This is a genomic window from Acidovorax sp. GW458-11-26-14-TSB4 (assembly GCF_059423865.1).
Map to the genome: position 1 here is coordinate 55711 of NZ_JBWKYR010000013.1, position 55137 is coordinate 110847.

Here is a 55137-nt window from a genome sequence, read left to right on the forward strand (position 1 = left end):
AGGGCCCGCGGCCGGACAGTTTTTTGCTGGCGGGCCGCTACACCCTGCTGGACCACAGCCGCGCGCTGCAGCGCGTGATGCCCAAGGTGGCCGAGCGCGGCCTGTCCATCGTGGTGGGTGGCCCCTACAGTTCGGGTGCGCTGGTCGGCGGGCCCAACTTTGAGTACGCCCCGGCCACGCCCGCCATCCTGGCCAAGGTGGCCGCCATCAAGGCGATTGCGGACCGGCATGGTGTAAGCATGAAGGCAGCGGGCCTGCAGTTCGCGCTGGCGCACCCGGCCGTGGCGGCGGTGATCCCCGGTGCCAGCCAGCCCGGGCGCATTGCAGAGGACCGCGCCGCGCTGCAGCTGGCGGTGCCGGCGGACTTCTGGCGCGAGCTGCGGGCTGCGGGGCTGGTGCACCCCGAGGCGCCGCTGCCGCTGATCGGCTAACGCTGACGACTCTGGACCTGGGGACTGCTCACGCCCTCAGCGTCGCCAGGGTCAGCCGCAGCACCACCGGCCGCACGAAAAGCACGCAGACAAAGGCCACCGGCATGGCCAGCGCATAGGCGCTGAGCACCCGCCCCAGGTAGCCGCTGGTCAAGCCAGTGCCCACGCCCACGATCACCGCGCACATCAGAAACGCCATGATGCCCGCCATGTAGAAGGCGAACACCACGGGCATGAAGCGCTGGGGGAGCTTCCAGAAGGGCGGGCGTACGGGGGTGGTCTGGGGGGCGGGCTGGGACATCGGTGAATAGGCGGCCGGTAACGAAGAATGGCGCTACTTTAGGAGCCGCCGCCATCGGGCGGTAGGCCAGCGCAGACACTTTCAGTGCTAATCTCAACTTATGAATCAACTAAACCATTAATAAGCAAGGCCATGTCCAACCTGCGCGGTATCGAAACCTTTGTCCGGGTCGTCGAAGGCGGCAGCATTGCGGCGGCGGCGCGCCAGTTGGGCATCACGGCGGCAGCGGCCAGCCAGAATCTGGCCCGGCTGGAGAAAGAGCTGGGCACCCGGTTGCTGACACGCACCACGCGCTCGCAGGCGCTCACGGCGGCGGGCGAGGCCTACTTTGCCCAGGTGAGCCCCTTGCTCGACGGCCTGGCCCAGGCGCGGACCGAGCTGTCGGCGCTGCAGGGTGCCGTGCAGGGCCGGCTCAAGCTTGCATGCTCGGTGGCCTTTGGCCGGCACGTGGTGGCGCCGCTGGTGCCGGCCTTCATGGCCCGCTACCCGCAGGTGCGGGTGGAGATGGTGATGGCGGACCGCAATGTGGACCACCTCAAGGAAGACGTGGACGCGAGCATCCGCTTTCGCCATGTGCTGGAGCCCGGCCTGGTGGCGCGGCGCATCGCCACCGCGCCCATGGTGTTCTGCGCGGCGCCGGCCTACCTGCGCCAGCATGGCCGCCCCAGGCGGCCGGAGGACCTGGCGCACCACCCCTGCCTGTCGTTTCGCATGCCGTTCGACGGGCGCTTGATGCAATGGCCGTTTCTGCGTGGCGGCGAGCGCTTTGCCCCTGCCATCCAGACCGCCGCCGTGTGCAATGACATCGACACCCTGGCTGCGCTGGCGGTGGCCGGGGCCGGCGTGACGCGGCTGGGCAGCTTTGTCGCCAACCCCTTGATCGCCGCCGGCCAGCTGGAGCCCTTGTTCATGGCCGCAGGCAACATCAGTCGCACGCGCACCCTGGCCGACCCGGAGCCGCTGGAGTTCTTTGCCTGCTTTCGCGACCGCCAGCACCTGCCCGCGCCGGTCCGGGTGTTTGTGGACTTCCTTGCCGAGGCCTTGCAGGACCACCCGCTGCTGCGGGTGCCGGTGTGGCCTGTGGCGGTTGCCTCCTGAGCATGCAAAGCAGGGTCTTGCTGTGCAGCCCTGCAGCCCACGCCCAAGGCTGCTACGCTGCCGCTTCCTTCCATTTCCGATAAAGCGCGCCCCATGATCGACCTGCACTACTGGCCCACGCCCAATGGCTGGAAAATCTCCATCATGCTCGAGGAATGCGGCCTGCCCTACCGCACCCTGCCGGTGAACATCGGCCAGGGCGAGCAGTTCAAGCCCGACTTCCTGGCCATCAGCCCCAACAACCGCATGCCGGCCATCGTGGACCACGCGCCGCCGGGCGGCGGGGCGCCGGTGTCGGTGTTCGAGAGCGGCGCCATCCTGATGTACCTGGCCGAGAAGACCGGACAATTCTGGTCCACCGACCTGCGCCAGCGCTATGCGCAGATGCAATGGCTGATGTGGCAGATGGGGGGCCTGGGCCCTATGTCGGGCCAGAACGGCCACTTCAAGAACTACGCGCCCGAAAAGGTGCCCTACGCCATCGACCGCTATGGCAAGGAAGTGAACCGTTTGTACGGCGTGCTTGACGGCCAGCTCGCGCGAACGGGGGCGTACGTGGCGGGCGACGACTACTCGATAGCCGACATGGCCAGCCTGCCCTGGATCCGCTCGCACGTGGCCTTCGAGATCCCGCTGGAACCGTTTCCGCACCTCAAGCGCTGGCACGACACCTTGATGGAGCGCCCCGCCGTGCAGCGCGGCCTGGACCTGCTCAAGGACCTGCGCAAGCCCATGACGGACGAGCAGAAGAAGGTGCTGTTCAACCAGACGGCGGAGAGCATTCGGGACAGCGCCAAGCAGGCGGCCGGGTGATACGGCCCGGCGATGCCGCGCCAGTCACGCATCGTAACCAGCACGGCAGCTGGGCGCTGTAGGGCAACGCTGAATAAGTCTTCGCGATGGCGCGCGCCCTGATTTGGGATGGGCTGCTAGGCGCAAAGCGCAGCCATAGCCAGTGCTATGGCGAGCATTTGCAACGACGCAGACCGCCCAAAGCGGGGCGCGCGGCGCGCGAGGGACTTGTTCAGCGTTGCCCTAGACTGCGGGGCCTGCGCATTCTTTCACCCAAGGCACCATGGCCCCATCCACCACTGCTCTTCACCGCCTGCTCGCCTTTCAACAGCGCTAGGCCGGCCTCGACGCCGAACAACGCCAGGCGGACGCAGAGGGCAGTTACGACGATGACGAAGACGGCGAGGAAGAAGTGGAGGCCGCCCCCGCCACCCTGGAAGCCAGCCACCAGCTGATGTTCGCGCCCATCGGCGATCGCTGGCATGTGCACTACCACGGCCCGGCCGCAAGCGTGTCGCTGCAGGTGGCACACAGATTTCCCGGGTGCTATGTGAGCCACTGAACCCGAAGGCGTTCGTGTGGAAGCATCTGCTGGTGAACGGCTGAGCATCACACAAGGCGCAGGCGGCACAGGACACGTTGCGGGCCAGTACCCGCAGCGACGGGACTTCAGCCGCCGCGCGAGCAGGCTGGCCGCCGTGGCGCAGGCCGGGCGGCGTGCCGCGCCTAGAGGTAGGCAATCGCAGTCACGACATTTCCGATGGTGACGGCGCTGCCGCTCATCGTGCCGACCAGCGTTACCGCGAAGCTCTGCACCCCCACCGTGCTGTCCACGTCTTGCACGTAGTAGATGGAGCCATTCGCGTTGTTGCCCGTGCTGGCGCCCGAGAACGAGAACACTACCACCTTGCCGTTGTCTGCCACGGCCACCTCGCCGGCCACGGCGTTATTGGTCGCCAGCAGGATGTCGGACGAGCCAAGGGAGGAGGTTCCGTAACGCACGCCGATGTTGTTGCCGGCCGTGAGGTCCAGGCCTGCGGAATTGACGTTCGAGTCCACCGCTGCGGTCTGCACCACACCCGCTGTGCCGAGAAACCCCGAGAAATCGAACCTGCCGCCATTGCGCACGCCGGTCAGGGTGTCCGAGCCATTGGCAGAGCCCATTGCCTCGAAGACATAGGTGGCGGTGCCGGTGATGGAGGTGGTGATGGTGTCGTTGCCGCCGCCGCCGCGGAAGGTGTCGTTGACCCGGCCGCCCGACAGCGTGTCCGCGCCCGATCCGCCCGTGATGGTGTTGTTGCCCTGGTACACACCCGTCACCACCATCGCGCGGCTGACGCCAGAGAGGTCGACGGTCGCCGTGGAGCCGCTGGCCTGGTCGTACACCAGGTCGATCTGGGTGATGGAGCCGAGGTTGGTGTCCGACTGGAAGGCCAGCGCATAGTTGTGCGCGGCGCCCCCGTTGGCTTCGCTGCGCAGCGCCTCCACATTGGTGATGCGCGCGAGCGACTGCGTGATGCCAACGCTGAACGCGCCGCGGACGGTGATGGCATCGGTGCCGCCGCCGCCATCGATGCTGTCGACTACGGCAGTGCCGGAAATGAACGAGGCCGCATCGGCATAGAAAAAGAAATCGGCGCTGCTGCCGCCGACGATGGTGTCGGCGCCCGCCCCACCGACGAAGTTGTTCACGCCCGCGCCAACGCCCTTGATGGTGAGGTCGCGGGTGATGCCGGTCATGTCGATGTTGGCCGTGGAGGTACTCTTGGTGTCGCCCGACAGGTCGATGGAGGTCAGATCGCCAAGCAAGGTCTCGGAGCTGATGGCGATGCTGTGCGTGTTCTGGGTCGCCGACTGCGCCTGGGCCTTGAGCTGTTCCACTGCGGTCATGCGGCGCAGGTCGCTGGTGGCGCCGAGGGTGATCGCGCCGCTGATGATGACGGCATCGGTGCCCGTATCGCCGTGGATGCGGTCGATCACCAAACCCGCGCTGAGAAAATCGGCCATCGCGCCGTAGAAGAAGCTGTCTTCGCCGGCTTCGCCGTTGAGGGTATCGACGCCGGCCCCGCCGGTGATGAAGTCCGCGCCGTCACCGGCGGTGACGATGTCGTTGCCGCTGCCCAGCGTGATGGTGTTGCCGCCGACCCCACCCGTCACCGTGATGCTGCCCGTCGCGCTGGACGACAGATTGCCCTTGGAAAGGGACACACTGGCCGCAAATCCGCCCGCCAGCGACAAGGTCTGGCCTGCGGCAAGGGCCTGCGCATCGATCGACTGCGCCGCCCCCAGCGTGACCGCGTTGTTGGCTGCAGCCAGGGTGAAGTTCTCCACCGCGGCGTTCAGAACCTCTCCACTGGCGAGTGCCGTGGCCAGGATGATCTTGTCGCTGCCGCCCGCGGCGGTGATGCCACCGGTATTGAAGGTGTTGTACTGGGCCGCCGTCATGGTGATGGCGCCGGCCAACGCGAGGCGTTCGACCGTGGTGGTGTTGGCGCCAACGATGTTGGCGCCGTCGGTGGCGGCCAGCACGTCGGCCGCATTGGCCAGGGTGTAGGTGCCGGTGACCGTGTTGCTCCCTGCGTTCACCGTGGTGGCATTGCCCGCCACGCCATTGACGTGCGTGCCAGCCAGTACCGTGACGCTGTTCGCACCGCCGCCGGAGACGGTGTAGGTTTCCACCCCCGCACGAGCGGTGACCGCGCCGCCATCGGTGATCGTCACGAAATCCGCGCCTCCGGCTGCCGTGATGCTGGTGATCCCCTCGTGCTGGGCCTGCGCCATGATGATGCCGCCGGTCAGCGTGAGGCTTTCTGCCGTGGTGGCCGCGCCCCCGTTGACACCGGAGATGTTCGCGCCGGTGCTGGCGACGATGGTGTCGGCGGTGTTGCCCAGCGCCCAGGTGCCGGTGACGATGTTGCTGCCCACATCAACCGTGGTGGCGTTGCCCGCTGCGCCGATGATGTTGGATGTGCCCCCAGCCACTGTCAGCGCGTTGGAGCCGCCTGCGGAAAGCTGGTAGGTTTCGATGCCGGCCTTTGCGGTGACCGCCCCGCCCGTGGTGACGGTCACCTCGTCCGATCCGCCGGTGGCACCGATGGTGGTGAACGCCGCGTGCTGCGCCCGCGACATGCTGATCGCGCCGTTGATGGTGAGAATCTCGGCCGAGGTGGCGCCCCCGCCGTTCACGCCCGAGAGGTTCACGCCGTTGCCCGCGTTGATCGCGTCGGCAGCGGTGTTCAGGCTGTAGTTGCCGGTGAGCGCCAGGCCGGGGTCGATGAGCAGTGTCACGCTACCCGAACCGCCAGTCACGTTGGTGGTGCCAAGCGCGATGTGGACGGTGTTCGGGGTGCCGGAGTTCCCCACCTGGTAGGTTTCCACGTCTGCGCGGGCGGTGACCGTGCCGCTGTTGATGATGGTCACGCTGTCCGAAGAGCCGGGCGCCGCAATGCTGGCCAGCGCCTCGTGCTGGGCCTGCGTCATGGTGATGCCGCCGGTCAGCGTGAGGCTTTCTGCCGTGGTGGCGGCGCCGCCGTTGACGCTGGAGATGTTCGCACCATTGGTCGCGACGACCACATCGGAGCCATTGGCCAGTGCCCAGGTGCCAGTGGGTGCAGCACCCGCAATGGCCAGAGTGGTCGCGGTGCCTGCCTGGGCGCTGACGTTCTGCGTTGCCGCGCCCAGGGTCACGCTGTTGGCGAAGTTGCCGAGCACGAAGTTTTCGACGCTGGCGGCCAGCACACCGCTGGCCAGCGTGGTCACGGTCAGCGTCTGGCTGCCCGTGGTGCCATCGACCAGTGCCGCCTGGGCGGCCGTGAGCGTGTAGCTGCCCGCCGCCAGCACCATGCTGTCGATGCCGGCAGCCGAGATGGCCGAAACATCGCTGGGCGCGGCGCTGGCGATCACGCTGTCCGCGCCGTGGGCCTTCAAGGTGGCGGCCACGCCGCCGCCCAGGGCGGCCAGGGTGTCGCGCACGGTGGTGGTGCCCGGGTCGGTCAGCGTGCCTGCCGCGCCGGTGGTGCCGATGCGGCCCACGGCTGCCTGCGCGGCGGTGAGGGTGTAGTTCTGCCCGCTGGTCAGCGCAAAGCCGCCGACACCGGTGCCGGTGAAGGTGGTGAGGTCTTCACCACCGGCAAGGGCCACCACCAGGGAGGTGCCCGCGCCGGAGAAGGCTTTGCCGTTTGCCAGCGCACTGCTGATGCTGAGGGTGGAACCCGTGGGCACGGCGATGCCGGCCAGCGGGCCCGCCAGCGTGGCGGTGCCCACGCTGCCGCCGCTGCTGGTGAAGGTGAAGGTGCCGCCCGCCTCGGTCACATCGATCTGCGTGCCCGCGCTGGTGAAGGATGCAATGTTGCCCGCGCTCTTGGTCACCGCGAACACCGGTGGCGGCCCGCCACCGCCTGTATCCGGCACCAGCGGTTGATCGAGCACCCGCTTGGCCGCGGCCACCGAGGCCGGGTCCTGCGTCACGTTCTCCAGCACCTTGGCCAGGGCCGTGAAATCGGTCTCCGTACGACCCAGCACCTGGGAGTGGTAGTAGGCCACCTCGGCCTTGTTCTCCAGCAGCGCGCGCGCGGCAGCGTACTGCGGCGGCAGCGTGGGAGAATCCAGGGCCTGCACGGCGGCAAAGATGATCTGCTGCGGCGACACCCCGTCGTTGAAGAGGTCTGCCGCCAGGCGGTGCAGCGGCGCATCGGCCTGCAGGCCCATGCTGGCGAGGAACCTGGTGGCGAACGCTTCGCCCGTCATGCCCGCGGGGTAGCGCGCCTGGAACTGGGGCAGCGACGCCAGCGCCGCCACCGTATCGGGCACGCTGCGGCCCAGGTCCTCAAAGCCCTTTTCCACCACCGGCAGATAGGCATGCCCGGGGGAAATACCGAACATGCTGATGACAAGCTTGATGAGGAGCTTCTGCTCCTGTGCAGTGGTCGGCATGGCATCTTTCGCGGTTATGTGTTGTTGGGCCGCGCAAGAGCGAAGCAGCGGTGGCTGACACAGGGAGTCCTGTACCCCACATCTAATCAGAACTCTCGACAAACGCCAGCTATATTTTCGAAAATCGTGTGTAGTCTCGACACCTGGGCGCAGGCCGGATGCAACGCAGAGAGCGGATTGCCCAAATGCAGGCAGGCCTTCGCCATCGGGCCAGGCCTTGCATGGACTGAGGACAAGGCCCTGGGGCCCGGCGGCAGCCCGCTAGACTGCAAAGCCTTCGCATCTTTTCACCAACGACACCATGGCAACCTCCCCCGTATTGCACCGCCTGCTCGCCCTTCAACAGCGCCTGGCCGACCTCGACGCCGAACAACGCCAGGCGGACGCAGAGGGCAGTTACGACGATGACGAAGACGGCAACGAAGAAGTAAAGGCCGCCCCCGCCACCCTGGAGGCCAGCCACCAGCTGATGTTCGCGCCCATTGGCGAGCGCTGGCATGTGCACTACCACGGCCCGGCCGCAAGCACGCGCGACACGGAGCAACCCGTCTTTGCCGAGCTGCTGGACACGCTGGCCGAGCCCGCCATTGCCAAGGCTTTGCATGCGCTGACCTTCACCGGGCCCGACGAGGGCGCCAACGGCACGCGCGAATGGGTGTTCACGCCGCTGATCGAGCGGGAGGTGCCCTTCCCGCACCTGCGCCACCTGGCCATCCCGCAGGCGGACAATACGGCGCACAACGAGGTGTGCATCGTGCGCGAGGGCGAGATCCTCGACGATGCGGGCGATGTGGGGCGGCTGGTCGCGCTGATGCCGGCGCTCGAATCGCTGGAGCTGCCCCAGGCCCCCGACCCGGCCTTCTTCAAGGTGCCACTGCCTGCGCTGCAGCGCCTGAAGATCGGCGCCGGCCACAACCCCAACGGCTTCATCGGCCACCTGGCGCGGCATGCGGCGCAGTACCCTGCCCTGCGTCAGCTCGATTTCAGCGACGTGCTGGGCCCGTTCATGCAGCCCGAGGGTGACTGGCTCGCCACGCCGTTCGAGGACTACGAAGCGCTGCTCCAGTCGGCCATGGGCGAGAAGCTTTGGTCCCTGGTGCTGCGCAACACCCAGCTCACCGAAGCCCAGTACCGGCAGCTGGACCAGATGCGGCGCAATGCCTCGCTGCAGGTGACGCACAACTTCCCGGGGTGCTATGTGAGCCACTGGAATCCGCAGGGGTTTGCGTGGAAGCATCTGCTGGTGAATGGCTGAGCCCCGCAACCTGGTGGCCAGGTGCCTGCTGCACCCTGTACACCCGTAGCTCGTCCTGCGCCTGGGTCACCAGCAGCCGGCCATCGGGGCTGAAGGCCAGGGGGTACTGCACCACGGTGCGGATGCGCTGGCGCACCCGGCCGCTGGCAGCGTCCACGGCGAGCAGTTCGCCGGCACGCGACGCCGGGTGCGCGCGGCGCTCCACCCGCAAGCCGCTGGCAATGGACTCGATGCTGTAGCCCGCATGGCCCGGGGGCAAAGGGCCATCCACCAGCGACACCATGCGGCCCGTGCGCATGTCGAAGGTTCGCAGCCGCTGGCGCTCCTCCTTCCAGGCGTTGAAGCGGGCCACGCCCTGGGCCTGGTCGAATGCGAAGCCCTGCAGTGTTCCATCCGGCGGGAGGCCCGGCCCATCGGGCGGGGGCTGCAGCACGATGGGCACATCGTCCCTGGCCAGGTCGCGAAAGCGCACATAGGGAGGCTGCTGGTCGGTGTGCCAGGACCAGACCGATCCACCCACCTGCTTCAATCCCCTCACATGCCATGGCGCCGCATCGCCATAGCGGCGCTGCGCCAGCACCTTCAGCGACGGCACCTGTAGCTCCACCGCGAGCAGGTTGGCCGCCGTGGGCCGGTACTCCGATCCACAGGCGAACCACAGGGTGGCGCCATCCTGCGTGAATTGCACGGCATCCTGGAAGGATACGGAATCGGCATGGCACTCGTCGCCCGTGTGGCGGTGCTCGCCGGCCGGCACAAAGCCCGGCACGGCGTACAACCGCAGCGCGGCCTGGTGGCGGCTGCGCGCACCAGCCGCCCGATCCCCTTGCGTGCGCAGCGCCAGCCAACGCCCATCTGGGCTCCAGGCCCAATCGAGTGATTCATGCGCACCCAGTCCGCCCTGCAGCCGGTGCGCGATGGCACCCGTGGCTGCATCGATGGCGATGACCTGGCGGTCGCGTGCCACCGCGATGATCCAGCGGCCGTCGGGCGACACCGACGCCCTGCGTGGCGTCTCGCGCACCCGCACCGGAACACTGTAGGCGTATTGCAGCAGCGGTTCGCCCTCGGATTCATCGCGGTCTGGTGGGGGTGAGAATGCCCGTTGCACGGCCAACTGCAGCCGCTCGGCCGCACGTGGCCCCAGCGCGGCCACCACCACAGGCACCAGCACCGCGCCCACCAACGCAGCCGCCGCCAGCCTGCGGTACTGCCCCGGTGACTGCAGCCACGGGGCTTGCGGTGCACCCACGCCACGCGCAAAGATCAGCAGCGCCGCAGCGGCCCAGATGGCCTGCGCGAGGGCCTGGGACAGCACCGCCGAGGCGCGCTTTTGCCAGGTCCAGCCATTCATGGCGCTGCGGGACAGCAGCTCGACGTCCACCCCGGCCTGCGCCCAGAGAACCCACAAGGGGGCGACGACCAGGCTGGCCCCGATGACTGCGCGCAATGCGACCGCCGGGCGCACATGGGCCATGCGGGCGAATACCCAGGCGGGCAGCAGCATCCCGCTCACGGCGAGTATCGGAAGCAGGCCGGCCGCCGACATCCACGGCAGGGCGGTGAGGTCGCCCCCCTGCACCCGTGCCAGCGACTGCATGCTGCGCACCAGCGCCAGTGCCATATGCAGCAGGGGCCCGACCGCAATCGCCCCGGCCATCCACGCCAGGAACATGGCGATCGCAATGCGCCACCAGGGCCGCGCAGGCAGCATCCGCCGCAGCACCAGGGTGTGCAACAGCAGCGGCGCGGCCAAAGCCAGGGCCGCCAACGGGATCAACGCGGACGCAAGCCACGAGGCGAGCGGATCGGTTGCCCGGACCTCCTTGTTCAACGCCGTCCAGCCCACGGCATGGAACAACGGGTTGGCGGCGCAGACGCAAATCCAGGCCAGCGCGATGCCGCGCGTCAGGCGCAGTGCATGGGCGGGGTTGCCGGCGGCAGCGCCGGACGCCGAGGGTGCATGTCCACGTGCATGTGCAAGGTTCACAGGGTCTCGTTCTTCCAGGTGGCGATCCAAGGCGGTTGCCACCGTACGGCGGTAGTGCCCGCGAAAAGAAAAAGTGTCCGGGCCGCCGGTGAGGCGAGGATGAAGTGTGTGAGGGCTGCGTGAAGGAGGCGCTGGCGATCGCGTGGGGACGGGGCCCTCCATCATTCCGTGTTGGGTTCGCATCCGGCATCTCCTTGGGCAAATTCAGCGGCTTTTGCAGTTGCACTCTGCGTGCGGCATACCCTCCGTCAATGCACCAAACGGGTGTGGGGTACATCCGTATGGGTTGGGCATTTTTCGCTTATCGTCGATGCAAGCAAACCACCGATGCATGGATGGGTTGCACCGCAAATTGAGCGTGGTGCGCCGCATTGCACTCGGATACACCAGCCGCGCCGGCACACCCACAACCCGCCTCCATCGCAACCCATGATTCCGCCCGAACTTGATCCCGACCAAACCCAGGTTCGGACTTTCTTCAGAGGGCTGGCGGCGCTGTTGTTGCTGGCGATGGCGGGAATGCTGGTTTACGGGTCGGTGCCGCTGATCCTGGAACCGGGTCCCGCAAAGATCCAGTGTCCAGTACAGCCTCGCAAGCTGGCTTGCGAGCTGGGCGCCAGCATGGTCAACGCACTCCCTGCAGTTGCGCAACGCACCGCTCTCGGGGTGGCGGGCCTTGCCGCAACTGCAGGCATCGGTTGGGTGATCTGGGCGTTCACCTTGCGGAAGAAGACCCAAGGCTGACCGCCTGCATGGCCAGGCTGGCGCGTGGCCTTTGAATTCTGTCGGCCACTCTTGTCCACTGGGAGCTGCTTTACCATTGACCCGGTGGGTGCCGGCCCCCAACTCAAGCGTGACCCACGAGCTCCGAAGCATTCGTCTCGGCCCCGCCCTTTTTGAATTGACACAGTGCAATGCACCCCCAGGCCCGATGCCGCAAACTGCCAGGACCGTGAAGAACCGATATTGCGTGCTGCTGGGCGGTTGCATGGGGGTTGTCTGGCTGATCGGTGTGTTCGGGATTTTTTCCGTGGTCCGGGACCCCGTTTTTGGGGACTGGAATGGCGGCGATGCGAGCACGCTCGTCGTCGTGGCGAATGTGCTCGCCTATCTTGCAACATGCCCGCTGATCGCCATGGCGATCCCCTCGATGTGCAGTGGTCGCTTCAGAAACTTCAAGGCTTTGTGCCTGCTGGCACTGGGCAGCCTCGTCCTTGTGGTGGTAGTGACAGCACTCCTGCTCGGGTTCGGCAATCTTGCGGGTCTTGCGAGGTGAGCGGCATTGCCGATCACTGCACGCGCGCTGCGCAGCTTGCGCAACCATGGCTGTGCATGGCGACCACTTCGATGGGGGGCTGTGGGGCCGCCGCACGCACGGCACTATGCCGGGCGATTGGAAGACGGCGCCCGCTCAGCCGCTCTCGTGCAGGCGCGCGGGCGTGGTCGCAGTCCCGTGCCGCGCCATGTCGTTCGCCCGCTCCAACACGTGCCGCACCATGGCCTGCGACAGCGCCTCTTCGGCCAAAAAGACGGTGCTGCCGTTTTCCTCTTCGAGCAGGCGGGCCTCCTGCTCGTTGTGGCTGCGGATCACGGTCTCGATACTGGGGTTGAGCAGCGTGGCGGTGGCGATCATCTGGCGCACCTTGATGGTGTCGGGGGTGGCGATGACCAGCATGGCGGCGCGGGCGATGTGGGCCTGGATCAGCACGGCGGGCTCTTCGGCGTCGCCAAACACGGCGGCGATGCCCTTGCCGCGCAGGTGCTCGACCAGCTCGCGGTTCTGCTCGGCCACGACAAAGGGTACGTCGTTGGCGGCCAGGGCTGCGGCGATGCGCCGGCCCACCTTGCCATATCCGACCAGCACCACCTGGTGCGCGAGGAACTTGGCGTGGGTGCTCATGGGCAGCTCGGCCAGCGGGTCGTCGCGCTCCTCCAGCCGGCGCGCAAAGGCCGAGCGCTTGCGCAGCCAGCTTTGCAACGGCGCGATGGCGTGGAACAGCATGGGGTTGAGCGCCATGGAGATCAGCGCACCGGCCAGCACCAGGCTGGTGCCCTCGGCCGGCAGCAGGCCCAGCGATGCGCCCAGGCCCACCAGGATGAAGGAGAACTCTCCTATCTGCGCCAGGCTGGCCGAGACAGTGAGCGCGGTGTTGAGCGGGTAGCGGAACGAGAGCACCAGCGCAGCGGCCGCAAGGGTCTTGCCCAGCATGATGATGGCCACCACGGCCAGCACCTGCAGGGGGCGGTCCCACAGCACGGCGGGGTTGAACAGCATGCCCACCGAGACGAAGAACAGCACGGCGAAGGCGTCGCGCAGGGGCAGCGATTCCTGCGCGGCGCGGTGGCTGAACTCGGACTCGCGCATCACCATGCCGGCGAAGAAGGCGCCCAGCGCAAACGACACGCCGAACAGCGCGGCCGAGCCGAAGGCGATGCCCACGGCCGCGGCCACCACGCACAGCGTGAACAGCTCGCGCGAGCCGGTGCGCGCCACCTGCCACAGCACCCAGGGGAACACGCGGCGCCCCACCACCAGCATCAGCACCACGAAGCCGCCCACCTGCAGCAGGGTGAGCCCCAGGGTCTTGAGCAGGTCCTGCGCATCGGCACCATGGCCGCCGGCCGCGCCGTTGCTGCCGCCCAGCACACCTGCAAGCGGCGGCAGCAGCACCAGCACCAGCACCATGACCAGGTCTTCGACCACCAGCCAGCCCACCGCGATGCGGCCGGTGTAGGTCTCCAGAATGCCCAGGGTTTCGAGCGCGCGCAGCAGCACCACCGTGCTGGCCACCGACAGCGACAGCCCGAACACCAGCGCCCCGCCCAGGCCCCAGCCCCACCAGTAGGCCAGGCCCATGCCCATGAGCGTGGCCACCATGATCTGCACGATGGCCCCGGGCACGGCGATCTTGCGCACCGCGAGCAGGTCACCCAGCGAGAAATGCAGGCCCACGCCGAACATCAGGAGCATCACCCCGATCTCGGCCAGCTGGCTGGCCATGCCCGCATCGGCCACGAAGCCGGGCGTGAAGGGCCCGATCACCACCCCGGCCAGCAGGTAGCCCACCAGCGCCGGCAGGCGCAGCCGCGTGGCGACAAAACCCAGCGCCAGCGCCAGCGCCAGGGCGGCGGCGATGGTGTTGATGAGGTTGACGCTGTGGGGCATGGGGATCGAACGCTGTTATGTAAGCAGTGGTTGCGGGAACGTGCGCACACGCATGCAGGGCACACCAGCAAGAGGCATGCCCTGGATCGCAAATTCGTGAATGGATATCTTATAACCTGAAGCTGCATGGGGTGCAAAATCAGGGTACTGGTTCTGAGATGCGCCAACCCACACACCCTCCACCCGGGCCCGACAGCCCGGACAGCCGTCCAGGCCCGGCAAGAATTGCCTGAGTGTGCGAGTCCGAGCAGGGCCATGCGGCCCCCGAACAGCCGGAGGGCGCCTGCCCGTCTGCCCCTGCACATCACTGCGGCACCAGCCCGGTACCGCAGTGCTTGCATTTGCGTGCGTCCTGGCGCACCAGTTCCCGGCAGTCCGGGCAGTGCACATGGGTGTTGGCGGTGATGGGCTCCGGCCTCGTCCTTGGGCAAGGCGGCCAGGCCGTGCTTGGGCAGCACCAGCACCAGGGTGAAACCGACCAGCGGCGAGAAGATCACCGAGATGAAGAACCAGGCCAGGCACTGCGCCCGCGCGAGCTGGCCACCAGGCTGACCAGGGCAGCAAGAATGATCCAGGCAATGATCAATCCCATGGGTCCCTCCTTCGTTCTGCAGAGAAGCGCAGGGTAGCGAGGGCCTGCGATTTTTCATCAGGATCTTTGCCAAGCGCTTTGGCTGCCGCCCACCCGGGCAGGCCGACAGGCCTGCGGGCCGAAAGGCTGCTGCGTGAGCCTGCACGGCTCAGCGTGCCATGGAATCTGCTATGGGATCGGCTGCGCCATCACACGGCAGATTCCCGATGCGCAGGCGATGTTCAACTGCTTGCCGTTGGTGCACGCGGCGGCAAAGAGCGTGTCCACACCTGCCAGGCCGGTCCTTTCGACCTGGGGATTTTCCTGGCACTGCTGTTCCTTCGCGAGCGCGTTGGCTGCGGCAATGTCAGCCTCCTGGGCGAGCGATACCGGCGGGGGCTTCGGTGTGGGATGGGGGTCCCTGATTTCCAGAAACCCCTGCTTTGCCTTGACCAGCGCAATGCCCCACAAGCTGGAACGCGCAAACTCCACCGGCACGCCCTTCTCCCATCCCAGGAAATTGGAGTTCACCAAGGGCAGCTTGTACTTGAAGGCAATTGCCTCCAACCCGGTTCTGCTCACAGGCGGTGCATTCGGGTAGATGCGGACATTGTCACTATGGGCATAGAACTCGATGGATCGGCCCCAGACGATGCCGGCGTCCTTGTAGGCTTCCAGGGCCTCTTCCAGCGCCGTGCTGGGCAGTGCGCTCCCCTGCTGCTGGTAGACCGCGAGCGCACGTGCCAAGGTGACCACTGACGACTGGTAGTCGTTGTAGGACAGCCCCACGCCCAGGCCGGCACGCATGGAGGCGAACGCCTGTTCCAGCGTATCGATCACGGCAGCCTGGGGCGCCACTGCCGTCGCCCCCATGGCGGCCTTGAGGCACTCCAGGCGCTTGTCGGCGGCCGGGACGGCATTGCAGGCCTCGATTAGTACCAGGGGTGTCTGGGCCTGCACGGCTCCGGCAAGCAGAAGGCCTGCCAAGGCGGCTGTGTAGTACTTCATTCCTCTTTCCATTTCAGTTGCTGCATGCCCCGGGGCCCCGCAAAAGCGGCACGGCGGACCCCGCGGAAGGGGGCTACGGCTTGCGCCCCCACTTGGCTTCGTAGTCTCGCTCCATCTTCTCGCAGGCACCGGCCACGAAGCGTGATGTCGCCGCGTCGAGCGACTTGCGGCCCTGTTCGCTCCAGCACAGCTTGATGGCGTCCTGGTCCCTCCAGCGCGCATCCCGCTGCGGGTTGTCGCCCATGAGGGCCCCGATGATCAGCAAGGCCCCAATGGCAATCACCGGTGCGAGCAGCACCCACCCCCACCAGGGAAGCAGCCGCTTCTTGCCCGGGGGGTTGGTGGGTGGGGGTGGCACCTCGGTAGCGACCGGCGGTGCACTGGACGCGACCTTGGCCCGTATGTAGGCCGCCTTCGCGCGCTGCTCGTCGCCGTCGTTCTCGGCAAAGCACCTGGCCCACAGGGCCGGGTCCCTATCGGCAGGAGACTCTGCCTCCTTCATCGCTGCAGCCCAATGGTCTTGCGATCCTTGCATGCACACTCCCTCAATAGTCAGTCAATCCATGTTGTTGTGGCTTGAACAGCGCGGCGCGGCCCATCGTTTGGCCGATCCTGCCTGCTCGAACGGGTATCATTCGGGCGCTGCACATCCGGACGTTTGCGGAATAATCTGCCAACGCCCACAAAATAATAGCGCCAAACGCAATGTTGGCGCTGTCTGCCTGTAGCTCAACTGGATAGAGCAATAGCCTTCTAAGCTATAGGTCGGGGGTTCGAGTCCCTCCAGGCAGGCCACTTTTCTTGTTCACCCCTCCCGGCATTCGCTTGCCTGCCAGTTTGGCAGCCCGGCCAGGTGCCACGCGTCCTCCCCTTGCCACGCAATGCCCGCATCGGTCTGGGTGGGCGAAGCGGAAGTCAGCGAGTCGTCCGCCCCCGGCAGCCTGCACACCGAAAGCAGCACGCCATGGCCATCGGCTGTGGCACCGTGCCATGACCTCGCGTGCGCCAGAACCTGCCCTTGGCCGGCCTGGGCTGCGGGCATGCACTCGATGCGCCGGATCACCGAAAAATCCACGCCCGTGCCGGTGCACTTGAAATACGCCTCCTTGAGGCTCCAGATCTGCAGGAAGTGGCGCTGGCGCTCGGCCCCCTCATCCAGGGCCTGCAGTTGCGCCGTCTCCCCCGGCGTGCAGGCCATGGCGGCCAGGGCAAGCACGTCGCGCCGTCCCCGGTGCGCCAGGTCCTTCACCTCCAGGTCGATGCCCACCGGGTAAGGGGCTGCAGCGCAGGCCAGCCAGGCGCCGCTGTGCGTGAGGGACAGGTGGGTGGCGGCCGCGGTCTGGGCGCCATGGTGCTCTGCGTTCAAATGCGGCGCCCTGCCCTCGGGCGCATCCAGGCGCCAGTCGCTGGCCGGGATGTCGCTGCCCGCGGCCAGCAGATGCCGCAAGGCCCAGCGGCAGGCGATGAACTCCTCGCGCCGCGCCGGGTTGTGCATGCCGGCCAGCCGGGCCTGTTCACTGCCGGTCAGCCACTGCACTGCCTGCTGGCAGGCAACGGCCGCCAGGGGGGCCTGCGCGGCCAGCAGCAGGCGCAGCCGGCCTGGTAGGGCGGCCGGCTGCTGCTGCGCAATCACGGTGCCGTGCGCACGTAGGTGCCCTTCAGGGACACACCGGTGAGCATGGAGCCCCGGTAGCACTCGAAGTTGACCGGGTCCTTGAAGGTCTTTTCCTTGAAGAAGCTGTGCAGGTCGACCACGGCATTGGCGCCCCGGGCCTTGGCGTTGTCCTGCAGGGTCATGAGGCCGGACAGTGCGGCCCAGTGGCAGGCGAACACGGGCTCCTTGCCGGGGTTGTTGGTGCGGCGGTTGACATGCTCCTGGCCCAGCGGGGCGCCCAGCAGCTCGGGCGTGGGTGCGCCAGACAGGTAGAACTTCACGCTGCCATCGAGCTTGCCCTCCTGCAGGCCAAGCCGCACCGCTTCCTCCAGCGGCAGCAGCGACAACTGGTCGCGCGCCTGCGCCAGCGGGGTGGCGCACAGGGCGGCCGCTGCGGCCAGTGCCAGGGTCAGCCGCCTGGCGGTCGTTGTCTGAATGGTCATGCTTTTTCCTTCCCTCTTTGGTTTCTCATGGAGTTTTTCATCATCCGTCATTCCTCACGGCGCACTTCACGCCACGCACCGGCCCACGAAACTGGCGCGGCACAGGCAAGCGCCCCCGTGCAAGGGCCGCCCCGCCGCACCGGGGGCGTCCCCCTTGGGGGGATGACGCGAAGCGGCTCAGGGTGCTCACACCCTTGCGAAAGTCCCCTTGAGCGTCACACCGATCACGACGGCGCCGGCATGGCACTCGTAGTTGGTGGCGTTCTTGTAGGTGGCGCGCCGGTAGAAGCTGTGCAGGTCGACCACGGCATTGGCGCCCTTTTGTTTGGCCGACTCCTGGAAGGCGATCAGCGCCGACAGGGCGGCCCACTTGCAGCCATAGGCGTCGTCCTTGCCCACGCCGTTGGTCTTCTTGTTGGCGATGTCCTCGCCCAGGCGGGCGCTGACCTTGGGCGTCTTGGTCCCCGAGAGATAGAACTTCACGCTGCCATCGAGCTTGCCCTGCTCCACGCCCATGCGCACCACTTCATCGAGGGGCAGCGTCAGCACCGTGTTGCGGGCGTGTACCGCGCCCACGGCCGACAGTGCGGCCAGCGCCAGAACCCATTGCTTCATGCGGACTCTCCTGTTGCGTTGCTGGCCCCTGCCACACGGCAGGGGCGGTTTCGAATGGCTTGCCTGGGCGCAGCTCCGGCTTCAGGCGCCGCCGCTGATGCGCTGGATGAGGTTGCGGATCCAGCGGTTGTAGTTGGGGTGGATGCGGCGGTTGCCATCCACTTCGGCATAGTTGAGGTTATAGCTGCTGACGTAGTCGATCTTGTAACCGGCATGGTCATAGCGTACGGCGATGTGCGCCATGTGCTTGCCCTGCTTGTCGTACTGCAGTTCCACCACGCCCGGGGCTTCGCGGGTCACGACCCAGCCCAGCGACTGGCCGGCCAGGATGATGCGGTCGCGCACCTGCGCCGCGGTGGGCACATAGGCGCCCGAGAAAATGACCTGCGGCGCGTCGGCCAGTGCTTCGGCGCGCGCATGGGCCGTGCCACTGTGCAGGGCCAGTGCCAGCACGGCCGCCGTGGCCAGGGCGGTCCCGCGGCCGATGTGCTTCTGAATACCCATGTTTGCTACTCCCTCCATCGTTTGAAAATCAAGGACGTGTTGATGCCGCCAAAGGCGAAGTTGTTGCTCATCACCACGTCGGTATCGAGCTGGCGCGCCTGGCCCATGATGTAGTCCAGCGCGCCGCAGCGCGGGTCGGGCTCGGTGAGGTTGGCGTTCTGGGCAAACCAGCCCTCGCGCATCATCTGAAGCGTCATCCAGGCCTCCAGCGCGCCGCAGGCGCCCAGGGTGTGGCCCATGTAGCCCTTGAGGGTGCTCACGGGCACTTTGCTGCCGAAGACCTCGTGCGTGGCATGGCTCTCGGCGATGTCGCCCTGGTCGGTGGCGGTGCCATGGGCGTTGATGTAGCCGATGTCGCCCGGCGCCAGGCCTGCGTCGTCGAGCGCCATGCGCATGGCCTGGGCCATGGTGGCTGCGTTGGGGTGGGTGACGTGGGTGCCGTCGGAGTTGGTGCCGAAGCCGATGATCTCGCCCAGGATCTGCGCGCCGCGCGCCTGGGCGTGGCCGAGTTCTTCGAGCACGAAGGTGCAGGCGCCCTCGCCCAGCACCAGGCCGTCGCGCGCCGCGTCGAAGGGCCGGGGCGTGAGCTCGGGCGTGTCGTTCTTCGTGCTGGTGGCGAACAGGGTGTCGAACACTGCCGCCTGGATGGCGTCGAGCTCTTCGGCCCCGCCGGCCAGCATGGCCAGCTGCTTGCCGCTCTGGATGGCCTCGTAGGCGTAGCCCAGGCCCTGGCTGCCCGAGGTGCAGGCGCTGGAGGTGGTGACGATGCGCCCCGTGGCGCCGAAGAACACGCCGATGTTCACCGCCGCCGTGTGCGACATCATCTTGATGTAGGTGTTGGCGTTGATGCCCTCGGTGCTCTTGCCGGCGATCATGCGGCCGAAGTCGCCAATGGCAGCCGGCGTGCCCGCCGATGAGCCGTACGAAATGCCCATCTGCCCGCTCTTGACGAAGGGGTCGCCCAGCAGGCCGGCGCCCTCCAGCGCGATCTCGGTGGCGCGCGTGGCCATCACGGCCACGCGGCCCATGCTGCGCATGGTCTTGCGGTTGTAGTGCGCGGGCAGCTCGAAGGGTGCGGCGGTGCAGGCCAACTGCGTGTTCAGGCCCTCGTAGACCGCCCAGTCGGGCATGCGGCGGATGACGTTGCGGCCGCTTTGCAGCTGGCTGCGCACCGTGGCCCAGTCGTTGCCCAGCGGGCTGATGGCACCGATGCCGGTGATGACCACGCGGCGTTTGCTTGGGGAACTGCTCATCCGACCATTCCCCCATTGACCGAGATCACCTGGCGCGTGATGTACGAGGCCTCAGGCCCCATGAGGAAGGCGACCGCGCCAGCCACCTCGTCCACCGTGCCCATGCGGCGCATGGGGATCATCTCCAGCGCGTGCTTGAGCACGTCTTCGCTCACCATCTCGGTGTCGATCAACCCCGGCGCCACGCAGTTGACGGTGATGTCGCGCTTGGCCAGCTCGATGGCCAGGGACTTGGTGGCGCCGATCACCCCGGCCTTGGCCGCGCTGTAGTTGGCCTGGCCACGGTTGCCCATGAGGGCCGAGACCGATGCCAGCGTGACGATGCGCCCGGGCTTGCGCCGGCGCACCATGGGCATGACCACGGGGTGCAGCACGTTGTAGAAGGCGTCGAGGTTGGTGTGCACCACGCGGTCCCACTCCTCGCCGGTCATGGCGGGGAAGGCGTTGTCCATGGCGATGCCGGCATTGCAGACCACGCCGTAGTAGGCGCCATGGGCTTGCATGTCGGCCTCCAGTGCGGCGGCGCAGGCGGCGCGGTCGGCCACGTCGAACTGCAGCACGCGAGCACCGCGGCCCAGGGCCTGGATCTCGGCCACGGCGCTGTGCGCCTGCTCGATGCCGCTGCGGCAGTGCACCACGATGTCGTGGCCGTTGCGGGCCAGGCGCAGCGCGATGGCGCGGCCGATGCCCCGGCTGGAGCCGGTCACCAGCACGGTGGTGGCTGTGGTGCTTGTCTTCGTTGTCTGCTCGGTCATTCTCGCTGTCGGTTGCCTGTTGTGTGTTGTTCTGTTTCTGCCCGCCCGGCGCGCCCGGTCACGCGCCCGTGCCGGCGGATGGGGAAATATAGGCGCTGCCGTCCTCTGGCTCAAAGACGGAAATGCGCGCACATGCCAATTCCTTCTCATCCGCGCCATGGATGCGGCAGTCGAACATGCCCAGTCCGTTGTCGCCCATCATGTCGCAGTCCACGCGGATCCGGAGCACTGCGCCCGGGGCGAAGAAGGCCTGGGTGGTCTCGTACCTGCGCGACCCCAGCAGAAAGCCGATCTTCACCGCCTGGCCCTTGCGCAGCGCGTTCCAGCCAGCCCAGGCGGCCACGGTCTGCGCCATGTACTCCATGCCCACCCAGGAGGGCATGCCGGCATCGTGCAGGAACAGGCCGCCACGCGGTACCGTGACCTCGGCCACGGCGCTGTCCGCATCGGCGGCCAGCAGCCGGTCCAGCAGCAGCATGGCGCCGCGGTGCGGCACATAGTTCTCTACGGGTAACAGTTCGGTGGTGGTGCTCATCGGTCGGTGTGTCGTCAGTCCTCAGGCGGCCTCGAACAGCAGGCTGCTGTTGCTGCCGCCAAAGGCAAAGGAATTGCTCAGCACGGCCCGGGCCGCGCGCGACAGCCGCGTGCCCGGTACCACGGCGGCCAGGGCCGGCATGGCGGGGTCGGCCCCCCCGTCCCACCAGTGCACGGGCAGCACGCCCTCGGGATTGTCGTGCAGCACATGCCAGGCCACGGCGGCCTCCAGCGCACCGGCCGCAGCCAGGGCGTGGCCGGTGAGCGGCTTGGTGGAGCTTACAGCGACCTCGCTGCCCAGCACATTCTGCACGGCGCGGCTTTCCATGGCATCGTTGTGCGGCGTGGCCGTGCCGTGCAGGTTGACGTAGTCAACGGCCGCGGGCTGCATGCCGGCGCGCGCGAGCGCCTGCTGCATGGCCGCTGCCGCGCCCTGGCCCGTGGGGTCGGGCGCGGACATGTGGTGCGCGTCCTGCGACTCGCCCCAGCCCGCCAGGCGCACCGGTCCGGCCTCGCGGCTCAGCACGAAGAAGGCCGCCGCCTCGCCCAGGTTGATGCCCCGGCGGTTCGCAGACAGCGGGTTGCAGCGCTGGTCGGACACGGCCTCCAGCGCGCTGAAGCCGCCCACGGTGAAGCGCGCCAGCGCATCCACGCCGCCGGCCAGCACCGCATCGGCCATGCCCGACTGCAGCAGCCGCGCGGCCGAGGCCAGGGCCTTGGCGCCCGAGGAGCAGGCGGTGGAGATGGTGTGGGCAGGCCCGCGGATACCGAGCTGCTGCGCCAGGAACTGGGCCACGTTGCCCATCTCCTGCACGGCATAGGCAAAGCCGGGCGGAAAGTCGCCCTCAAGCAGCAGGTGGCGCGCGGCCATCTCGCCTTCTTCGATGCCGCCCGTGCTGGTGCCCACCACCAGCGCCACACGCGTGGGGCCGTGTCGCGCAATGGCATGCGCCACATCGCCCTGCAGCGCCTGCACGGCACCCCAGGCCAGCGCGTTGTTGCGCGATCGCTGGTGCACGGGCGCAAAGTCCAGCGCGGGCAGCACGGCATGCGCCGGCAGGCAGCCCAGGGGCAGCACACGGCCGGGGGAATAGCGCTCGGTCCACTGCAGGGTGGCGGGGTCGGTGGCGGCAAACAGCTGCGCGCGCATGGAGGGCGCATCCAGCCCCAGCGCGCTGTGGGCCGAGGCGGCGTTCAGGTAGACATGCGGGCGTGCCATCACGAAGGCTCCTGCGCCGGGGCGCACAGTCGGGAGCCCCCGGGCGATTCGACGCGCAAGGTGAAGGGCCCCTCTGGGTAGACGATCTCGACGGCCGAGCTGCCGACGAACTGCACGCGCACCTGCTCCTGGCCGTTGCGCAGCAGGCGCCGCCCGGTGGAGGATGCCTCCACACTCCAGGGCGGCTGCACGGCGCGCTGCACGGCGCGCGCGGGCCAGAAGGCCAGCTGCAGATCGCTGAGCACCTGCTCGGGCGTGAGCTGCGCGGGCCACTGGCGCGAGAGGTCTTTGTCCCACTGCCAGCCGTCCCACACCATGCGGCCCACGCCCTGCCCCACCACGAAGAAGGCCAGGCGCACGGCGTCGGCATCCACCTCGAGCAGGGCATCGAGCTGCTGCGCCGGCCGGCCGGGCAGCTGTACCGTGATGCGCTGCTGCACCGCCACCTCGCAGCGCAGGGCGGCGGGCGCCAGGGCCAGCGGCGGCGTGCGCGCGGCCTGTGGCGCGCTCAGGGAGGCACAGCCTGCCAGCAGCGCCAGCGCCGACACGGTGGCGGCCCGGTGGCCTGCCTTGGCGAACCTCATGCGGGCGTGCCCCCCGGTTGCGGCGGCTGCTGCCTGCGGCACAGCTCGGCCAGCACCTGCAGGCGGCGCTGCGGCTCGGCCACATAGGGGTTCTTCGCGTCCCAGGCATAGCCGGCCAGGATGGAGGCAATCATGCGGCGGATCTCGGGGTTGCTGTGCCGGTCGTGGAAAACCACGTCTTGGAAGCTGCCGTCGTACCAGCCCTGCACGAAGGCGCGGAAGGTGTTGACCCCGGCCTGCAGCGGCACGGCGTAGTCCTGCTGCCAGTCCACCGCCTCGCCGCGCCAGGCACGATCAATGCAGCGCGCGGCCAGACTGGCCGACATGACGGCAATGGTCACGCCGCTGGAGAACACCGGGTCCAGGAACTCGCCCGCATTGCCCAGCAGCGCATAGCCCGGGCCCCACAGCGAGGTGACGTTGGCCGCATAGCCGGTGATGGAGCGGCCCGACGTGTCCCACACGGCGTTGCGCAGCACGTGGGCCAGGCTGGGCGTCTCGGCGATGATGGCGCGCAGGCGCTCGACCTCGCTGCCCTCATACAGCGCCAGGAACTCGGGCGTGGCCACCACGCCCTGCGAGCAACGGCCGTTGGAGAATGGGATGGTCCAGAACCAGACCTCGTGGTGCGCCGGGTGCACCGAGATCAGGATCTTGCTGCGGTCCATGTCGCCATGGGCGATGCCGTCCTCTATGTGCGTGAACAGCGCACCCCGCACAGGGAAGTCCGACGGGCGCTCCAGTTGCAGCAGGCGCGGCAGGATGCGCGCGAAGCCGCTGGCGTCAAGCAGAAAGCGTGCGCGCACGGTGTACTCCTCGCCTTCGGGCGAGGTGACCGACACCTCGGGCTGCTCGCCCGACACATCCACTGCCGTCACGGTGTGGCGGTAGCGCACCTCGGCACCGGCCTTGGCGGCGGCGTCGGCCAGCACCTTGTCGAAATCGCCGCGCTGCACCTGGTAGGTGGTGCCCCAGCCGGGCGAGAACTTGTCGCGGAAGTCGAATTCCGTGCGCAAATCGCCCTTGGCAAAGGCAGCGCCGTTCTTGTACTGGAAGCCCGCCTCCACCACGTCCTGCAGCATGCCGGCCTCCTCGATGCAGGCCATGCTCTGGGGCAGCAGGCTTTCGCCGATGGAAAAGCGCGGAAACGTCTCCTTCTCCAGCACCAGCACCTGGCGGCCCTGCTTGCGCAGCAGGCCGGCGGCCACGGCGCCCGAGGGGCCTGCGCCCACGATCAATACCTCGGTCTGTTCGATGCGGCGTTGTGCCATCAATGTTCCTTGTTCCCGGTGGTGCTGCGAAACAGCGGCGCCAGCACCAGCACCAGCGGCAGGCCCAGCATGAGTGTGAGGCCAAAGGCCTTGAGCGCGGGCGTGGCCGACAGGCCCAGCAGCCCGAAGGACAGCCAGGTGCTGCCAGCACCGATGACCACGGCCAGCCAGGCATGGGGGTCGTCCTCGTGCTCCTGCAGGAAGATGCCGTAGTCGATGCCCACGCCCAGCAGCAGCATGAGCGCCAGCACGTTGAACAGCTGCCAGGGCGCGCCGGTGGCCGTGAGCACGGCCACCACCACCAGGCTGGCCAGCACGGTGGGCATCCAGGCGCGCCAGGCCTTGCGGCCAAAGCGCAGCCACAGGGCGGCCAGCACCAGCGCATGGCCCAGCAGCAGCAGCTCGGTCATGGAGATGCGGTAGCGCTGCAGCAGGGCCGAGATCTCGGCCGGCTTGTCCACCCAGGCCACGCCCTCCAGGCCCTGGGCCGCGCCGGCCAGTGCGGGCAGCGATTGCAGGTCGGCCACGCCGCGCAGCATGACCAGGCTGCGGTAGCGGCCCTCGCGCTCGCCCAGCCACAAAGGGCGCGCGGCGGTTGCAATCGGCTGCGCCAGCCAGGCCTGCACGGTGAGCGGTTCGGGTGCCGGCGTGGCGGCCCGGGCAAAGCTTTCGCCCAGCGCGGCGTTCACGCCCTGGTAGACGGCATCCTGCGCGCGCGCCACCAGCTCGCCATCGCTGTCCTGGCGCCGGGCCGAGGGCACCCAGTCGGATACCGCGCTGTAGCCCGCCAGCAGCTGGCGCGCGACCAGGGCATCGAGCTTGTCCTTGAGCTCTTCCTCGCGCTGCAGCACCTGCTCGGGCGTGTCGCCCTGCACCAGGTAGAACTGGGCGGGGCTGGGCAGGCCCAGCATCTCGCCCACCAGGCGCTGCTGGGCCACCAGGGCAGGCGAGCCGTTCTGCAGCTGGCGCACATCGTCCTGTGCGCGCAGGCCACCCAGCAGCCACAGCGCCAGCGCCATGGCCGCACACACGGCCAGCGAGCCGGGCAACGCCTGGCGCCAGCGCGGCCAGGCCATCAGGGTCCGGCCGATGCGCCGGGCCACGCGGCTTTCGGGCATGCGGCCCCGATCCAGCCAGGGGAACCAGCAGACCACGGTGAGCATGGCCGCCGTGAGCCCCACCACCGAGAACACCGCCATCTGCCGCAGGCCCGGAAAGGCCGCAGCCCCGAGCGCCAGGTAGGCGATGGCGCTGGTGCCCAGGGCAAGCCACAGCGCCGGCATCAGAGCGCGCATCAACCCGTGCGGGCTGCGCTGCGGCGCGCCCTGGCGGCTGGCGAAGTAGTGGATGCCATAGTCTTCGGCCACGCCCACCAAGCTGGCGCCGAACACCAGGGTCAAGAGGTGCACCTGCCCGAAGAGCATCGCCGTGACCGACAACGCCACCGCGCAGCCCACCAGCAGCGACACGCCCACCAACGCCACAGGCCGCAGCGAGCGAAACGCCAGCCAGGCCAGCAGCAGCACACCGGCGAGCGAGCCCCAGCCGATGGTGTTGATCTCCCAGTTGGCCTGCACGGCAGCGGCCTCGGCATGCAGAGGTACGCCGGCCGTGACCATGCGGGCGCCGGGCCATTGGGCGCGCACCTGGGCCAGCGCGGCCTGCAAGGCGCCATCAAGCACCGGCTCGCCCGACAGGCGGAAGGCCGAGCCCTCCAGCGTGTACTGCAGCACGGCCCACTGCAGGCCGTCGGCCGCCACCCACAGCTCGCCGTCGCGCGGGCGGGCCTGGCTTTGCGCGCCGCGCGCGGCCCACCACTGGGTCCACAGGCCAAGCGGGTCGCTCACCCAGTCGGACAGGCGGGCCTGCACGGCGGGCTGGTACAGGTCCTGCAGGGCCTTTTGCACCAGGGCGGCGTCGGGCGTGCCCGCCAGCATGGCGCGCTGTTGCGGGGTGAGCAGGCGCTCGCGCCAGGGCTGGTAGAAGCCCAGCGCGGCGTCCATGGAGGTCTTTTGCGCCACCGCAGCATCCTCGCGCAGGCGCGCGCCGGCGCCGCTGGCCAGCGACTGGCGCAGCACCTGCGCGGCAGCGCGCGCGTCGGCCCACTCGGCCGCGCCGAGCAGCACCACCACCTGGCGCGACATCTGGCCCACCAGTTGCTCGGTGGCCAGGGCCACGTCGGGAGCCTGCTCGTTCACGGGCAGCAGGGCCATCACGTCGGTGTCGATGCCGTCGTGCTTCCAGAACTGCCACTGGTGCACACCCACGGCCAGCACCGCCAGCAGCCAGGCCAGCGCGGCTGCACGCCACAACCAGCCGGGAGCGGCGTCCTGCGCGGGGGAGTGCACGCTCATTCGAACTGCGCCGCGTCCTGCGGGCGCAGGGCGTTCTCGGCCACGGGCGCGAGGATGCGGATCACGCTGGCGTCGCCGCGCGCCTCCTGCAGCTTCACCTCCTGCACGAACTGGTTGCCCTGCAGGTCCACGGCGGCCAGCCACTGGGCCAGCGTGGGGTCGCGCGGCACCAGATGCAGCGACCAGCCCTTGGCCGCCACCTGCCCCGTCACCTCGAAGTGCTGGGCGAGATCGGCCAGGTTGGCCGACATCACGGCGAACAGCATGGCGTTGACGGTGCGCAGCACGGGCTCGTCCTGCGCGCGCATCTGGGTGGTGAGCTTGCCGTCGCTGCCGCGCGACTGAAGGCTGTCGGGCCGCACCACCAGCGTGGACTCGAAGGGTTTGAGCACATGCCAGACAATGCCCTTGCCGCGCGCCACGATGAAATCGCCGCTGGAGCGCAGCGGCTGCTTGAAGCCCTTGACGGTTTTCAGCTGCTCGAACCCGCCGCGCACTACGGGGGCATCCTTCACTTGCTGGCGCACCTGGGCCAGCAGCTCCTGCGCCGTGTGCTCCGCCGCATGGGCCGGCAATTGCAACGCCAGCGCGCCCAGGGCCAGCACAGCAGCCCGCAGCCACAGAGTGATTCTCATGGTGCCACCCCCAGCCGCTCCCACAGCACGGGCGGGCAGACAAAGCACATGGCACGCGTCTGCATGTCCACCGCCACCTGGATGGTGTGGGCGCTGTTGACCTTCTGGCCCGTGGCGGCGTCGGTGATCAGGTAGTCGATTCGCAGGCGGTTCTCCCACTCGGTGATGGTGGCGCGCACCTTGAGCACCTGGCCGAAAGTGGCCGGGCGCACGTACTTCAGGCGCATGTCCACCACGGGCCAGCCGTAGCCCGACTCGCGCATGCGCGGGTAGTCGTAGTCGAACCTGCCGAGCAGCGCGCTGCGCGCCAGCTCGAGAAAGCGCACATAGTGGCCGTGGTAGACGATCTCCATCACGTCGATGTCGTAGAACGCGGGCGTGATCTCGATCTCGTGGGTCAGCCGCTCGCGCGAGGCCAGTTCTTTCTCAGTGGACATGCGCGGGCCTCCGGGCGGGCGTGGTGGCGGGGAAGTGAGTCATGCTCATGCAGTGTGGGCAGGGCGCGCGGGCGCGCCCTGCTCCCAAAAGGGGAAGAAGTTGAACCAGTCGCAGGGCGACCTGCGCAGCATGCGTTCGAGCTGTTGTGCGAACAGGCCAGCGTACCCGGCCATGGCCTCGTCGCGCCGGCCACGCGGCAGCAGCACGCGCTCGGCCAGCGGCACGAACTCCACGGCATAGCCGGCACCCTCGTGCACGCAGCCCATGAAGAACAGCGGGCATTCGAGCACCGAGGCCAGGATGTAGGGCCCGCAGGGAAACGGTGCCTGGTGGCCAAGGAAAGGGGCGTGCGTGATGCGGCTTTCGCGCACGGGCACGCGGTCACCGGCAATGGCAATGAGCTCGCCGCGCGCCACACGCTCGGCCAGCAGCATGGCGGTGGCGGCGTTGAATTCGGTCACCTGCAGCAGCTGCACGCCGCTGTCTGGGGCCAGGCGCTGCAGTACGCGGTTGAAGCGCTCGGCGTGTGCCGTGTGCACGAGGATGTTCAGGCGCAGGCCCGTGCGCCGTTCGGCCAGGGCCCGGCACAGCTCGATGCAGCCCATGTGCGCGGTGACCACCACGGCGCCCTGGCCGGTGTGCGCCAGCGCGTCCAGGCGCTCGCGCCCGGTGACGGCCACGCTGTCGAAGCGGTAGCGCCCGGTCAGGGCCAGGAGCTTGTCCAGGATCACCTCGGCGAACATGCGAAAGTGCCGCTGGCTCTGGCGCCAGCCCGGTGTGGTGGGCCACAGCCCATGGGCGGCCTGCATGCGCTGCAGGTACTGCAGCGAGGCGCGGCGCGCCACCGGGCTCACCAGCCAGTAGTAGGCGACGACGGGGTACAGGCACAGCCGGAACGGCCAGCGCCCCAGGAACCGGTGCACCTGGTAGAGCAGCCACATGCCGGCGACGAAGGTGTTCTCGCCCAGCTGCGCCCAGTGCGGGGCGGCGGGTGCGGCTGCAGCAGCTTCGGCCTGCGGCTTGGGCGCGGAGGCCGTCATGCCGCCTGCCCTGCCCCGCGCCGGCCCAGGAGCTTGCGCGCCAGCAGCACGGGGCTGCGCAGCAGCATGCCGCCGAACAGGCGCGTGTGCATGCCCGAGATGAGCACGTTGTCGCGCCACACGCGAAAGTGCGACAGCCCGTCCTGCGGGTAGGTGACGGCCGTGCGCTGGGTGATGAAGGGCACGCCCTTCCAGTGCATGCGCACGAGGATCTCCGTGTCGAACTCCATGTGCTTGCCGATGCGCGCGCCGTCCATCACGGCGATGGCCTCGCGCAGCGGGTAGACGCGAAAGCCGCACATCGAGTCCTCGATGTCCAGCGACAAGGTGTTGATCCACACCCACACGTGGGTAGCGTAGCGGCCGTACAGGCGCGCCTTGGGCACGCTGGAGTCGTAGCGCGGCGCGCCGCATACCATGGCACCGGGCCGGGCCCGCGCCAGCGCGATGAAGGCCGGGATATCGGCCACGGCGTGCTGGCCGTCCGCATCGATCTGCAGGGCGTGGGTGTGGCCCGCTGCCAGCGCATGGCGCATGCCGGTCATCACGGCGCCGCCCTTGCCCTGGTTCTGCGCCAGGCGCAGCAGTGTGACCTGGCTGCCGTGCTGCACCGCCAGCGCATCGAGCACGGCAGCACAGCCGGGCTCGGAGCCGTCGTCCACCAGCATGCAGTGCAGGCCCGCGGCCAGCACGCCCTGCACCATGGCGCCGATGGTGGTGGGGTGGTTGTAGACCGGGATGATGGCGACGGGGTTGAACGCGGTCGTCATGCGGCCTCTCCCCCCCGCACCAGGCGGCCGCTGGCGTGCGGCCCGCGGCCGGAGGTCAGCGCGAACTGCAGCTGGCCCTTGTCGGGCACCCATTGCAACTGCACCTGCACGCGGGTACCGGGCAGGATGGGCTGCTGGAACTTGACCACCTCGGCACGCAAAAATGCGGCCGGGATGCCGAAGGCCTGCTGACCCAGCGTGACCACCCAGTGCAGCTGCGCCACGCCGGGCACGATGGGCGCGCCAGGGAAGTGGCCGTCCAGCACGCGCAGGCCGGGGTCGACCAGCAGGGTGGCCGTGGCCTGGTGTTCGCTGCGCTCGGTCCACTCAGGCGCGGGCATGAGCGGGCGGAACAGGTCCAGCAGGTCGTGCTGCGTGGTCTTGCCCTGCGCGTTCTGCGGCAGCGCGGCCACATAGCGCCAGCTGCGCGGCAGGGCCACGCGGTCCACCACGGGTTCGAGCAGGGTACGCAGCGCGGCGCCCATCTGCTTGCGGCCCTGCTGCTGAAGTGCCTGCCAACCGGCGCCGTTGAGCGCCAGCACCATGCCCACGCGTGCGGCGGCGGGCGACGCTTGCAGCACCACGGCCCGGGCCGCGGCCACCCAGCCGCTGGCCAGCAGCGCGTTTTCCATGGCGGTCAGCGAGATGCGCTTTTCGGCGATCTTGGCAATGCGGTCGGCCCGGCCCTGCAGCACGAAGCCGGCACCGCCATCGCCACCGTCTTGCGGCAGGGCGCGGTCGGCCGTCTCCCACCAGGCCTCGGCATCGGGCAGGTGGCCCGAGCGCACCGACAGGCAGCCGCTGTCGGCCAGGCGCACCTGCACGCCTGGCAGGGGCTGCCAGGCATCGCCCTGCTCCGCACGGCGGCGCCAGGCGATGCCGCCGGTTTCGGAGCTGCCGAAGACCTCGGTGGGGGAATGGCCGAGCAAGGCCAGCGCATGCGCCGAGGCCTCGGGCGGCAGCGGGCCGCCCGACGAGAAGATGCCGAGCAGGCCCTGCGATGCGGCCGCCCAGCCAAGCTGCTCCGGCAAGCGGCCGAGCATGGCGGGGCTGGAGATGAGCAGCGTGGGCCCGGGCTGCAAGAGCTGGGCCACCAGTTCCTCGGGGTAGCGCGCGAACTCCATGCCCAGCAGCCGCCCTGCGGCCAGCGGCCACAGCACGCGGAACAGCAGGCCGTATATGTGCTGGTGCGACACGGTGGCCAGCGTGCGTAGGCCCGGCGCATCCCGGGCCAGGGGGCCGAACACGGCCTGCAGCGCATGCACCTCGGCATCGAGCTGCGACAGGTGCTTGGCAATGCGCTCGGGCACGCCCGTGGAGCCCGAGGTGAACAGCACCACCTGCGCCGCACGCAACGACAGGGGCTGCAGCACCACCGCCAGGGCGCCGGACTCGTCGGGCTGGATGGCACCGGGCAGTTGGCCTGCACAGGCCTGCACCTGGGGCAGCAGATGCGCCAGGGTGTGGGGCTGCAGGTCGCTGGCCAGCACCGGGGTCTTGCCCGCATGCCAGGCGCCCCACAGGGCTGCGGCAAAGGCCAGCGGGTCGTCGAAATACAGGCCTACCTCGGTGCCCTGCACCTGCTGGAAGGCAGCGCACCAGGCCTGCACGCTGCGCACCCAGTCGGCATGCGTCACGGTGCGCCCGCCGGTGGCTGCAACCCCGTGCGCGGCGGCACGGGCCTGCGGCAGGGCCACATCGGACAATGCGGAGAAAGTAGTCACCTTGCTCAATTCCTGGATTCTTGGAGTTGTTGGAACAGGGAAAGCAGTTTCTTGGGCCGGGCTCAGGCCATGGCGCCGCGGCGTTTCACCCACTGGCGCACGCACCATTCACCCCCCATGAGGCAGCCCATCAGCACATAGGCGATGAGCCCGTTGTACAGCGCCCAGGTGGCATTGCTGCTGAAGGCGGCGGTATAGGCCGCGGCAGCGCCGTTGGCCACGAAGAACGCGCACCACACGGCGGTGACCTTGCGGGTGTAGCGCACGCCGGACGGGGGCAGGTCCGGCACGGTCAGCCGGGCCAGGCGCTCGATCACCGTGGGCGGGTAGCGCAGGCTCACCGCGAACACCACCAGCAGCACGGCGTTGACCAGCACCGGATAGAGCTTGACGGCCAGCGCATCGCCCTGCCACCAGGCGGCCAGGGCCAGCACCGCCGCGCCCGAGGCCACGGCCCACCAGAAGCGCTGGCGCGTGACCACGGCGCGCGCCATGGCCAGCAGCACCAGCAGCACGGCCAGCCACTGCGGCGCCACGTGGCCCATGGCCAGGTACACGCCCAGCGGGTACAGCACCGTCAGCACCACCAGCACGGCGGTCACAAGCTTGTGCATGGCGGGCATGCTTGCGTGCTTGCAGCCGGCCCCGCTCAGGCCGTGGAGGCGGAAGCGTCGTTCACCAGCCGGTGCAGCGCGTCGACCACGTCCTGCACGGTGCGCACGGACTTGAAGGCGTCGGCGTTCAGGCGCTTGCCCACCCAGGGCTTGAGCTGCACGATCAGGTCCACGGCATCGATGCTGTCGATGTCCAGGTCGTCGTACAGGCGGGCCTCGGGCGTGATGCGCGCGGCGTCGATTTCGAACGTCTCCTGCAGGATGGCGGCGATGCGTTCGTAAATGGCTTCTTTGTTCATGTCAGGTTTTCCGTGAATGCCGCCCGCCTTCAGTGCGTGCGGCTGGCGGCCACGAAGGCGGCCAGCGCCTGCACGCTGCCAAAGTGCTTGCGCGTCTGCTCCGAGTCGGCCGACATGCTCAGGCCATAGCGCTTTTGCAAGGCCAGGCCGAGCTCCAGCGCGTCGATGGAATCCAGGCCCAGGCCCTCGACGAACAGCGGTGCGGCGGGATCGATGTCGTCTGGCGCGATGTCTTCCAGCGCCAGGCTGGAGATGATGATTTCCTTGATTTCTTGCTCAAGTTGAAGCACAGGCAGGTCCCTTGAAAAGTTGTACGGACAGGTGCTCGGTCACATGGCGCGCAGCCAGGGAATCGCTGGCAGCCGAGTCACAGAATTCTTCCACCGCGATGTCGGGCCGCACCTCGATGGTGAAGTGCGGCTTGCGCACGGGCACCCTCCACCAGGGCGTGCCCTTGGTCAGCATGGGCAGGCTGCTGTGGATGTGCACGGGCGTGATGTCGATGCGGCCCTTCACCGCCACGTGGGCCGCGCCGCGCTGCAGCTTGGCGTTGCCGTGCAGCGGCGTGCGCGTGCCCTCGGGGAAGATGATGAGGTTGTTGCCGTCCCTGAGCGAGCGCACGCAGTCCTCCAGCAGGCCCGCGCCATCGCCGTTGGTGATGAAGCCCGCCGCGCGGATGGGGCCGCGCGTGAAGGGGTTGCGCGACAGCGCCTCCTTGACGATGCAGTCCGCATGGCGCACGAAGGAGATCAGGAACACCACATCGATCAGCGAGGGGTGGTTGGCCAGGATCAGAAGGCCTCGGCGCTGCAGGCGCTCGCGGCCATGCACCTCGTAGGAGATCACGCCCACGAAGTTCATGAGGCCCACGAACCAGCGAAAGCAGTGGTGGATGATGGTCTGGCACAGCTGCTGCTGGCGCGCGGCCCCGCGCACGAAGAGCATGACCACGGGGCACACCACGATGCCCAGCACGATACCGCCCAGGCCGAACACGGAAAAGCAGAAACCCGTGGCCACGATGCGCCAGGCCCGGTTGATCGCTTCACGCATGTACACGCTCCCACATCCATTGGCCCGTTGCATGGCCATGCACCAGGCTCTGGCGCTCGCCCTGCAGCAGAAAATGCAGCGCATCGAGCCCATGCGGCAGGCCGGAAGGCGTGCCGCCCTCCGAATGCGGCAGGCCGGAAAGCGCGCCGCCCTCCGAATGCGGCAAGCCGGAATGCGCGCCTTGCTCTGCAGCCGGGCCCTCACCATCGACTGCGTGCAGCGCAAAGCCTGCCTCGCCAGCCTGCAGGGGCGCAAGGCGCACGGCCCAGGCGTACTGCGCGGCGGGCTCGTCGTGGAAGGCTGCGTAGTCGGTCCGCAGAGGTTCGTCGTAGCAGACCAGCAGCACCTCGGCGGGCGCCTGGGCATCGCTCAGCAGGCCGACGGCCTCGACGATGCCGGCCTCGGGCGCGCAGTGCGAGGACGCCACGCAGACCGCGTTGGCGCGCATGCCGCGCAGGATGGAGTGCTGGGCGCCCACGGCGTTGTGCACCGACAGGCCGAAGGCCGTGGGCGACAGGGGTTCATCCTGCGCCTGCGAGCGCAGCAGGCCCAGCGCCTTGTCGGCATCGCCATAGCGCGAGGCCCAGACAACAGGAATGTCGGCACCCTCTTCGGGCGGCAGCACGCTGTCGGCCACGGAGACGGCCATCTTGGCCAGGTGGCCCAGGCGGCGCCGCGCCATGGCCGGCACATGGGGCAACTCGACCGCCGTGTCCCCCACGGGGCACACCGGTGCGTCTGCCCAATGCAGCCATTGCTCCTGACTTTGCAGGCCTGGTGCTATCGCAGCCCACGCCCGAACGGCGAACGCAGCGCGCACGGCCCTCTCCCGAATGCATTGATGGATTGAACGCGCGCAATGTACGCGCAATGCAATTATCTCAGAAAGACCCTTTGCAGCGGCAGTTTTACCGTTACAAAAATACACAAATACCCACCCTGATGCGGGTTGCGCGTGCTGGCGCAACGGTTTAAGGCCCGGCCCCCACCCGTTCGGGTGGGACCGAGGTGCCGTTGCATGGAGGCGACAGCGCCCGCAGCCCGGCGGGTGCCGCCTATTCCTCGAAGCCGAAGCCCACGGCCGATACCCCGGCCGCGCTGGCCCGGGCCACCAGGTACTGGCCCGGGCCGACCACAATGGCAGTGCGCTCCAGCACGCCCGAGGGCGGCAGGTACACGTCGTACTCGATCCACTCCGCATCGGTGGGCGTGGCCGCAGCCGCCAGGGCCACGCGGGCCAGCACGGCCCAGGTGTTGCGGTTGACCAGCGACAGCGTGAGTGTGGCAGTCTGCGTGGCGGGCTGGTAGAGGGTGGTGGCCGTGGCCGCAGCCAGGTCCAGTGCAAAAAGGCGTCCGTTGGCCATGTCGATCAAGCTCCTGAAAGATAGAAAACCTTGCTGCGCGATTGCACCGGCGCCCACTGGTGCACGCCCTGGACCACGAACAGCGCCAGCGGCCGGGCCTGCACCGGTGCCACGGGCAGGCCAATGGTCTCGCCGGCCCGGGCGCTGACCCAGGCCTGCACCCAGTTCGTGCTGGCCAGGGCCTGGCTGTTGTCGCCCGGGGGCAGCGGCGTGTTGGCGGTGACGGCGCCAGCCACCGTGAGGTTGCCGGCCATGGACTGATCGCCCGTGAAGGCGTTGCCGCCGGCGAGGTTGGCCTTGGTGGCCAGGCCGGCATCGGTCTGCCCGGCCTTGGTAGCCACGCCGTCGAAACCCAGCTCGATGCGCTGGAATTCGTCCTTGAGGACCTGCTCGTCCACCCGCTGGCCGGGCAGCGGGTTGAAGACGCGGTGGTAGTAGGTATTGGCCATGGGGCTGCTCTGCTCCTTGTTGGGGGTTACCGGTCCAGGCGCCGGGGCGTGTACACGATGGACACGCTTTGCAGGGTGTGGGGCAGCTCGTCGCGCGCGCTGCTCACGATGTTCAGGCTGAGGTCGGTGCCCACGCCGTCCAGGCGCACCTTGGAGAGCACGTTGGCCGGCACGCTGTAGTAGCTCTGGCCATAGTTGCTCACGCTGTAATAGGCGCCGCCGGCGCTCTGCAGCACGGGCACCACGTCGGTCAGGCCCACGTCGGGCTTGCCCAGGCTGTACTCGCCCTGCACCAGCAGGCGGCAGGCGCTGCGGTTCTTGCTTTCCAGGTCGGCGCGCCGAAAGCGCTTTTTCTCCATCGGGCTCCGGGCGTGGTTGAAGGCCAGGCGCATATAGGCCTGGATCGGGGCGCCGTCGAAGCTGCGGCCACGGTCGGCCTCATAGACGAAACCATCGTCGCTGCCGAAGAAGTTGCGGTGCTCACCGCCCACCACGGCATCGCAGGTGCAGCGCACGCTGCGGCCGTAGTCGATGGGCATGAAGGCCAGCGCGCTGCCGCCGTCCTGCGTGGGGATGGGCGTCACGCTCAGGCTCTCGCCCGTAGCGAAGAAAAGGCGCATGCGCTTGTCGGCGCGGTTGACCACCGAGGCCGTGACCTGCCGCGCCTTGAGCAGGCGCTGGATGCGCGAGGACAGCGGCAGCCGCTCGAAGTTGCCGAAGGCCTGTGTGGCGCTGACTACCGCCACGCCCAGCGTATCGAACACCAGCACGCGGCCCAGGTTCTGCACGCTGCCGCGCTGCGCGCCCACGTCGTCGGCAAAGTTCACGAAGCGCCAGTCGGCACTGCTGCTGCCGTACAGCACCCAGGTGCGCTCGGCCGCAAACACCATGAGCGCGCCGCCCTCGGCGTCGGACGGCAGTACCTGGAAGCCGGTGACCACGTCGCCGGCTGCAATCTCGGCCGCGCCCACCACGGCGGACCAGCGGTACGGATCGCCCACGGCGCTGTGCTGTACCGAGCCCTCGAAGCTGAAGAACAGGTGGTTCTTGTGCGCCACGCAGTGCACGGGCTTGTCCACCGCCATGCCGGTGGCCAGCGGCACCAGCAGCTCGCCATCAAACTCAAAGCCGCGGTTCACGCCATCGGCGCCGTAGATGCGCTGCTGGCCTGCCCGGCCGTTGAAGTTGTAGACCACGGCATCAAGCCGACCACCGGGCAGTTGGGTGATGGCCGCCTCGGCCCCGCCGGCCACGGCTGTTACACCGGCCGTGAAGGCCCCCGCGGTGAACGCCCCGCCCGAAGGCGCGCTGATGATGAAGCGCCCCTTGGCCGTGCCGGCCTGCCAGGTCCCCGACTCCACCACCACGCGCTTGACGATGGCGGACACCGCGCCCTTGGTGATGTTGGACCCCACCGCGGGCTCGGCCCCGCTGCCGCCGCTGAAGGCCAGCTCGTGGTGGTGGAACACTGGCGCCCAGCCGGTGGCAGCGCTCTTGTAGACGCTGCAGGCGGTGGCAGCCAGGTTGTCGCGCCAGGCGTAGACGGTGCCGTTCAATACGGCGATGCCCCGGATCGGCCCCGACCCCGGCACAGCGCCAATGGCCGTGCGGTAGTGGTCGGCGGCCAGCGCCGCAAAGGCGTTGTCGTCAAAGCCATCGATGTCCGAGGCATCGCCATCGAACACGCCCACGGCGCTGCCTGCCACGGTGAGTGCCTCGCCCACGGCAAACACACCCGTGAGCCGGGTCACCACCATCTGCGCCGCAGTGCGCAGCAACAGCACCACCGCCGTGGCGCCCGAGGTCGCGCCCGTCACCGTGTTCCCGACGGCAACCCCCGTGAAGGCGGTGGCGGCGCGCAGGCACTTGTAGACCGCATCGCTGGGCCGGGGCCGGCCGTCAAAGCGCTCGTAGCCGCCGATGCGCTCATAGCCCTCCAGGGCCGAGCTCTCGTAGTTGATCGCGCCCGTGACCATGCCCGGGCGCAGCGTGAGCTGCGCGGACTCGGCATCGAGCCCCCCGGAAAGCGGGAAGTACTGGGTCTTGAGCGCAGGCATGCGCACTTCGCCCGTCATGCCAAAGGCCTCGCGCCAAAGCCGAGGCGTGGCAGCTGCGACTGCGCCAGCGCCGGAAAGCCCATGCTGTAGTTCTGCTCGGCACGCTGGTAGACCTCGCTGGCGGCATCGAAGCCGCCATATTCGCGCAGCGCGCGCCAGGCGATCAGGGGATGGAAGCGCGCCGGCAGGGCCGGCTCGTCGGCATCGAGCACCAGGCTGGCCACGTCCTTGACATAGGCGGCCCGCACCATGTGCGCCGCATCGGGCGTGGGGCCCACCAGCAACTCGCCACCGGGCGCCATGCTCCAGTACTGCAATGCGCCCGGTGCGTGCGCTCCGGTGAGGAAACGCCAGCGAAACGCCTCGTAATCGAGCCAGGCCAGCGCATGCTCGCTCACCTGGCCATCGGCCACGCGCCAGGCGCTGGGGCGGTAGCCGTCGGCCGCGGGCTTCCAGGCCGCAAAGTCGGCCAGCGCAAAGCCCGGGGCCGCGGCCTCGGGCACCATCACCAGGGTGCCTGCGGGCACCTGGCCCAGCGCCTCGCCACGGCGGAACAACCAGGACTCGTGCGCCAACGCAATGTCGCGCCAGGCCCAGTTCACCCACTCGAACACGCGGGCATCGTCGCCACTGGCCGTGCTGGCCGAGGCCGGTGGGCCGCCGGACAAGCCGCTTTCGCGCTTGACGGCCCGGGCCAGTTGCAGGAAGTTCATGGTGTGCGCCCTCCCCGCTCAGCTCTTGCGTTGGAGGGGGAAGCGCGGCTTCTCGACCCAGCGCATCTTGTCGATGTTCTCGGGCTCCTCGGGGTCGGCTTCGCGCACCGTATAGGCCAGGCCTTCGATGTGGTCGGCCATCTCCACCGGCACGCGCACCCAGCGCTCGCGCTGGATCTGGATCTGGTAGTTGTTGAGCCCGAAGAAAGGCTGCTGCGGCTCGTGCAGTTCGCCCTTGAAGAGCTTGATCTCGCAGGTCTGGCCCGAGAAGCCATGCTGCTGCACGGCCACGTCGATGTCGGTGTCGGTGCCGGCGATGGGTTCGGCCAATGCGGCGGCCTTGACGGGTGCTTTTGCCATGGGTGTTCCTTGTTCGATGAATGAATGAAGGGGCAGGCTGCATGCCTGCCCCGGGGTTTCAGGCAGGCGTCACGAAGACACGCCGTGCTCGATGCGGGTCATCCAGGCGTCGTTCAGGATGGCCGCCGCCGACCACATCTTGAAAGCCACGTGCCCACGCTGGCCCATGGGGTCGCTGTCGCTGGGCTTGGGGTTGACCACGATGGGCGTAAGGCCCGAGCCCGATGCCGACAGGTTCACCGTGGCATAGGCCTCCTTGCCCACGATGACCGACTGGTACACATCCACCGCCGTGCCGCCCAGCATGCCATTGAGCGTGGCGTTGCCGGCGTTGGCCAGCGGCGCGTACAGCGTGGACGAGACGAAGCGGATGTTCTCGAACGAGCCGATCTCGTTCTCGCACAGCGGCTTGAAGGTGCCGTAGTTCTGGATGCGCGTGTAGCCGGCCGGAAAGAACGCGGGGTTCTGCAGATCCATCTCCACGTTGGGGTGCACGAAGCACACGTAGCACGGCGGAATGGGCAGCGTGCCCACGCCGTCGGTGGCGTTGAGCACGGTGGTCAGCGGCCGCGCGTCCTGCGCCTTGAGCTGGCGGATGGCGCGGCGCGCCACGTTGGCCGTCATCGTGGTGTTCACCGCGTTGCGCGCCACGCCGTTGGCATACAGCACCTGGGTGCCGGCCTTGATGGTGTTGTACAGGATCAGCTCCTGCGTCTGGCCGGCCGTTTCGCCCAGCGAAGCGCTCAGCTCGCTGAGCACCGGGTCTTCGTGCGTGTCGGCGATCACGTCGGTGATCTGCACGCGCTGGCCATACTGCTCCAGGTTGGCCGACACGTCGGTGCTGGTGATGTTGCCCTGCACGGGCGTCACGCCTTCGGTCAGCGGCGTGGTGGTGGGCGCCAGGCGGCCATAGCGGCGCCACTTGACCACCTTGGTCTTGCCCTTGGGCACGGCCGTCACCACGGCGAACTTGGCCATGTTCAGGGAGGGCTGGGCACGCTCCAGCATCTTGTCCACCGCATAGGCGGCGGTACGGGGGGTGATGTCACCGTAAACGGTCATGTCGATTGCTCCTCATCGGGAAATTGGGGTGTGGGTGTTCCAGGCGCTGCGGGTGGCCGCAGCGCCGGGAGGGCGCACTGCCGTAGCGGGCCGTCAGTCAGCCCGCGCGGTTCAGGCGCTGGCGCCGAAAGAAATCCAGCGACGCCTCGAAGTCGTCCTCAGGCGGCAGGCCGCCCTTGGCGCCGCTGGCGCGCGAAGGCAGGCCCGCCGCCGATTGCAGCCGCGCGGCATTGGCACTCGCGCGCTGGGCGGCCGGCTGCTGGGGGTAGCGGGCAATGGGTGCGCGGCCCGCGCGGCGCAGATGGGCGTCGTAGGCGTCCATCACGGCGATGGCCTCGCCCGGGTCCTGCCCCTGGTAGAAGGCTGCCTGGATGGGCTGCGGCTGCGTGCCGATCCAGGCGCTGAAGTCGGCGCTGCGCACCACCTCCACCGCGTTCGGGTAGGTGGCCTCGAAGGTCTGCATCGCGGCCTGGTAGGCGGCGCTGCGTTGCTCCTGGGCACGCTGCTCGTGCTCGGCGCGCAGGCCGTGCAGCGGCTCGACCATGCGGGCGGCGGTCTGCTCGGCCACCGTCGCGGCCTTCGCATCCACGGCCTGCAGGGCCTGCTGCACGGCGCCCACCAGCCCCTGCAGTTCGGGGAACTGCTGCACCTTCTGGGACAGTTCGGCCAGCCGGGCAGCGGCGGCGGATCCATCAGCGGCAGCGCCCGGCGCGGCCTTGCCGCTTCCCTTGAGCTGGGCGTTCTCCTGCAGCAGGCGGTCGCGCTCGGCCCGCGCCTGGTTCAGGTAGCGGTTGAGCTGGCCCACGCGGCCCATCTCGCTGCGCGCCTTGTGCAGCTCTTCCTGCGTGCGGCGCAGCTGCTCGGCGGGGTCGGGGCGGCCATCCCTGCCGGCTTGCTGCGCAGCGGCTTGGTGCGCACGGGCCTGCGCCGCATCGGTGCCAGCAGAATCGGCGCCCACCCCCATGACTGCGGGCATGCCCCCGTCGGGGCCTGCCGGCATCGCGGCGGTTGGCGCTTGTGCATCCCCACCCGTTTCCGCACGCTCCTGGCGCAGCGCATCCAGCGCCTGCGCCATCTGGTCCTCGGCATCCATTGCGCTGGCGGCGCCCTCGCCGGGTTCCTGGCTGGCCACGAAGGTGGAGTGGTTGCTGTTGCTGCTGCTGTCGGTGGCGTTCATGGTGCGGTCTATCCTTCTTCGGCATGGCCCGTGCGGGCCAGAGGCAGTGGTGGTTGCTGACACCGGGCACATCGCCCGTGAAAGCAATGTCCGCGAAGAGGCGACCGCGCTGAAGGGGTGGCATATATGCCGCCGTTTCAAAAGCCCGCCAAGTCGAGAGGAGTGATGAAGATGGTGGCGTTTCACGGCACGCCAAGAGAAAAAAAAGCCCGCACTTGGCGGGCTTGGCTCATCGGATTCCCCATCAGATGTCGGAAAAATTCTGGCGGACGAAAGACGCCACAAAGGCGAGCGCATCGGGCTGCAGCCGATTTATCTGGCATACCTCCTGGTAGCTGCTCGAGAACATCTGCACCCGATCGGTCACGCCCGGTGGAAAATCCATCTGCCTGGCCACGATCTCCTGCTACGACCCCCGGTCGCGGTACACCGCGGCCAATCGCGGCTGCATGGCAACCAGTGCAGCGTTCTGAGCCTCCCCCAACTGGCCGATCACATCCAGAAAGTAGCTGTCCAGCAGCCTCAAAAAGGATTTGCCTGCGTAGCGATCCATCTCAATCCTACTTGGGTTTATCGGGTGCAGACGAAATTGCCCCTGGGCACAGGACACTCCAAAATCGGGCGATCACAAATCAGAAAACTCAACCGCCCAAAGCATCCCTGCCGCCACCGAAGCGACGGAAAAATACTGCATCTGGCCATTCATCGTCGTAGGCCTCCAAAATGCTATGCAAGGCGGTTGACATCTTTCTGGAGTGGAACTCGAAATTCTCCTGCTGAGCAAACGCCAGGATTTCCGGCCAACGAAGTTCTCGCATGCAATACCCTATGGCGGTATCCGAAAAGCATATCTCGCCCTGCCGCCCGCCATACCGCTGCCGACGGATGTCGTCCATAAGGAGCTGCGCCAACTGCTGGCGGTGCTGAGCGTTACGCTGCAAAAGACCTAGCAGTTCCTCGTACAAAGGCTCCATCTCATCTTCGCCGGTTTCAGCGTAGTTCACAGAGCGGAATTTTTGACACAACGTATTGAAATTTTCGACGATGAGATCATTCATTTCTTCACCCATTTCCTGCTCTTGAAGTCAAAGATTTTGTTGATGTATCTTTCATCAGAAACTTGGAAGCCATGGTTGCGAAAGGCCTTGACTGCGGCCGCCGCCGCTGCGTCTCCGTTGGGGAGGTAGTGGCCTGATGCGTTATCGATGTACTTGACAGTTCCCCACAGCACCTTGGCTTCACCGGCGGCAATGACCTTTTCTCCTCGTGCCAGATCAACATGGCCAAAACCTCCCGGATCGTGCGGTTTGCGCGCCATGATCAACGCACCATTTTCCTTGACCACATAGAGAACATTTGCAGGCATTCTCAACGCTTGGTCTGTCGTCAAGGCCGGCACATCGCGAAGCTCTCTTGCGTCGTCGGGAAATCGATTCGCAAAAACCGGCCCTGGCGGCAATGCATGCATGGGCCAGGCAGGCGGCCCATCGAATGCCTGTGCACCATTGTGAAAACCAGAGCGCGCTGGCACAAGCTTTTCAGCACCTGTCGCCGAGAAAATCTGCAGCACTTTCTGGACACTGCCTGGCGGCACCAGCACCCCTCCTGGAATTTGCAACCGCTCAGTCTCTCCGATCCCAGCCCGAAGGAGTTGATCCACAATTTCGGCAGGATCACCGCCCGTTACCGCCAGCGAGCCTCCATCCAACAAAACCATTCCCGGATGCGAAGGAGTCAAGGCAGGGGATGCGACCGGCAAGACAGGCCCCTGGCGCCCTGAACCTGCGTCCAGAGCCTGCGCAAGGGGCGACAATATCCCCCAGGCGCGCTTGGCACTTCGGGGCGCCACCAAAGCGCCTTGGGATCCTGGGAAGATATCCTCAGCAGCAACACCCGCCTGCAACAAGGCGTCGCGGATGAGCGCCGGATATCCCGTCACGGCCAGCGTGCCGGTGGGCTGCGTGTCCATCCGCAGGACAGCGGCGGCCATAGGTTGGGCCACTTCCTGAGCCGGCTCGGCTTGCGCTGCATCCCCCTGAGGGTCCATTGTTGGCTGTGCCATGTGCGCGGCAGGCTCGCTCACCATCGCAAGCTCAGGCCCCCCTTTCGCCGCTGGTGGGTTCGCGCGCTCGGCTCCGCCCAGGGCGCGATCAGGCGGCAGGTCGGAAGGCACGGACAGGTAATCCTCAGGCAACGCAGGAGCCTGTTCGGCATGCACTGGTGGCATTGGCGTGGTGTGCTTCTCCCCAACCAGTGGCACATCGGCCCTGTGTACTCCATACTGGGCCGGCGTTCCCTTTCCGCCGCGCAAACCGCCCACCGTGCCGGCATGGGCACCGAACAGGGCGCCGGCTGCGAAGTCATCCACATACTGGGCGCCAGTTCCTTCCCTGAAAGGCGCTCTGCCAGCGCCCAACTCTTCAGGCACACGCTGCACAGCCTCGGTCCCTCCCTGCACGGCCATCTGGATGCCCACGGACTTGCCCAGGCGTTCCAGCGCGTTGCCTTTGAATGCCTGGGTGCTCAGAGCGCTCAGGCCTATCCGATCCGCAAGCGTGTCGATGGAGGTGGAGACCGTGGCACCGGCCAGCATCGTGGAGAGATCGAGGGATTTGCCAGTCCTGCGGGCCTCTTCGGCCGCGTCGCCATAGACGGAACCAAAGGTCTGAACGGTGTTGTTCAGCGCAATGCCGACCGCCTCGCCCAGCGCCTTTCTGCCTACCGTGTTGGCAATCAGGCCACCCATGCCGGCCGAGAGAATGGTGGTCGCCGCCTGAAAGCCCGCGTAGCCGCTGTTTTCCAACGCCCACTCCAACGCATCGCCCGTGCTGCGAATACCGGTGAAGGTCGGCGCAAGGCTGAAGTTGTTGGTGCCGCGCATGGTCTCCCGGTACCCCTCCAGACCCCAATCGCGCAGATCCTCGCTACCGGTCAATTCACCCGCCAGGCCTGCTGCGCCCATGGCGGTTGCATAGAGCCCACCCGCACCCTGCGCCAGCCCTCGCACCACGGACGGCATCTCCTGCGCTGCGGCGCGCTGGCGGGCATCGGCGCGCAAGGCACGCATTTCCTTTTCTTCGGCGGCCACGCGCTCGCGCTCAGAATTGGGGTTGTAGCGCTGCACGATGCGCTCGCCTGTCACGGCGTCGGGGCGCGCCTTTTGCGTCCGCGCATTCAGGCGCTGTTCCAGATTGGCGTCGAACCGCGCGTTGCCAGCGGCATCGGCAGTCGCATAGCCCAGCGCCATGTACTGCGCCTCCCGGTCCACAGGCTTCTGCTCGATGACCGGCTGGGACAGGTTGAACTGCGCCAGCGCGCGCAGCCTCTCACGGCTGGCAGGGTTGATCTCTACAAGCCGCTGCACCTCCTGTTCCAGCGCCAGTTCGCGCCGTCCAGCGTCGGTATCAAGCCGCATGCCTGAAGCAGCCCCCCGCCCTCCACCGGCGCCGCGCCAGGCGTGGGCCGACGTGATGACCTGCTGCTCGGACATATCCTCCTGGTCATCGGCAGCGCCAGGCCAGGCCAGCTTGAAAAGGTTCATTGGCAGCCCTCAAACGGGACGAGTGGATCGGCTCGCCACTGTCCACGCCGGCAGGTTGGCCGCACAGGATCTGCATATATGCGCAGGCAGGGCTGCGCCGCACTCCAAGGCCCTCAACCTGACCGAAGCAGCGGCAAAAAAAAGCCCGCACAGGGCGGGCTACTTGGGGACGGATGTCGCGAACGGCCGCGCCATCACCACAGCACCCCAATCAGCGCAAACGCCCCGCCCAGCACAAACATGGTCTGGAACAGCATGCTGCGCAGCTTTTCGTCCGCGCTTTCGCCGGACCACGATTCCACGCCCATGAGCTGGATCACCGAGCCCCAGGTGGCGAAGATGGCGCCCAGGGCGGCGAGGACCTTGCCCATGTCGTCCGGAAAGACCAGCTCCAGCGGCCGGCCCAGGCCCGAGTACATGATGACCAGCAGCATGAACACGCCCACGATGGCCAGGCCCGAACGCCAGAACTGGGTGCGCGTGCGCAGCAGGCGCGCGAGCGATGCCTGGCGCATGGCCTCCAGCTCGGTGCCTGAGCTCCAGGCTCCGGCCTTGTAGCGCGCTAGCTGGTCTGCGGGCTGGACGATGATGGCCAGGTCGTGCGCGGTCGCCATGTCGGCAAAGCGCCTGCGGCTGAACAGAAACGCCCACAACGTCGGGAAGGTACTGAGACGCTTGGGCACCACAGGGGGCACCGGGAAAGACATGGCTAGATTTCCGCCCTCTTTCGCAATTGCGCCATCGCACGCCGCACGGGCAGCGCAGCGCACGGCGGTGGCGCGGTGCTGCAGCCTGCGGGGTGGAACGTTCGATCTTCTGCCATCTCTGGATCATAGGCGCAGGCGCGGCGGCTGCAATGAACCAATGGCCGGCCGGGCGCTGGCGGTGTCTTGCACCGCTGCCGGCCGGGCTCAATCAGGCCCGAGCGCACGCTGGCCGCGGCTCATCTGGCCAGCAGTTTCGCCTTGAGGCCCTGGAATTCCTGCTCGGTGATGGTGCCGTCGGCCCGGAGCTTTGAGAGCTTCTGCAGCTCATCGGCCACCAGGGCCTGGCCGGGCGGCACGGGCGCGGGCGCAGGTACTGCTGCGGCAGGCGCGCTCACGCGGCGGTACTTGGCACTCTCCACACCCGCACGGGCCACCAGATCGTTCACGGCCTGCGCGTCCAGCTCGATCAGGGCGGGGGCGGCGCCCGGCCCCGACAGTTGTATGCGCAGCGGCTGTGTCCTGGCCCGCTCCACTACGCCGGGCGTGAGATCGATGAACAGTTCTTCCGAGAAGGAGCAGCCGTTCAGGCACGACACCATGCGCGCGCTGAGGCGGCCGACCTTCAGGCCCTCGCTCGCGTCCGTCTGCGCCGCAGACAGGGATTTCCAGCCGCTTGCGCCGTAGATCTCGTAATAGTGCACGTAGTAGTCGATGCTCCCCGTGCCCTTGTCCACCAGGGCGGACAAGGTCCAGCGCCGCATGTCCAGCGGGCCGGACTCGCGGCTCACCGGCAGGGCCTCCAGCTTGGCAAAACGCAGGGACTCGGCCGATGCAGGCTGGAAGCCGCCGCGCTTCTTGGCCGCCGCATTCGTGGAGCTGCCGCCCGCAAGGGTACCCAGGGGGGCTGGGGCGTCGACGAAGACGCCACGGCTCCTGGCCTCCATGTCCATGGTTTTCTGAGCAAACGCAGTGGCAGCACACATCGCCGTGGCGGCAATGGCAGCGGTGGCCCGCTTTTTCGACACTCCCTGCATGGGTCTCCCTTTCGACATCTGTGTTGTTGTGGCGGCGTCATCTTATACAACGCCTCAGATGCACCCGCGGATGACTCGTCCAGAGCGGCCGCGTCGTGCCCCTGGGCGTCACCAGCGCCGCGCGCCACCCGTCACGGCCCCATGTGCCCGCCCTGGCCGAGCACCCGCTGCTCAAGGGCTACGACCTGGTGGGCTGGTTCGCCATGGCCGCGCCAAAGAACCTGCCGCCCGCCTGGCCCAGCAGTTGAGCCAGGGCCTCAAGTCGACCTGGCCGCGCTGATGCGCAGCGGCACCGCGCAGTACGCGAAACTGGTGGACTTCGCCAAGACAAAGGATTGAGGCCCCGGGCCGTGCGATCATGCGGCAGACCCATTCCAGATCCTCTGCCCATGACGACCACCACTGCCACTACCCCTGAACAATGCGCCGCCCTGCGCACCGCCCTGCTGGGCCTGCACCGTCACCTGATCGAGCTGGAGCGGCGCGACTACGAAAAGCTGCACGGCCGCCAGTCGGCCGGCGAATTCCTGCAGGTCATGGCGTACGCCGAGTCCATGCGCTGGCTGGAGCCGCTGAGCCGCCTGATCGTGATGCTCGACGAGGCCATGGAGCCCGGCAATGCCGACGCGGCCGAAGCGCCCCACATCGTGGCCCGGCGCGTGCGCGAGATGCTCAAGCTCGAGCAATCGGCCGAGGCGGATTTTTCAAGCCACTACCAGAAGCATTTCCACACCTCGCCCGAGCTGGCGATGGCGCATGCGGCGGTGATCAAGGCGCTGGGAGCGCCCACTTAGATCGGCTTGCCCCGGGGCCGCATGCACCGTGCGCCCTCACTCATGGCGCATCCGGCTGAACGAGGTTGATCAGGTTGCCGCAGGTATCTTCCAGCAGCACCATGGTGATCGGCCCCGCGCGCATCGGCTCGCCACGGAACACCACACCGCCGGCCTTGAGCCGCGCGTAGTCGCCCGCCAGGTCCTTGGTGATGAAGGCCGTGGCAGGGATGCCCGCCTCGAACAGCGCGCGCTGGTACGTGGCCGCTGGTGCAAAGGCCATGGGTTCGAGCACCAGCTCCACGCCCTCGGCCCCCTCGGGCGAGTTCACGGTGAGCCAGCGGAAGGTGCCCATAGGGATGTCCTTGTCCTTCACGAAGCCCAGTTGCTCCGTGTAGAACTTCAGGGCCTTTTCCTGGTCGTCCACGAGGACGCTGGCGAGTTTGATCTGCATGGTGCTTGGCTCCTCAAAGTGGTTTGCGCGCTACGGCATTGAGCAGGGTTTCCTCGCGCACCTTGGGCACGCCAAAGCCCAGCCACTCGAAGGCGCCCAGGTCCTTGCGGCTCCACCACAGGTAGGGCGTGCTCACATGCTCGGGCTTCACCTCGAAGCCGGCCTCGCCCAGCATGGCCAGGAACTCCGGCGCGCTGCGCTGCACGTGCATGGGGTGGCGAAACAGCAGCCGGATCACCCAGCTGTGGATATAGGCGCGTGTGCTTTCGGCCAGCAGCAGGTGGCCGCCGGGCTTGAGCACGCGAAAGATCTCGGCCAGCGCGCTCTGCTGGTCCACGATGTGGTGCAGCGTCTGGTGGCACAGCACCAGGTCCACCGAGGCATCGGGCAGCGGGATCTTCTCGGCATGCGCATGGTGCAGCGTGACGGGGGCACTGGCCGCCTCGCGCATGGCGCCGCAGCGCTCGGCGAAGTCAGGCTCGGGGTCGAGCGCATGGATCTGGCTGGGGCGAAAGCGCTCGGCCAATTCAGGCAGTGAATGGCCCTGGCCAGTGCCGATATCCAGCACCGCACCGCCCTTGGGCAGGTCGGGCGCCAGGACCTGCAGGTCGTTGAGGGCACGCTGCAAAACATGCACGCGCCAGGTCTCTGTGGACAGGAACCACAGGCCAAAGCGGGTCTCGGGGACGAAGGCGTGGGACGACGTGGTTGCGGCCGGAGGCGACGAAAGAGAGGGCATGGATGGACGGGCTTGGGCGGAAGGCCGCCGGTTCGATATTCTGGTGGGCGGGCCGATGACCGATGCGGCATCGGGCGGCTTGCTCGTGATTACATGATAGGCCAAGAGAAGGCCCCGCCCCCTGTCCCCCGGCGCATGCAACGGTAACAGGAGCCAGCCTGGGCAGCCACACCATTAGCATCACAATCATTTGAATTCAAATGATTGTGATAAAATCATTCCCCATGAAAGAAGACCTCCCCGATCCGCGCCACCGCATTGGCATCCGCCTGGTGGGCCTGGCAAGGCGCTGGCGCCAGGCGCTGGATGCGCGCCTCTCTGCCAGCGGCCTGAGCGATGCCACCTGGGCACCGCTGATGCACCTGCACGAGCTGGGCAGCGACAGCGGTGTCTCGCAAAGCGCGCTGGCGGCGGCCGTGGGGCTCGATGGCTCCAGCTTGGTGCGGCTGCTCGACATATTGGCGGAGCGCGGCCTGATCGAGCGCCGCCCCCACCCCGAGGACCGCCGCGTGAAGCTGGTGCACCTGACCGCCGCCGGCCGCCTCACCGTGGCCGCCCTGCGCAAACAACTGCAGGCCATTGAATCGGAGCTGCTGGCCGACATTGGCGAGCAGGACGCGTTCACCCTGCTGCGCGCCTTCGAACGCATCGAAGCCCGCATTGCAGCCACGGCCTGATGGAGCCACCCATGCATGCACGCCACCCATCGCACAGCCACTTGGCTGCCGTAACCCACCTGCTCGCCCCCGCGCGCCTGCGCGAGGCCTGCGCCATCACGCCCCCGGCATCGGTGCGCAATGCCGCCGTGGCCGGCCTGCAGACCGGCCTGGCGGTGCTGATTGCCGTGGGCGCCACCCATTTGTCGCCCTGGGCGCACCTGCAAGGCTTTCCGGCACTGGGTGCCCTGGCGGCGCTGTTCGGGCGCTTTGCGCCGGCAGGCCAGCGCATGCCCGCCGTGCTGCAGGCGGGCCTGCTGCTCATAGCTTCGGTCGCACTCATGTCCGTGGCCGCGCTGGCGGGCGCCGCGCCGGCCGCCCTGCTGCTGTGCCTGGGGCTGCTGGCCGGTGCCGTGACCTGGCTGGCGGGCCATTGGCGCCTGGGCGCCCCGGGCGCGGTCATCTTCGTCTTCGCAGGCTGCGCCGCCATTGGCCCGGTGGACGGCTGGCAGGCCGCCGCCGAGCGCGTGCTCTTCACGCTGGCAGGGGTGGCCGTGGCCTGGTGCGTGTGCCGCGCGAGCGACCGGCTGCGCGCCGAGGTGCCCGCGCCTGCCGCCCCGTTGGCCGCAGCCTGCCCCACGCCACTGCCCCCGTGGGCCGCGTTGGCGCGCACCGCCCTGTGCACCGTCAGCGCTGGCCTGCTGGCCTTGGCTGCCGGCTGGCAGCACCCGGCCTGGGCCGCCATCGGCGCCATGGCGGTGCTGCAGGGCAGCCACCTGCACCTGGCCATGCACCGCGCGGTGCAGCGCACCGCCGGCACCGTGGCCGGCGCGGCACTGGCCTGGCTGGTGCTGGCCCAGCACCCCACGTTCTGGCCCCTGCTGGCGGCCGTGATCGTGCTGCAGCTGGCCACCGAGGTGGTGATAGGCGCCAACTACGCGCTGGGCCAGGTCTTCGTGACGCCCATGGCCCTGCTCATGACCTCGCTGGCCGCGCCCGGCGCGGCAGCCGGCATGCCTCTGGCGCGCGTGCTGGACACCGTGCTCGGCGCCCTGGTGGGCATGGTGTTTGCACTGGTGTTCTCGACGCTGGAAGACCGCCTGCACCTGGCGCAGCACCATGAGCGGGCGCTGGGTGCCTAGGCGCCAGCGTCGGGCGGCAACGCCCCCTGGCATGCATGCAATCCCGGGTCATGGAGCCAGATGGCTGCCGTCGCCTTTGCAAGCGCCACACCGCCATCGGCGATGATCTGGCCCATGGACCACCTTGCCACCACCGCGGCCATGATGCCCAGGCGCTGCACCGCATGAACCCCGTACTCAACCAGTCCGCCTGGCAGGACGTCTACCAGGGCTATGAAATCACCGGCGTGGCCATTCGCGACCGCGACACGCTGCAGACGCTCGCACGCAAGGCCGTGCAGCACGAAGAGGCCACGCACCTGATGGACGGCCAGATCCCCACCCGCATCGCGTCGATCTTCCTGTCGGACCCCGAAGACGACAACGTCGGCTACCAGGAGCTGGAGGGCTTTGGCTACCCACGCCTGGGCGTGAGCCGCGCGCCGTTCGAGCGGCCGGGGGGCATGGTGACGGCCATGGGGCGCGATGGCGACGTGTGGCCTTTCGGCGGCGGCAGCAACGGTCCCATGGAAAAGATCGCCCCCGGGGAGCGGCCTGCGACGCACCGCCTCAAGTGCCTTTTCGGCACCACCTACTCCGTGGGCATCGCCCGCGAGCTGTACCGGCGCGAGGCGGTGGGCCGCTGGTCGCGCATCGAGGGCATTCCCATGTCCCTGGACGAAGCATCGCTGCAGGCGGCAGGCTTCCACGACCTTGACGCGTTTTCCGAAACGGACATGTACGCCGTGGGCGGCCACGGGGATGTGTGGCACTTCAACGGGAACGCATGGCGGCAGATGGATTTTCCGAGCGACGAGCACCTGGAAACGGTGACCTGCGCCGGCAATGGCACGGTCTACATCACGGGCGAAGGGGGCTCGCTGTGGGCGGGCCTGCACTCCACCTGGCGCCTGCTGGAACGGCGCGGGTCGGGCGTGTTGTGGAACGACGCGCGCTGGTTTGGCGGCCAGTTGTGGCTGGCGTCGGACTACCAGTTGCGCGTATGGAACGGTCACGAACTGGTGGCACCGGAGCACGAAGGCAGGACGGTACTGGCATCCGGCCACATGGATGCGCACGACGGCCTGCTGGTGGTGGCGGATCTGTGGTCGGTATCGACTTTCGATGGCAACGCATGGAGAAGAATCGTGGCGCCGTATGGGGATAACCAATAGACCCTGCGGCTGCCGAAGTTGAGGCCACAGCGGTTAGGGAAACTCTGCAAAACCTCCCCCGCCTGACCAGCAGCCAGTGCCAAGCGTCCAGCACAATCGGCGCATGGATCAATACACTCTGGGCCTGGACCCACTGCCCAAGAAGACCCGCAAGGAGGTCTTCCTCGACGAGATGAACCAGGTCGTGCCCTGGGCAGTATTGGTATCCCTCATCGCCTTTTGCCCGTGGTGCACACCAGGCCCTGGGTGGCCGCCCACCGTTCCCCATCGAGACCATGCTGCGCATCCACTGCCTGCAGCTGTGGTGGAACCTGAGTGATCCCGCCATGGAAGAAGAACTGCACGAGCGGACCTTGTACCGCCGCTTTGCAGGGTTGGATGGTGCTGCCCGCATGCCTGATGAGACCACCATCCTGCGTTTCCGCCACCTGCTGGAGAAGCACCAACTGGCGCCCAAGGTACTGGCGGCCATCAATATGGGACTGGCCCAGCAGGGCCTGATGCTCAAGACCGGCACCATCGTGGACGCCACCATCATTGCAGCGCCCAGCTCGACCAAGAACAAGGAAGGTGAGCGAGACCCCGAAATGCACCAGACCAAGAAGGGCAACCAGTGGCACTTCGGCATGAAGGCGCACATTGGCGTGGATGCCGACTCGGGACTGGTGCACACCGTCATCGGCACAGCAGCCAACGTCAATGACGTGACACAGGCGGCAGGCCTGCTGCACGGCAAGGAAAAGCATGCCTGGGGCGATGCGGGATACCAGGGCGTGGACAAGCGCCAGGAGATGCAAGGCAGCAAAACGAAATGGCACGTGGCCATGTTCCCGGGTAAGCGCAAGGCGCTCGATCCAGAGAGAGAACTTCACAAGCTGCTGGACAAAGCCGAGCGACTGAAGGCCAGCGTGCGGGCCAAGGTGGAGCACCCGTTCAGGGTGATCAAGCAGCAGTTTGGCTACGCCAAGGTGCGCTACCGGGGCCTGGAGAAGAACACGGCGCGCCTCATGATGCTGTTTGCGTTGAGCAACCTGTGGATGGCTAGGAAGCGCATCATGAGCGCACAGGGATAGGTGCGCCTGTTGAGTGCAATAGTGGCACCTGCGAGGCCGAAACGGGCCTGAAAGTAGCGCCAAACTGGCCCCAAAAAGCGGATTGCGCAGGCATTGGATGAACCTGCGCCGGGCATCAGGCTCGCTGGTCTGGCGAATGGGGTTTTGCAGACCTTCCTTAGCAGCCTTGAATTTCTGCCCTCGGCCGCCACGATGGCTTGCGAGTGCCAAAATTCGCAAGCGGGTCCCATGCAGCTGCACAGATAATCCCTCCAAGATCCAACAAGGGGGGAAAGAGATGGGACGTGGACGCGAGGGGGGGGGAAGGGTGCTGTTGGTCGTTCTGGCCGTACTGGTGCTGGCGATTGGGGCCGCCATCTACAAGAATGAGTCGCGCAAGACTGCTGCCTTGGAAGCCGCTCAGCGTGCGGCGGCTGCCGCCAAGGAAGCCGAGCTCAAGCAACAGCAGGCGCGCGCAGATGCAGAACGCGCCGCATTGGAAAAAGCCCAGGAAGAAGCCAAGACAAAGGATGCCCTGGCCCTGGCGCTCAAGGCCGTTGACGATCTTTACGTCCGTTGGCAGGACGCCAGCACGGTAGCGGGAACGACATCGCGAATTGCCCTGTCCATGCCCGTGGCCACCATGCAGGCGATCAAGCGCGAGGCGGAAAATCTTATTGTTCCGCCCTGTCTGGCCGCAGGCAAGACCGAGCTGGTAAAGGGCATGCAGGCCACCATCGATGGCTACCTGGCATTCATGCTCAACACGGAAAAGCAGGGGGACATGAAGCTCTACCTCAAGTTCGAAGAGGCCAAGCCCCACTTCGTGAACTTCAGCGCAGACCGGCAGCTTTGCCCAAAGCCCTAGATGGCACCGGGTAGATTGCTTGCGCATGCCAGATTCAGGCCGATACTGCGCAACGCTGGCAAGCAGCCAGAAGCACGCGAATGGTCAACCCACAGGAGTCAAAGCATGTCTTACATCGATGGTTTCGTGATCGCGGTCCCCACGGCCAACAAGCAGAAGTTCATCGAGCACGCGCGCCAGTTCGACCCGATATTCATCGAGCTGGGCGCCATCCGCGTGATCGAGGGCTGGGGCGATGATGTCCCGGACGGCAAGCTCACCGATTTCCGCCGCGCGGTGCAGGCCACGGCAGAGGAGACAGTGGCCTTTTCGTGGGTCGAATGGCCCGACAAAGCCACACGCGACGCGGGCATGAAGAAGATGATGGAAGACCCGCGCATGGACCCGGCCAACCCCGGCAACCCACCCATGCCCTTCGATGGCAAACGCATGATCTTCGGCGGCTTCGAACAAGTGGTCGAAGTGAAGGCTTGAGCCGCCGTGGCGGGCCGCGCTGCCTATCGCGCCCCCGCCTCCCCGGGGCCCGCGTGGTGCCGCCCCAGGAAGTCCCGCACGCGCGCAGCCACCTGCGGCAAGTGCGTCTCCAGCAACCAATGGCCCCCATCGCCATGCAAGTCCAGTTCTGCATCGGGCACATCGCGCAGCCACGCCCGGGCGGACTTCTCGGGCATGTAGCCATCGCGCGTGCCCCAGGTGATCAGCGTGGGCGGCCGGTGCGCGCGCAGCCAGGCCTGGTAGCGCGGGAACCATTCGAAGTTCTCCCTCCACCCCAGGATCACGCGCGCCTGGATGTCCTTGCGCTCTTCGGTCGCCAGTTGCCAATGCAATGCCAGCAGTTCGGGCGGCATGCGCGCCACGTGGTCGCCATCCTCGGGCACGCCGTTCATGAACTCGCGGTCCCATTCCTCGCGGACCATGCCGCTGCGCAGTGACTGCAGCGCCTGTGCCTCGGGCAAGGCCAGCACCTTGAGCAGGGCCTCGTACTTGTCACCCAGCGCATCCTCGTAGATGTCGCCGTTCTGCACGATCAGGGCGGCCAGTTGCCCGGGCCGGCGCATGGCCGTCTGCAGCCCGATCCAGGTGCCGAAGTCGTGCAGGTACAGCGCAAAGCGCTGGTCGCGCGCCACCCCCACCCGGTCCAGAAACTGCTCCAGGAAGGTCGCGAACCCGCCGAAGCTGTAGTCGAAATCCGCAGGCGTGGCGCTGAACCCGCTGGCCGGAAAATCCGGCGCCAGCAGGCGCCACCGGTCCCCCAGCAGCGGCATCAGGTTGCGAAACTCGAACGACGAGCACGGATACCCGTGCGGCAGCAGCACCAGCGGCGCATCGGGCGGCCCGCACTCGCGGTAGAAGACCTCCAGGCCATCGAGCTCCAGGCGCCGGTGGTGCACAGGGGTGTACACGGCGCCTGCGCCGTCGCCATGGAGGCGGTGCTTGCTGTCTGCAGCGTGGGTCATTTCGGGCATGCTTCTTGGTAGCCCATGCAGGCCATGGGCGCAATCCGATCAGGGCATGCCAGGAAAGCCTTGCTCCGAGCGGTGTCGGACAGCATGCCGAGCGCGGACGATTCCCGTCGCCATCACGCTGAACGCGGCCGGTTGGCCAGACCGGGCACATCATGTTGGCGCAAGTACATGGCAAGCCCGCCTGATCGTTACACCATGCCCCGCGCATACAGCACAGCCAGCCGCTCCATGGCCGCCTGCACGAAGTCCTCCGGCAAGTCCTGGATGGTCTGCGACGCGGGCAGGAACACCTCCTCGCCATGCTGTGCCTCGATCACCTCCAGCGCAGCCATGCGCGCGTCGCGGTCCAGCGGGTAGGTATCACCGAAGTAAGCCAGCGTGGATTCCAGCGCCGCCAGGGTGATGGGCATGCCCAGGCTGCGCAGCCCATCGCGCGCCAGCAGGGCCATGTCGCCCGAACTGTTCCAGTAGAACTGGTTGAGGGCGCCGTTCATGGTTTCGGCCTCCAGCCACCATAACGCGATCGCTTCCTTTTCTTCGCGCATGAGGGTGTCGAAACCCTGGCGCCAGCGTTTTTCGAGTTGCTTTCAGGTGAGGCTGTTGCTCACACGCATGGGATGGCCTCCTTGCTGGCGTTCATCATGGCCTGGCCTTGCCCGGCGCAACGACAAAGCGCACGACCGCGTCCACCACGCCCGGCGCCAGCGGCTGGCCCGGGTTGGCATAGGTCGCCATGTTGGCGGCGGCATCGTCCGTGGGCACGGCCTTGAGCACGTGGTTGGTGTCGGGCAGCAGCACCAGTTGGGCGGCGGGCTGGGCCTTGGCGAGCAGGCGGGCGTCCTGCGCGGCCACCTGCAGGTCGCGCTCGCCCTGCAGCACCAGCACGGGCTTTTGGGCGGCGGCGATGAGTTGGGCCGGGTCCTGCGCAAAGGCGCTGATCAGAAAGCCCTGCAACGCCTCGTTGAACAAGGGCTGCAAGGCAGGGTGCAGGCTGGCCGGGTCCACACGGGCACCTCCCTCCAGCCGGGTGATGGCCGCCAGCGCCTGGTCCAGGAGGGGGGCGTTG

General features: G+C 67.8%; 59 protein-coding genes and 1 tRNA gene (2 of these 60 cut by a window edge). 14 read left to right on the forward strand and 46 right to left on the reverse strand.

The window, feature by feature from the left end; all coding sequences use genetic code 11:
- Window positions 1–431 carry the 3' portion of an aldo/keto reductase gene (locus tag AC07X5_RS22860; protein ID WP_494771964.1) on the forward strand. 586 nt of this gene lie to the left of the window's left edge, so 431 of the gene's 1017 nt are visible here — the last part of the coding sequence; its start codon lies beyond the left edge, outside the window; the stop codon is at window positions 429–431.
- Window positions 432–459: 28 nt separating this feature from the next.
- Here the strand turns inward: AC07X5_RS22860 and AC07X5_RS22865 are convergent, their stop codons facing one another.
- Window positions 460–732, reverse strand: a complete 273-nt coding sequence (locus AC07X5_RS22865; RefSeq protein WP_494771965.1) for a DUF2798 domain-containing protein — start codon at window positions 730–732, stop codon at window positions 460–462.
- 132 nt (window positions 733–864) lie between these two features.
- On the opposite strand from AC07X5_RS22865, the gene AC07X5_RS22870 reads away from it, so the two are divergent.
- Both AC07X5_RS22870 and AC07X5_RS22875 read left to right on the forward strand, forming a co-directional pair.
- Window positions 865–1830 carry a LysR family transcriptional regulator gene (locus AC07X5_RS22870; protein WP_494771966.1) on the forward strand — a complete coding sequence of 322 codons (966 nt, stop codon included), beginning with the start codon at window positions 865–867 and terminating at the stop codon, window positions 1828–1830.
- 93 nt (window positions 1831–1923) lie between these two features.
- Window positions 1924–2643, forward strand: coding sequence for a glutathione binding-like protein (locus AC07X5_RS22875; protein WP_494771967.1), 720 nt, complete (start codon window positions 1924–1926; stop codon window positions 2641–2643).
- Between the two features lie 211 nt (window positions 2644–2854).
- Here the strand turns inward: AC07X5_RS22875 and AC07X5_RS22880 are convergent, their stop codons facing one another.
- The 3 genes from AC07X5_RS22880 to AC07X5_RS22890 form a co-directional block, all read right to left on the reverse strand.
- Window positions 2855–3106 (reverse strand): hypothetical protein, encoded by a 252-nt coding sequence (locus tag AC07X5_RS22880; RefSeq protein WP_494771968.1) that lies wholly within the window; start codon window positions 3104–3106, stop codon window positions 2855–2857.
- Between the two features lie 242 nt (window positions 3107–3348).
- Window positions 3349–7554 (reverse strand): beta strand repeat-containing protein, encoded by a 4206-nt coding sequence (locus AC07X5_RS22885; protein ID WP_494771969.1) that lies wholly within the window; start codon window positions 7552–7554, stop codon window positions 3349–3351.
- A 1115-nt stretch (window positions 7555–8669) separates the two neighbouring features.
- Window positions 8670–10799, reverse strand: coding sequence for a hypothetical protein (locus tag AC07X5_RS22890; RefSeq protein WP_494771970.1), 2130 nt, complete (start codon window positions 10797–10799; stop codon window positions 8670–8672).
- Window positions 10800–11228: 429 nt separating this feature from the next.
- On the opposite strand from AC07X5_RS22890, the gene AC07X5_RS22895 reads away from it, so the two are divergent.
- Entirely contained in the window at window positions 11229–11543 is a 315-nt protein-coding gene (locus AC07X5_RS22895) for a hypothetical protein (protein WP_409958948.1), read from the forward strand.
- Window positions 11544–11751: 208 nt separating this feature from the next.
- Window positions 11752–12075 (forward strand): hypothetical protein, encoded by a 324-nt coding sequence (locus AC07X5_RS22900; protein WP_494771971.1) that lies wholly within the window; start codon window positions 11752–11754, stop codon window positions 12073–12075.
- Between the two features lie 135 nt (window positions 12076–12210).
- On the opposite strand, the gene AC07X5_RS22905 is transcribed toward AC07X5_RS22900, so the two are convergent.
- The 3 genes from AC07X5_RS22905 to AC07X5_RS22915 all read right to left on the reverse strand — a co-directional run bounded on the left by AC07X5_RS22905 (window position 12211) and on the right by AC07X5_RS22915 (window position 16079).
- On the reverse strand, window positions 12211–13965 hold the full coding sequence (locus AC07X5_RS22905; RefSeq protein ID WP_494771972.1) for a cation:proton antiporter domain-containing protein: 1755 nt from the start codon (window positions 13963–13965) through the stop codon (window positions 12211–12213).
- 760 nt (window positions 13966–14725) lie between these two features.
- A complete protein-coding gene (locus AC07X5_RS22910; RefSeq protein ID WP_494771973.1) occupies window positions 14726–15544 on the reverse strand; it encodes a hypothetical protein in 819 nt (272 codons plus the stop codon).
- 73 nt (window positions 15545–15617) lie between these two features.
- A complete protein-coding gene (locus tag AC07X5_RS22915) occupies window positions 15618–16079 on the reverse strand; it encodes a hypothetical protein (protein ID WP_494771974.1) in 462 nt (153 codons plus the stop codon).
- Between the two features lie 183 nt (window positions 16080–16262).
- Between AC07X5_RS22915 and AC07X5_RS22920 the strand changes: the two genes are divergently transcribed.
- Window positions 16263–16339, forward strand: a tRNA-Arg gene (locus tag AC07X5_RS22920).
- Between the two features lie 10 nt (window positions 16340–16349).
- Here the strand turns inward: AC07X5_RS22920 and AC07X5_RS22925 are convergent.
- From AC07X5_RS22925 to AC07X5_RS23090, 34 genes are all read right to left on the reverse strand, one after another.
- Window positions 16350–17177 (reverse strand): 4'-phosphopantetheinyl transferase family protein, encoded by an 828-nt coding sequence (locus AC07X5_RS22925; protein ID WP_494771975.1) that lies wholly within the window; start codon window positions 17175–17177, stop codon window positions 16350–16352.
- The gene (locus AC07X5_RS22930) at window positions 17174–17641 is read right to left on the reverse strand and encodes an excinuclease ATPase subunit (RefSeq protein WP_494771976.1); all 468 of its coding nucleotides are present in this window, start codon (window positions 17639–17641) and stop codon (window positions 17174–17176) included. Before AC07X5_RS22930 ends, AC07X5_RS22925 begins: the two co-directional genes overlap by 4 nt.
- Window positions 17642–17827: 186 nt before the next feature.
- Complete coding sequence (locus AC07X5_RS22935; RefSeq protein ID WP_494771977.1) at window positions 17828–18256, reverse strand: excinuclease ATPase subunit; 429 nt, start codon at window positions 18254–18256, stop codon at window positions 17828–17830.
- Between the two features lie 81 nt (window positions 18257–18337).
- The gene (locus tag AC07X5_RS22940; RefSeq protein ID WP_494771978.1) at window positions 18338–18760 is read right to left on the reverse strand and encodes a hypothetical protein; all 423 of its coding nucleotides are present in this window, start codon (window positions 18758–18760) and stop codon (window positions 18338–18340) included.
- 5 nt (window positions 18761–18765) lie between these two features.
- The gene (locus AC07X5_RS22945) at window positions 18766–20013 is read right to left on the reverse strand and encodes a beta-ketoacyl-ACP synthase (RefSeq protein WP_494771979.1); all 1248 of its coding nucleotides are present in this window, start codon (window positions 20011–20013) and stop codon (window positions 18766–18768) included.
- Entirely contained in the window at window positions 20010–20768 is a 759-nt protein-coding gene (locus tag AC07X5_RS22950) for a 3-ketoacyl-ACP reductase FabG2 (RefSeq protein ID WP_409958927.1), read from the reverse strand. Before AC07X5_RS22950 ends, AC07X5_RS22945 begins: the two co-directional genes overlap by 4 nt.
- A 58-nt stretch (window positions 20769–20826) precedes the next feature.
- Window positions 20827–21303, reverse strand: a complete 477-nt coding sequence (locus AC07X5_RS22955; RefSeq protein WP_494771980.1) for a hotdog family protein — start codon at window positions 21301–21303, stop codon at window positions 20827–20829.
- Window positions 21304–21324: 21 nt separating this feature from the next.
- A complete protein-coding gene (locus tag AC07X5_RS22960; RefSeq protein ID WP_494771981.1) occupies window positions 21325–22521 on the reverse strand; it encodes a beta-ketoacyl-ACP synthase in 1197 nt (398 codons plus the stop codon).
- Entirely contained in the window at window positions 22521–23105 is a 585-nt protein-coding gene (locus AC07X5_RS22965; RefSeq protein WP_494771982.1) for a DUF3261 domain-containing protein, read from the reverse strand. The genes AC07X5_RS22960 and AC07X5_RS22965 overlap by 1 nt, the downstream gene beginning before the upstream one ends.
- Window positions 23102–24376 (reverse strand): NAD(P)/FAD-dependent oxidoreductase, encoded by a 1275-nt coding sequence (locus AC07X5_RS22970; protein ID WP_494771983.1) that lies wholly within the window; start codon window positions 24374–24376, stop codon window positions 23102–23104. Before AC07X5_RS22970 ends, AC07X5_RS22965 begins: the two co-directional genes overlap by 4 nt.
- Entirely contained in the window at window positions 24376–26730 is a 2355-nt protein-coding gene (locus AC07X5_RS22975; RefSeq protein ID WP_494771984.1) for an MMPL family transporter, read from the reverse strand. The genes AC07X5_RS22970 and AC07X5_RS22975 overlap by 1 nt, the downstream gene beginning before the upstream one ends.
- Entirely contained in the window at window positions 26727–27365 is a 639-nt protein-coding gene (locus AC07X5_RS22980) for a LolA family protein (protein WP_494771985.1), read from the reverse strand. The genes AC07X5_RS22975 and AC07X5_RS22980 overlap by 4 nt, the downstream gene beginning before the upstream one ends.
- Window positions 27362–27802 (reverse strand): acyl-CoA thioesterase, encoded by a 441-nt coding sequence (locus AC07X5_RS22985; RefSeq protein ID WP_409958913.1) that lies wholly within the window; start codon window positions 27800–27802, stop codon window positions 27362–27364. Before AC07X5_RS22985 ends, AC07X5_RS22980 begins: the two co-directional genes overlap by 4 nt.
- A gap of 45 nt (window positions 27803–27847) precedes the next feature.
- Window positions 27848–28843 (reverse strand): lysophospholipid acyltransferase family protein, encoded by a 996-nt coding sequence (locus AC07X5_RS22990; RefSeq protein WP_494771986.1) that lies wholly within the window; start codon window positions 28841–28843, stop codon window positions 27848–27850.
- Window positions 28840–29613, reverse strand: coding sequence for a glycosyltransferase family 2 protein (locus AC07X5_RS22995; protein ID WP_494771987.1), 774 nt, complete (start codon window positions 29611–29613; stop codon window positions 28840–28842). Before AC07X5_RS22995 ends, AC07X5_RS22990 begins: the two co-directional genes overlap by 4 nt.
- Complete coding sequence (locus tag AC07X5_RS23000; RefSeq protein WP_494771988.1) at window positions 29610–31337, reverse strand: ApeI family dehydratase; 1728 nt, start codon at window positions 31335–31337, stop codon at window positions 29610–29612. The genes AC07X5_RS22995 and AC07X5_RS23000 overlap by 4 nt, the downstream gene beginning before the upstream one ends.
- A 62-nt stretch (window positions 31338–31399) precedes the next feature.
- Window positions 31400–31951 (reverse strand): COG4648 family protein, encoded by a 552-nt coding sequence (locus tag AC07X5_RS23005; protein ID WP_494771989.1) that lies wholly within the window; start codon window positions 31949–31951, stop codon window positions 31400–31402.
- A gap of 35 nt (window positions 31952–31986) precedes the next feature.
- Entirely contained in the window at window positions 31987–32250 is a 264-nt protein-coding gene (locus tag AC07X5_RS23010; RefSeq protein WP_409958903.1) for an acyl carrier protein, read from the reverse strand.
- A 29-nt stretch (window positions 32251–32279) separates the two neighbouring features.
- Complete coding sequence (locus AC07X5_RS23015) at window positions 32280–32540, reverse strand: phosphopantetheine-binding protein (protein WP_409958902.1); 261 nt, start codon at window positions 32538–32540, stop codon at window positions 32280–32282.
- Window positions 32527–33303, reverse strand: a complete 777-nt coding sequence (locus AC07X5_RS23020; protein ID WP_494771990.1) for a lysophospholipid acyltransferase family protein — start codon at window positions 33301–33303, stop codon at window positions 32527–32529. The genes AC07X5_RS23015 and AC07X5_RS23020 overlap by 14 nt, the downstream gene beginning before the upstream one ends.
- Window positions 33296–34024, reverse strand: a complete 729-nt coding sequence (locus AC07X5_RS23025) for a beta-ketoacyl synthase chain length factor (protein ID WP_494771991.1) — start codon at window positions 34022–34024, stop codon at window positions 33296–33298. The genes AC07X5_RS23020 and AC07X5_RS23025 overlap by 8 nt, the downstream gene beginning before the upstream one ends.
- A 334-nt stretch (window positions 34025–34358) precedes the next feature.
- A complete protein-coding gene (locus AC07X5_RS23030; protein ID WP_409958896.1) occupies window positions 34359–34667 on the reverse strand; it encodes a hypothetical protein in 309 nt (102 codons plus the stop codon).
- 5 nt (window positions 34668–34672) lie between these two features.
- On the reverse strand, window positions 34673–35116 hold the full coding sequence (locus tag AC07X5_RS23035) for a hypothetical protein (RefSeq protein WP_409958894.1): 444 nt from the start codon (window positions 35114–35116) through the stop codon (window positions 34673–34675).
- Between the two features lie 26 nt (window positions 35117–35142).
- Entirely contained in the window at window positions 35143–37191 is a 2049-nt protein-coding gene (locus AC07X5_RS23040; RefSeq protein ID WP_494771992.1) for a hypothetical protein, read from the reverse strand.
- Window positions 37188–37886, reverse strand: a complete 699-nt coding sequence (locus AC07X5_RS23045) for a phage adaptor protein (RefSeq protein WP_494771993.1) — start codon at window positions 37884–37886, stop codon at window positions 37188–37190. Before AC07X5_RS23045 ends, AC07X5_RS23040 begins: the two co-directional genes overlap by 4 nt.
- An 18-nt stretch (window positions 37887–37904) precedes the next feature.
- Complete coding sequence (locus AC07X5_RS23050) at window positions 37905–38246, reverse strand: hypothetical protein (protein ID WP_409958888.1); 342 nt, start codon at window positions 38244–38246, stop codon at window positions 37905–37907.
- 69 nt (window positions 38247–38315) lie between these two features.
- Window positions 38316–39308, reverse strand: a complete 993-nt coding sequence (locus tag AC07X5_RS23055; protein WP_184862000.1) for a N4-gp56 family major capsid protein — start codon at window positions 39306–39308, stop codon at window positions 38316–38318.
- A gap of 97 nt (window positions 39309–39405) precedes the next feature.
- A complete protein-coding gene (locus AC07X5_RS23060; protein ID WP_494771994.1) occupies window positions 39406–40485 on the reverse strand; it encodes a hypothetical protein in 1080 nt (359 codons plus the stop codon).
- Between the two features lie 244 nt (window positions 40486–40729).
- Window positions 40730–40882, reverse strand: coding sequence for a hypothetical protein (locus AC07X5_RS23065; RefSeq protein ID WP_494771995.1), 153 nt, complete (start codon window positions 40880–40882; stop codon window positions 40730–40732).
- A 9-nt stretch (window positions 40883–40891) separates the two neighbouring features.
- On the reverse strand, window positions 40892–41038 hold the full coding sequence (locus tag AC07X5_RS23070) for a hypothetical protein (protein WP_409958884.1): 147 nt from the start codon (window positions 41036–41038) through the stop codon (window positions 40892–40894).
- Window positions 41039–41126: 88 nt separating this feature from the next.
- Window positions 41127–41555: a hypothetical protein gene (locus tag AC07X5_RS23075; RefSeq protein ID WP_007855371.1), complete on the reverse strand. Its 429-nt coding sequence runs from the start codon at window positions 41553–41555 to the stop codon at window positions 41127–41129.
- Window positions 41540–44026, reverse strand: a complete 2487-nt coding sequence (locus tag AC07X5_RS23080; protein ID WP_494771996.1) for a hypothetical protein — start codon at window positions 44024–44026, stop codon at window positions 41540–41542. The genes AC07X5_RS23075 and AC07X5_RS23080 overlap by 16 nt, the downstream gene beginning before the upstream one ends.
- 194 nt (window positions 44027–44220) lie before the next feature.
- Complete coding sequence (locus AC07X5_RS23085) at window positions 44221–44733, reverse strand: hypothetical protein (protein WP_494771997.1); 513 nt, start codon at window positions 44731–44733, stop codon at window positions 44221–44223.
- A gap of 236 nt (window positions 44734–44969) precedes the next feature.
- A complete protein-coding gene (locus tag AC07X5_RS23090) occupies window positions 44970–45767 on the reverse strand; it encodes an SHOCT domain-containing protein (RefSeq protein WP_494771998.1) in 798 nt (265 codons plus the stop codon).
- Between the two features lie 95 nt (window positions 45768–45862).
- Here AC07X5_RS23090 and AC07X5_RS23095 point away from each other — a divergent pair, with 95 nt between their 5' ends.
- Together AC07X5_RS23095 and AC07X5_RS23100 are read left to right on the forward strand one after the other, a co-directional pair.
- Window positions 45863–46015 carry a hypothetical protein gene (locus tag AC07X5_RS23095; RefSeq protein WP_494771999.1) on the forward strand — a complete coding sequence of 51 codons (153 nt, stop codon included), beginning with the start codon at window positions 45863–45865 and terminating at the stop codon, window positions 46013–46015.
- Window positions 46016–46156: 141 nt separating this feature from the next.
- Window positions 46157–46561, forward strand: coding sequence for a hypothetical protein (locus AC07X5_RS23100; protein WP_494772000.1), 405 nt, complete (start codon window positions 46157–46159; stop codon window positions 46559–46561).
- Window positions 46562–46601: 40 nt separating this feature from the next.
- Here the strand turns inward: AC07X5_RS23100 and AC07X5_RS23105 are convergent, their stop codons facing one another.
- Window positions 46602–46994 carry a VOC family protein gene (locus tag AC07X5_RS23105; protein WP_494772001.1) on the reverse strand — a complete coding sequence of 131 codons (393 nt, stop codon included), beginning with the start codon at window positions 46992–46994 and terminating at the stop codon, window positions 46602–46604.
- Between the two features lie 13 nt (window positions 46995–47007).
- Window positions 47008–47733 (reverse strand): class I SAM-dependent methyltransferase, encoded by a 726-nt coding sequence (locus AC07X5_RS23110; RefSeq protein WP_494772002.1) that lies wholly within the window; start codon window positions 47731–47733, stop codon window positions 47008–47010.
- A gap of 224 nt (window positions 47734–47957) precedes the next feature.
- Between AC07X5_RS23110 and AC07X5_RS23115 the strand changes: the two genes are divergently transcribed.
- From AC07X5_RS23115 to AC07X5_RS23140, 6 genes are all read left to right on the forward strand, one after another.
- On the forward strand, window positions 47958–48410 hold the full coding sequence (locus AC07X5_RS23115) for a MarR family winged helix-turn-helix transcriptional regulator (protein WP_494772003.1): 453 nt from the start codon (window positions 47958–47960) through the stop codon (window positions 48408–48410).
- Window positions 48411–48421: 11 nt separating this feature from the next.
- Window positions 48422–49531 (forward strand): FUSC family protein, encoded by a 1110-nt coding sequence (locus tag AC07X5_RS23120; protein WP_494772004.1) that lies wholly within the window; start codon window positions 48422–48424, stop codon window positions 49529–49531.
- Between the two features lie 164 nt (window positions 49532–49695).
- Window positions 49696–50685 carry a hypothetical protein gene (locus tag AC07X5_RS23125; RefSeq protein ID WP_494772005.1) on the forward strand — a complete coding sequence of 330 codons (990 nt, stop codon included), beginning with the start codon at window positions 49696–49698 and terminating at the stop codon, window positions 50683–50685.
- 103 nt (window positions 50686–50788) lie between these two features.
- A protein-coding gene (locus tag AC07X5_RS23130) for an IS5 family transposase (protein ID WP_494772006.1) occupies window positions 50789–51758 on the forward strand; the annotation gives its coding sequence in 2 pieces (ribosomal slippage) (window positions 50789–50926 and window positions 50928–51758; 969 coding nt in all).
- Window positions 51759–52035: 277 nt separating this feature from the next.
- Window positions 52036–52605, forward strand: a complete 570-nt coding sequence (locus AC07X5_RS23135) for a hypothetical protein (RefSeq protein ID WP_494772007.1) — start codon at window positions 52036–52038, stop codon at window positions 52603–52605.
- Between the two features lie 105 nt (window positions 52606–52710).
- On the forward strand, window positions 52711–53079 hold the full coding sequence (locus AC07X5_RS23140) for a DUF1428 domain-containing protein (RefSeq protein WP_494772008.1): 369 nt from the start codon (window positions 52711–52713) through the stop codon (window positions 53077–53079).
- Between the two features lie 23 nt (window positions 53080–53102).
- Here AC07X5_RS23140 and AC07X5_RS23145 read toward each other — a convergent pair whose 3' ends face one another.
- From AC07X5_RS23145 to AC07X5_RS23155, 3 genes are all read right to left on the reverse strand, one after another.
- On the reverse strand, window positions 53103–54062 hold the full coding sequence (locus AC07X5_RS23145; protein ID WP_494772009.1) for an alpha/beta fold hydrolase: 960 nt from the start codon (window positions 54060–54062) through the stop codon (window positions 53103–53105).
- A 197-nt stretch (window positions 54063–54259) separates the two neighbouring features.
- Complete coding sequence (locus AC07X5_RS23150) at window positions 54260–54616, reverse strand: DMP19 family protein (protein WP_494772010.1); 357 nt, start codon at window positions 54614–54616, stop codon at window positions 54260–54262.
- A 94-nt stretch (window positions 54617–54710) separates the two neighbouring features.
- Window positions 54711–55137: the 3' end of an alpha/beta hydrolase gene (locus AC07X5_RS23155; RefSeq protein WP_494772011.1), read on the reverse strand. 569 nt of this gene lie beyond the right edge of the window; the window shows 427 of its 996 coding nt (coding positions 570–996); the start codon falls outside the window, past its right edge; the stop codon is at window positions 54711–54713.

Coding starts and splice junctions, on each gene's coding strand:
- AC07X5_RS23060 (WP_494771994.1), bottom strand. CDS start 40,485: ATGAACGCCACCGACAGCAGCAGCAACAGCAACCACTCCACCTTCGTG.
- AC07X5_RS23090 (WP_494771998.1), bottom strand. CDS start 45,767: ATGCAGGGAGTGTCGAAAAAGCGGGCCACCGCTGCCATTGCCGCCACG.
- AC07X5_RS22965 (WP_494771982.1), bottom strand. CDS start 23,105: ATGAGGTTCGCCAAGGCAGGCCACCGGGCCGCCACCGTGTCGGCGCTG.
- AC07X5_RS23140 (WP_494772008.1), top strand. CDS start 52,711: ATGTCTTACATCGATGGTTTCGTGATCGCGGTCCCCACGGCCAACAAG.
- AC07X5_RS22990 (WP_494771986.1), bottom strand. CDS start 28,843: ATGACGGCCTCCGCGCCCAAGCCGCAGGCCGAAGCTGCTGCAGCCGCA.
- AC07X5_RS23110 (WP_494772002.1), bottom strand. CDS start 47,733: ATGCCCTCTCTTTCGTCGCCTCCGGCCGCAACCACGTCGTCCCACGCC.
- AC07X5_RS22960 (WP_494771981.1), bottom strand. CDS start 22,521: ATGGCACGCCCGCATGTCTACCTGAACGCCGCCTCGGCCCACAGCGCG.
- AC07X5_RS22955 (WP_494771980.1), bottom strand. CDS start 21,303: ATGAGCACCACCACCGAACTGTTACCCGTAGAGAACTATGTGCCGCAC.
- AC07X5_RS22905 (WP_494771972.1), bottom strand. CDS start 13,965: ATGCCCCACAGCGTCAACCTCATCAACACCATCGCCGCCGCCCTGGCG.
- AC07X5_RS23075 (WP_007855371.1), bottom strand. CDS start 41,555: ATGGGTGAAGAAATGAATGATCTCATCGTCGAAAATTTCAATACGTTG.
- AC07X5_RS23080 (WP_494771996.1), bottom strand. CDS start 44,026: ATGAACCTTTTCAAGCTGGCCTGGCCTGGCGCTGCCGATGACCAGGAG.
- AC07X5_RS22950 (WP_409958927.1), bottom strand. CDS start 20,768: ATGACCGAGCAGACAACGAAGACAAGCACCACAGCCACCACCGTGCTG.
- AC07X5_RS23105 (WP_494772001.1), bottom strand. CDS start 46,994: ATGCAGATCAAACTCGCCAGCGTCCTCGTGGACGACCAGGAAAAGGCC.
- AC07X5_RS22880 (WP_494771968.1), bottom strand. CDS start 3,106: ATGCCAGCGATCGCCGATGGGCGCGAACATCAGCTGGTGGCTGGCTTC.
- AC07X5_RS22915 (WP_494771974.1), bottom strand. CDS start 16,079: ATGCAAGGATCGCAAGACCATTGGGCTGCAGCGATGAAGGAGGCAGAG.
- AC07X5_RS23035 (WP_409958894.1), bottom strand. CDS start 35,116: ATGGCCAATACCTACTACCACCGCGTCTTCAACCCGCTGCCCGGCCAG.
- AC07X5_RS22875 (WP_494771967.1), top strand. CDS start 1,924: ATGATCGACCTGCACTACTGGCCCACGCCCAATGGCTGGAAAATCTCC.
- AC07X5_RS23030 (WP_409958896.1), bottom strand. CDS start 34,667: ATGGCCAACGGACGCCTTTTTGCACTGGACCTGGCTGCGGCCACGGCC.
- AC07X5_RS22885 (WP_494771969.1), bottom strand. CDS start 7,554: ATGCCGACCACTGCACAGGAGCAGAAGCTCCTCATCAAGCTTGTCATC.
- AC07X5_RS23020 (WP_494771990.1), bottom strand. CDS start 33,303: ATGCGTGAAGCGATCAACCGGGCCTGGCGCATCGTGGCCACGGGTTTC.
- AC07X5_RS22985 (WP_409958913.1), bottom strand. CDS start 27,802: ATGTCCACTGAGAAAGAACTGGCCTCGCGCGAGCGGCTGACCCACGAG.
- AC07X5_RS22940 (WP_494771978.1), bottom strand. CDS start 18,760: ATGGGTATTCAGAAGCACATCGGCCGCGGGACCGCCCTGGCCACGGCG.
- AC07X5_RS23005 (WP_494771989.1), bottom strand. CDS start 31,951: ATGCACAAGCTTGTGACCGCCGTGCTGGTGGTGCTGACGGTGCTGTAC.
- AC07X5_RS23100 (WP_494772000.1), top strand. CDS start 46,157: ATGACGACCACCACTGCCACTACCCCTGAACAATGCGCCGCCCTGCGC.
- AC07X5_RS22970 (WP_494771983.1), bottom strand. CDS start 24,376: ATGGCACAACGCCGCATCGAACAGACCGAGGTATTGATCGTGGGCGCA.
- AC07X5_RS23010 (WP_409958903.1), bottom strand. CDS start 32,250: ATGAACAAAGAAGCCATTTACGAACGCATCGCCGCCATCCTGCAGGAG.
- AC07X5_RS23135 (WP_494772007.1), top strand. CDS start 52,036: ATGGGACGTGGACGCGAGGGGGGGGGAAGGGTGCTGTTGGTCGTTCTG.
- AC07X5_RS23145 (WP_494772009.1), bottom strand. CDS start 54,062: ATGACCCACGCTGCAGACAGCAAGCACCGCCTCCATGGCGACGGCGCA.
- AC07X5_RS23085 (WP_494771997.1), bottom strand. CDS start 44,733: ATGTCTTTCCCGGTGCCCCCTGTGGTGCCCAAGCGTCTCAGTACCTTC.
- AC07X5_RS23045 (WP_494771993.1), bottom strand. CDS start 37,886: ATGAACTTCCTGCAACTGGCCCGGGCCGTCAAGCGCGAAAGCGGCTTG.
- AC07X5_RS23055 (WP_184862000.1), bottom strand. CDS start 39,308: ATGACCGTTTACGGTGACATCACCCCCCGTACCGCCGCCTATGCGGTG.
- AC07X5_RS22935 (WP_494771977.1), bottom strand. CDS start 18,256: ATGAAGCAATGGGTTCTGGCGCTGGCCGCACTGTCGGCCGTGGGCGCG.
- AC07X5_RS23115 (WP_494772003.1), top strand. CDS start 47,958: ATGAAAGAAGACCTCCCCGATCCGCGCCACCGCATTGGCATCCGCCTG.
- AC07X5_RS22930 (WP_494771976.1), bottom strand. CDS start 17,641: ATGACCATTCAGACAACGACCGCCAGGCGGCTGACCCTGGCACTGGCC.
- AC07X5_RS23120 (WP_494772004.1), top strand. CDS start 48,422: ATGCATGCACGCCACCCATCGCACAGCCACTTGGCTGCCGTAACCCAC.
- AC07X5_RS23040 (WP_494771992.1), bottom strand. CDS start 37,191: ATGACGGGCGAAGTGCGCATGCCTGCGCTCAAGACCCAGTACTTCCCG.
- AC07X5_RS23050 (WP_409958888.1), bottom strand. CDS start 38,246: ATGGCAAAAGCACCCGTCAAGGCCGCCGCATTGGCCGAACCCATCGCC.
- AC07X5_RS22865 (WP_494771965.1), bottom strand. CDS start 732: ATGTCCCAGCCCGCCCCCCAGACCACCCCCGTACGCCCGCCCTTCTGG.
- AC07X5_RS23070 (WP_409958884.1), bottom strand. CDS start 41,038: ATGGATCGCTACGCAGGCAAATCCTTTTTGAGGCTGCTGGACAGCTAC.
- AC07X5_RS22945 (WP_494771979.1), bottom strand. CDS start 20,013: ATGAGCAGTTCCCCAAGCAAACGCCGCGTGGTCATCACCGGCATCGGT.
- AC07X5_RS22870 (WP_494771966.1), top strand. CDS start 865: ATGTCCAACCTGCGCGGTATCGAAACCTTTGTCCGGGTCGTCGAAGGC.
- AC07X5_RS22995 (WP_494771987.1), bottom strand. CDS start 29,613: ATGACGACCGCGTTCAACCCCGTCGCCATCATCCCGGTCTACAACCAC.
- AC07X5_RS23150 (WP_494772010.1), bottom strand. CDS start 54,616: ATGCGCGAAGAAAAGGAAGCGATCGCGTTATGGTGGCTGGAGGCCGAA.
- AC07X5_RS22980 (WP_494771985.1), bottom strand. CDS start 27,365: ATGAGAATCACTCTGTGGCTGCGGGCTGCTGTGCTGGCCCTGGGCGCG.
- AC07X5_RS23125 (WP_494772005.1), top strand. CDS start 49,696: ATGAACCCCGTACTCAACCAGTCCGCCTGGCAGGACGTCTACCAGGGC.
- AC07X5_RS22975 (WP_494771984.1), bottom strand. CDS start 26,730: ATGAGCGTGCACTCCCCCGCGCAGGACGCCGCTCCCGGCTGGTTGTGG.
- AC07X5_RS22910 (WP_494771973.1), bottom strand. CDS start 15,544: ATGAAGTACTACACAGCCGCCTTGGCAGGCCTTCTGCTTGCCGGAGCC.
- AC07X5_RS22895 (WP_409958948.1), top strand. CDS start 11,229: ATGATTCCGCCCGAACTTGATCCCGACCAAACCCAGGTTCGGACTTTC.